The sequence below is a fragment of the Saccharopolyspora erythraea NRRL 2338 genome (assembly GCF_000062885.1).
In the GTDB taxonomy this organism is placed as follows: domain Bacteria; phylum Actinomycetota; class Actinomycetes; order Mycobacteriales; family Pseudonocardiaceae; genus Saccharopolyspora_D; species Saccharopolyspora_D erythraea.
In genome coordinates this window covers 173015-230157 of sequence record NC_009142.1, presented here as the reverse complement: position 1 = coordinate 230157, position 57143 = coordinate 173015, and the positions used below count along the sequence as shown (strand labels likewise).

Below are 57143 nucleotides of genomic sequence, written 5' to 3'. Positions count from 1 at the left end.
GAACCTCGTGCTGCACCTTTCGGGTGCCGCCCAGCCCCTGCACGTCGCGCTGGACCCGGCCGAGGCCGACGCCCTGGTCGAGCAGCTGCCCGAGTTCATGGCGGCCGGATCGGCCAGGACGCTCAAGACCGCCGACGGCGGTCGCTTCTCGGTCAACTTCGCCCACGTCGCCACCGCGCACGTCGAGAACAGCCGGGGCGACGCCAACGCCTACGGCGCCCCGTCGCGCGGCGCAGGCTTCGTCCGCTGACGTGAAAAAGCCCCCGCGGGCCGGGGCCTGCGGGGGCTGGTGCGACGCGGTGGGTCAGTCGCGGAACACGACCCACTTCAGCATCACGAAGTTGATCAGGGTGCCGAGCCCCTGCGCCACGACCCAAATCAGGGTGAACTGCCAGTTCGCGTAGGGCGAGGTCAGCCAGATCAGGAGCTGGTTGGTGCCGACGTTGACGAAGAACGTCACGGTGTACAGAACGGCGAACGCCCCGGCCTTCGCCCCGGCATTGCCCGTCCCTGCACCGCTGAAAGTGAACTTTCGGTTGATCAGGTAAGAAGCCGTGGTGCCGAGGATGAAGGAGATCGTCTTGGACACCCACGCCGGCCAACCGAGCCCGGCGAGCAAGGCCATGTACGTGCCGTAGTCGATGATGGCGCAGCCGCCGCCGACGACTACGAAGCGGATCAACTGGTTGAACACGCCGAGTCGCTTGACCTCGGGGTTCGCGGCTTGTTCGGCAGCTGGTTCGGCCACGGCCACTGCTTCACCTCAGGAGTTGCGACGACAGGCGAGGACGACGTGAGTCCGCCCGGCAGTCTATCGATGACCCCGAGCACACCGCCGGGGACCGGCCGCACCCGCCCGTATCGGCACCCGACCCGCGGATAGACTCGGCTGGGTGGGATCGGTAAAGGACGAGCTTCAGACGCTGACCGGCTGGGGGCGCACCGCGCCGACCACGGCTCGTGTGATCAGCACCCCCGATGTGGAAGTGATCGCGAAGGCGGTCCGGGAGGCCGGTGAGCGCGGCGTCATCGCGCGCGGCCTCGGTCGCAGCTACGGCGACCCCTCGCAGAACGCCGGCGGCACGGTCATCGACATGACCGCGCTCGACCGCGTGCACCAGGTCGACGTCGACAACGCCATCGTGGTCGTCGACGCGGGTGTCTCGCTCGACACGCTGATGCGGCGCCTGCTGCCCTACGGCCTGTGGATCCCGGTGCTGCCCGGCACCCGCCAGGTCACCGTCGGCGGCGCCGTCGGCTCCGACATCCACGGCAAGAACCACCACTCGCAGGGCTCCTTCGGCAGCCACGTTCTCGCGATGGACCTGCTCACCGCCGACGGCCAGGTCAGGAGCCTGACCCCGGACGGTGAGAACTCCGAGCTGTTCTGGGCGACCGTCGGCGGGATGGGCCTGACCGGCATCATCCTCAACGCCACCATCCGCCTCAAGCGGGTGGAGACGGCGTACTTCCTGGTCGACAACGTCCAGACCAAGAATCTCGACGAGCTGATCGAGCACTTCACCGACGGCTCCGACGACAACTACATCTACTCGGTCGCCTGGTTCGACTCGCTGGCCCGCGGCGACAAGCTGGGCCGCGCGCTGCTGACCCGCGGCAACTCGGCCAGGATCGAGGACCTGCCGAAGAAGCTTCGCAAGGACCCGCTGAAGTTCAACGCGCCGCAGCTGATGACCGCCCCGCCGATCTTCCCCAACGGTCTGGTCAACAAGTACACCATCACCGCGTTCAACGAGGTCTGGTACCGCAAGGCGCCGACGAAGTTCGGCATGGTCCAGAACATCACGCAGTTCTTCCACCCGCTGGACCTGGTCGGCGAGTGGAACCGGGTGTACGGGCCCAACGGCTTCCTGCAGTACCAGTTCATGGTGCCGTTCGGGCAGGAGGCGATGTTCCGCCGCTCGATCGACAAGATCAGCGCGTCGGGCCACGTGTCCTTCCTCAACGTGCTCAAGACCTTCGGCAAGGGCAACGACGCGCCGATGTCGTTCCCGCGCGAGGGCTGGACGCTGACCGTGGACATCCCGATCACCCCGGGCCTGGACCGCCTGTGCGGCGAGCTGGACGAGATGGTGCTCGACGCGGGCGGCCGGCTCTACCTGGCCAAGGAGTCGCGCACCACGCCGGAGATGATCGAGCGGATGTACCCGCGGATCGGCGAGTGGCGCAAGATCCGCGCCTCGGTCGACCCCGAAGGCGTGTTCCATTCCGACCTGTCCCGGAGGCTGAGCCTGTGACCGCTGCCGTGGAAACCCGGAAACTGATGGGGTGGGCCCGCACCTCCCCGACGACGGCGCGGGTGGTCAGCACCCCCGACGTCGAGGTCATCGCGCGTGCGGTGCGCGAGGCCGACGAACGCGGCGTCATCGCCCGCGGCCTGGGCCGCAGCTACGGGGACGTGTCGCAGAACGCCGGCGGCACCGTCATCGACATGACCGCGCTGAACCGCATCCACGACATCGACCGCGACAAGGCGGTCGTCGACGTCGACGCGGGCGTGAGCCTGGACCAGCTGATGCGGGCCGCGCTGCCGCACGGCCTGTGGGTCCCGGTGCTGCCGGGCACCCGGCAGGTGACCATCGGCGGCGCCATCGGCTGCGACATCCACGGCAAGAACCACCACTCGCACGGCAGCTTCGGCAACCACGTCGTGTCGATGGACCTGCTCACCGCCGATGGCCAGATCCGGACGCTCACGCCGGACGGCGAGGGCTCGGAGCTGTTCTGGGCGACCGTCGGTGGTGTCGGGCTGACCGGGATCGTGTTGCGCGCCAAGGTGAAGATGAAGCGCACCGAGAGCGCGTACTTCATCGTCGACGCCGACCGCACCAAGGACCTCGACGAGACGCTGGAGCTGTTCTCCAACGGCTCGGACATGAACTACGACTACTCGATGGCGTGGTTCGACGCGATCTCCACCGGCCCGAAGCTGGGGCGTTCGGCGTTCTCCCGCGGTTCGCTGGCCAAGCTCGACGAGCTGCCGCCGAAGCTGCGCGCGGATCCGCTGAAGTTCGACGCGCCGCAGCTGCTGACCTTCCCGGACGTGTTCCCCAACGGGCTGGCCAACAAGCTGACGTTCAGCACGCTCAGCGAGATCTGGTACCGCAAGACGCCGAAGCAGGGGCGCGGGCAGGTGCAGAACCTGACCGCCTTCTACCACCCGCTGGACATGTTCGGCGAGTGGAACCGCGCCTACGGCTCGAAGGGTTTCCTGCAGTACCAGTTCATCGTGCCGTTCGAGGAGGACGAGGCCCTGCGCAGGCTCGTGCAGCGGATCGCGGAGTCCGGGCACGTGTCGTTCCTCAACGTCCTGAAGCGGATGGGCGACAGCAGCCGCGCGCCGCTGTCGTTCCCCATCCCGGGTTGGACGATCACCGTCGACTTCCCGATCAAGGACGGGTTGCACCGCTTCTGCGAGGAACTGGACGAGATGGTGCTGGGTGCGGGCGGCCGTCTGTACTTCGCGAAGGACTCGCGCACCACGCCGGAGATGGTCCGGCAGATGTACCCACGTCTCGACGAGTGGCGCCAGGTCCGCGCCGCCGTCGATCCCGAAGGAATCTTCAACTCCGATCTGTCCCGAAGGTTGTCCCTATGATCGACGCGGTTGGAAACCCGCAGTCCCTGTTCATCCTCGGCGGTACTTCCGACATCGCGCTGGCGACCGCGGAGCAGTACGCGGCGCAGCGCCCGCTGCGGATCATCCTCGCGGCGCGCCCGGAGGAAGCCGATCTCGTGGAGGCCGCCGCCGAGCGGCTGCGCAAGACCGGCAGCACCGTCACCACGCTTCCGTTCGAGGCCACCGACCCGCAGACCCACGGCGAGGTCGTCGAGAAGGCGTTCGCCGACGGTGACATCGACGTCACGCTGGTGGCCTTCGGCGTCCAGGGCGACAACGAGAAGGGCTGGACCGACCCGGCGGCCGCTCGCTTCGTCGCCGAGGTCAACTACGTGGCCCCGATCTCGCTGGGCGTGCACCTGTCGAACAAGCTGCGCAAGCAGGGCCACGGCCACATCGTCATGATGTGCTCGCCGGCCGGTGAGCGCGCGCGGCGCTCGAACTTCGTCTACGGCTCGTCGAAGGCCGGTGCCGACATCTTCTACACCGGCCTGACCTACGCGCTGGCCGAGTCCGGCGTGAAGGTGACGGTCGTGCGGCCGAACTTCGTGAAGACCAAGCTCACCGAGGGCATGAAGCCCGCCCCGATGGCACAGACGCCGCAGCAGGTCGGCGCCGCCATCATCGACGCCGTGCGCAAGGGCAGGGAGTCGATCTGGGTTCCGGTGCAGATGCGCTGGGTGATGAGCGTGCTGCGGCACCTGCCGCGGGCGATCTTCCGCAAGCTGCCTTTCTGACCAGCGCCTGGATTTCGCAGGCGGAAGGCCCGCGAACCTGCCGGCGGCCATGGGCCACCCGGAGGTTCGCGGGCCTTCCCGCGTCCGGCTGTCCTCGACTCGAGAGCCGACCACGCAAGTCGAGTCCGAAGACAGGCACTCACACCAGGCGTTCGCCGTTCCAGGCGTAGGTGCGCGTTTCGTGCGAGCTCGGGCAGCAGTGCGGGTCGTCGGGCGCGAAAACCGCCTGGACCACCTCGAGCTTCCCGTCGCTGACCCGCACGTCGAAGTCCAGCCCCTCGAAGGCGAACACCTGCCGCAGCTCACTCTCCCGCACGGAGTAGACGTAGGCGGCCAGCATGCCGCCGCTGCCACCGGAGTCCACCCGCACCACCAGGTCGTCCTCGCCGTCGGCGGTGAGATCGGTGTAGACGGGGTCCGCGAGACCGCACGCGCCGCACGCTTCCAGGGTCTCCTTGACACCCTGGGAAACCGCCGGGTCGGTGAGCAGCGTGCGCCTGATGTCGACGTTGCGGATGTTCGCGAGCTGCTCGGGCCGCACGTCCGCCGGAGGCGGCGTCAGCACGGGCGCCGGTCCTTCGACGCGCAGTGCGGGATGTCCGCAGCTCGGGAGCGTCGCGATCGCCCCCGCCACGGCCAGCGCCCCGGCGAGTCGACGTGGTCCGCGCACCTTCGGCTCCGTTCGTCGGTACGGCCCGGCTCAGTACCGCACGGCCACGTCCTCCGGGAGGTTCGCCGGCTGGTTGGCCAGCTGGTCGGCCTTCTCGGGCGGAAGGCCGTCTGCGGTCACCGTGTAGCGGCTGTAGTAGTTCCCGTCGCCGACCTCGCGCACCTGGTCGACCCGCAGCGTCGCGTCAGGGTAGTACTGCGGCGGCGCGCCGGCGCAGTCCGGCTCGCACGGGTTGAGGACCAGGGTGCCGTGTGCCACGGCCTCTTCCTGCCCCCACCGGGTCCACTTCAGGTCCTGGAGACCGTCGTGGGAGGTGATGGAGAAGTTCCCGGGCTGCTCGGCCGCGTGCTGCCACCTGTCCATCAGCTTGACCGGCTCCGGGGTCTCGTCGCTCCACGCGATACCGCCCGCCGTGCACGTGGCGACCGTGATCGCGGCTGCCACCAAGGAGATCTTGCGCATGGTCGTTCTCCGTCCAGCTCGTGCCGCCGCTCCGATCGGCGGCTTCGACGCAGAAGCTAGGGACGGTTCTTCGCGCTGTTCCCGCAGTCGTGTAACAGCCGTTCATCGAACGGGATCGCGTCTCCGCCGGTGGCAGGGACGGTGCGTCGATGAGCGGCCGTTGCAAAGCCTCCGGCCAACCGCAACGGTCCGCTTGTAGTGTTGCGCGCGCTCGGCCGGGACGAGGACCGGTGCCGTCGGGATCCGTGGAGGGTGTGGGTGGATACGTCGCAGGACGTGGGCGACTGCTCGCGCTTGCTGCTCGTCGAGGACGACGCGGTGTTGCGCGAGGCCACGCAGCTCGCGCTGGAGCGCTACGGCTACGACGTCCGCACGGCCGTGGACGGGCTGGCCGGATGGGAGGAGTTCCAGGCTGACGCGCCGCAGGTCGCCGTGCTCGACGTGATGCTGCCGAACCTCGACGGCATCGAGTTGTGCCGCCGCATCCGCGGGTGCAGCCACGTCCCCGTCCTGATGCTTTCGGCTCGCACGGACCCGCTCGACGTCGTCCAGGGCTTGGAGGCCGGTGCTGACGACTACGTCGTCAAGCCGTTCGACACCTCCGTGCTCGTCGCACGGATCCGCTCGGTCGTCCGGCGGCTGCGGCGCGAACCGGCCCCGGCGTCGGCCGTCCGCACGTTCGGGGATCTCGAAGTGGACCTGGACTCGCTGGAAGTCCGCCGAGCGGGGCGGTCGGTGCCGCTCACGCCGACGGAGCTGCGGTTGGTGCTGGAGTTCGCGGCGCAGCCCGGGGTCGTGCTGACCAGGAGCGCGCTGCTGGAACGCGTGTGGGATTACGCGTGGGGCGGCGACACGCGCGTGGTCGACGTCCACGTCCAGCGGCTGCGCGCCAAGATCGGCCGGGAGCGCGTGGAGACAGTGCGCGGGTTCGGCTACAAGCTCGTGCCCGGCTGACATGCGCGTCCGCACGAAACTCGCCGTCAGCATCGCCGGAATCGCCGCGGCGGCCAGTCTGGCGCTGGGCCTGACGGTGCACGAGGTGACGCAGCGGACCAGGCAGGACCAGGCGCGGCAGGTGCTGGCCGAACGGCTGGAGCTCGCCGCCCGCGCCTACGGCGACACGGGTTCGCTCACCCTCGGAACGCGGCTCGACGATCCGGGGCTACCCGCGCCTCTGCGAACCGCGGCGCACTCGGGGCAACTCGCCACGTACCTGGACGAAGCGGCGGACGGCAGCGAGTTGTGGGCGGCGACCTCGGTGCTCGGGCGCGTGATGTCGGCGCACACGTCGTTCGAGTCGGAGCAGGCCGGGATCCGCGAGCTGGACCGCACCATCATGGTCGCGGGCACCGCCACCGTCATCACCACGACACTGCTGGCCATCATGATCGCCGCGAGCCTGGGGCGCCGGTTGAGCACCGCGGCCGCCACCGCGCGCGAGGTCGCCGGCGGTGCGCTCGACGCGAGGACCGGGTTCTCCCGCACGCGCCGGCCGCGCGACGAGGTCACCGACCTGGCCGGCGCCCTCGACGGGATGGCCGCCGCGCTGCAGGCCCGCATCGAGGCCGAACAGCGGGTGACCGCCGACATCGCGCACGACCTGCGCACCCCGGTCGCCGGTCTGGTCACCGCGGCCGAGCTGCTGCCTCCCAGCCGTGGCACCGAACTGGTGCGCGACCGGGTCGCGGTCCTGCGCACCCTGGTCGAGGACGTGCTCGAAGTCGCCCGCTTGGACGCCGATGTGGAGGTCGCCGACAACGACCACGTCTCCACCGCGGAGTTGGGGAAGCGGTGCGCGGCCGCCAGTGGCGCGGAGCTGCGGGTGCTCAAGGACGCCCAGGTCAGCACGGATCCGCGCCGCGTGGAACGAATAGTGTCGAATCTGGTGGCCAACGGACTGGCGCACGGCGAGCCGCCGGTCGTGATCACCGTGGACGGTCCGGTGCTGCGGGTGCGCGATCGCGGTCCGGGCTACCCGCCCGAGCTGCTCGAGACCGGCCCGCGGCGGTTCCGCACCGCCGCACCGGCACGGGGCCGGGGACACGGCCTGGGACTCACGATCGCGACCGGCCAGGCGGGCGTTCTCGGTGCGAGCCTGACGTTCGCGAACCACGAGGACGGCGGCGCGATCGCGACGCTGCGCCTGCCGGACTGAGCGATGACGTCAACCGCGCTCTTTCCCGTGCCCGCAGGAAGACCGCGGCTCACTTCCCCCGGCGGGCAGGGCTTTCCGCGTCGGTGAGCGTCGAGCGGGCCTGTTCCGCGGCGGCGTCGACCTGTGCGGTGAGGCGGTCCAGGGTGTCGCGGAGCGCGTCGAGCTCGTCGACCGGCATGCCGGTGGCGCACAGCATGCTCGCCGGGACGTGTTCGGCGCGGCGGCGCAGGTCGCGGCCGTCGCCGGTGAGGGCGACCTCCACCGACCGCTCGTCGCCCGCGCTGCGGACGCGGGTGACCAGCCCGGCTGATTCCAGGCGCTTGAGCAGGGGCGACAGGGTTCCGGAGTCCAGGCGGAGGGCGGCGCCGAGGTCTTTGACCGAGACCGGTTCGCGCTCCCAGAGCACGAGCATCACGAGGTACTGGGGATAGGTCAGGCCGAGGTCGGCCAGGAACGGCCGGTAGAGGTTGGTGAAGGCGCGGGACGCGCTGTAGAGCGCGAAGCACACCTGGCGGTCCAGGGTCAGGTACGACTCCCGCCCGGCGTCCGAAGCACTCATAGCGGGCGAAGCTACCACCCGGTTTCGGTGGCGCTCAACTCAACCGTGCGCAATCTTTGCAGGTCACGGGCATTCAGAGGGGAACACAGTGATGAAACCCACTTTGGTTGTGCACAATTGAATTGCGCGCTACCTTCGCTGGCGAACGGCATCCGGCAGGTTCGCCGCAGCGGCGGGCCGCCCGACCGAAAGGGGCCAATCGTGAACGTCCTCTACACCGCCGAGGCGACCGTGACCGGCCAGGGACGCAGCGGACACATCCGCTCCTCCGACGGCACGCTGGACACCGGCCTGAGCATGCCCAGGGAGCTGGGCGGCGCAGGCGGTGCCGGCACCAACCCCGAGCAGCTCTTCGCCGCCGGCTACGCGTCCTGCTTCCACAGCGCGCTGCACCTGGTCGCCGGGCGCGCGAAGGTCTCGTCGGAGGGATCGTCGGTCACCGCGCACGTGAGCATCGGCAAGGACCGCGAGGGCTTCGGCCTGGCCGCCGAGCTGGTGGTCGACCTGCCGGGCGTGGAGCGCGAGCGCGCCGAAGAACTGGTCGCGCAGGCGCACGAGGTGTGCCCCTACTCCCGCGCCACCAGGGACAACATCGAGGTGCGCGTCAAGGTCGCGTGACCGGTCCCGGGAGTTCCGCGGCGGGGCCTCGCCGCGGAACTCCCGGCCTGACCACGGGCGGAAGCAATCGTGATCCTTTCGAGACGCTGGAACGGTAAACCTGTTCACCCCCATCGCAGATCTATGAAGCATGGGAGCCGTTCCGCCATCGGATGATGGCCAGACCCGGATACGCCGCCGCCACTGGACGCTGGCAGGCCTCGCCTGCCTCACCCTGGTCTTCGGCGTGCTGGCGGTGCTCTCACCGGTCCGGGCCGACGCGCCGGTGGTGAACTGGCCGAAGGCGGGTTCGGCCCCCACCTCCACGGTGCTCCCGCTCTCCCCGTACCGGCCGCTCGACATCGACGCGACGATTCCCTGCCAGGCCCTCAACTCCGTCGGTGCCGACGGCGGGGCCGCACTCAACACCCACCCCGCGGACGGACCGGGGATGAACGTGACCGCGCGGTCGGGCACCGCCCGGTTCTGGGTCGACGGCCAGGAAGTGCTCGTCGACTCGCTGCGAACGTCCTGCGTCTACCACGTGCGCGCCGACGCGGGCGGGGTCCGCATCGACCGCGACGGCGTGCTGCTGCTGCACCGCGCCGACTTGTTACCGCCCCAGGTTTCGGAGCTGTCCACGCAGGCCGCCGACACCGGCGGGCTGGCCGTGCAACTGCATCCGGACGCCCGCTACGAGTCCACCCCGACCGCGTTGAAGACCGTGCTGCTGATCGCGCACGGGCTGAGCCTGTTCGCGCTGCTCGTGCTCGCCTGGCGGGTCTGGCGCGGCACCGGGCCCGGCATGCGGTTCCCCAGGTTCGGCGCGGCCGACGCGGTGGTCCTGCTGGTCTCGGTGGCCTGGATCTTCCTCGGTCCGTCCAACATGGACGACGGCTGGTACATGATGATGGCCCGCAACGCCGGTGAGAACGGCTACATGGGCAACTTCGTCTACATGTTCAACGTCACCGAGAACCCCTTCGTGCTCAGCCAGTACCTGTTGCAGGTGTGGGGCGAGCTCGGTGGCTGGTCGCTGTGGTGGATGCGCGTGGTGCCGACCGTCTGCGGCCTGGTGACGTGGATGTTCCTGCGGGTGCTGCTGGCGACGCTGCTCGGCCGCGCCGCGACGCTGCGCGCGGTGCCGTGGGCGCTGCTGGCCGCCCACCTGCTCTGGTACCTGCCCTACGGCACCACGCTGCGGCCGGAGCCGGTGATCGTGATGTGCGCGGCGGCCACGCTGGTGTTCGCCGAGGCGGCGGTGCTGCGGCAGTCCATCGGCGCGCTCGCCGTCGCGACGGTGTGCGCGGCGCTCGCCGTGACCGCGTCGCCTTCCGGCGTCGTCGCGGTCGCTCCGCTGCTGCTCTGCCTGCCGTGGCTGGTCCAGTGGCTGCGGGCGCAGCCGTGGGCGGCGCGCGTCGCCGCGGTGCTGCTGGCGGCGGCTTCGGCGACGGTCGTCGTCCCGGTGGGCTTCGCCGACGCCACGCTCGCCGACGTCGTGGAGGCCACCCGAGTCCACCAGTGGTACTACCTGTCGTTCTCCTGGTACGAGGAGTTCCAGCACTACAACACTTTGCTCAACACCGCGGGATGGGCGCGGCGGCTGCCGGTGCTGCTGACGCTGGCGGTCGTCGTGGTGGTCGCGATCGCCAGCGGGCGCGGCGGCATGGGCCGGGACCCGATCCGCAGGCTCACGCTGGTCTCGGTCATCACGACCTCGGTGGCGCTGGTGCTGATCGCGCTGAGCCCGACCAAGTGGGTCAACCACTTCCACGCCGTCGCCGCCGCGCCGACCGTGCTGCTCGCGGCCGTGCTGCTGCGCTCGCCGCTGCCCCGGCGCGCGGGACTCGTCGTCACCGGCGCCAGCGTCCTGCTGCTGGTGGGTGCGGTCTCGCTGAGCTTCGCCGGAGACAACCGGTGGATGCCCTTCACCGATGCGGGCCAGCGGTTCGGCGAGCACCTGAACCTGGACTCGATGACCAACAACCTCGAACCGCACATCGGGCCGCTCTACCTGCGAAATCCGCTGATCTGGGTCGGGGTCGCGGTCGCGGCGTGGTTGTGGGCGAGGTGGCGGCGGCGCCACGGCCAGGTGGTGCGCGTCGGTCCGGACCGCGCGGTGCTGGGTGCCGCGTCGTTCGGCGCGGTGCTGCTGATGCTGGCGCTGTTCGTGGTCGCGCCGATCGGGCAGGCTCCGGGCTGGACGGTCGCGCGGTCCGGCGTGCAGGCGATGGCCGGCGGGTGCGGGCTGGCCAGCGACGTGCGGGTGCAACTGCCCGCCGGACGGCTCGGTCCGCCGGGTGAGGCCGAGCTGAGCGGGGACTTCGCCACCACCGCACCGCCGCTGCCGACCTCGCCGTGGGAGGAGCCGACGACGATCTGGCACGACGAGCGGCCGGACGGCAGCAGCACCGGCACGGGGCGCCTGGCCACCGGCTGGTACCCGATCGCCGAGCCCGCCCCGCACGTGACCGTCCCGGTGGCGGGACGGCTCGACGGCCAGGTCCTCGAGGTCGAGTTCGCGACGCCGGCCGGGGTCGTCACCGAGACCCTGCACCCCGAGCTGCGCCGCTCGGCGCTCCGCGAGTGGCAGCAGCTCTCGGTGGAGGTGCCGGCCGGTGCGAGCGCGCTGCGCGCGGTGGTGGTCGACCAGGTCACCGGTGCCCGGACGTGGCTGGCGGTGGCCGAGCCCAAGCTGACCGACGACCGGCCGGTCACCGAGCTGACGCGGGGCAGGGCGGTGCTGGCCAACCACATCAACGCGCCGCTGTGGCCATGCGTGGACCAGGTCGGCATCCGCGACGGCATCACCGACACCCCGGTCGTGCGGCTGACCGCGGACGAGGGCCTGCCGCCGGAGTGGCTGGACAACATCAGCAACCTCGAGTGGGGCGGCGCCTGGGTGGGCACGACCCGGGAGTGGGTGCAGACCAGGCTGCACGCCGAGCTGCCGGGCGGCCCGCCGCGGGCGCCGTGGGGCAACGTCTTCGTCATCCGCTACCTGCATCCGGTCGGCCAGTACGACCTGCGGGTTCCGACCGAGATCCGGTCGAGCCTGGAGCGGTTCCCGACGCTGGCCGACAACGACTACCCCGACATCGAGCGCAACGCGGGCACTCAGCAGTCCGAATCGGACAGCGAAGCCCGGTGACCGGCCGGTCCGGTCACCGACGCGGCCGGGACGGCGGGAGTGGGGTCTCGCCGTCCCGGCCCACCTCTGGCGCTTGAACCTTCTGGGTTGCCACAGCGCGCTCGAAGACTCACGGGTCCGGCGATGGGCGAACCGGGGGACGCGCTCGCCGACGGGCAACCGACCACCACGGCACCACGTGTACATGGCAGCCCAATTCGGGGCCATGAAAGGGGATCGGATTTGAACAGGAAACGGCTTGCCGCGGCGATCGCAGCGTGCGCCGCGCTCTCACTCGCATCCTCCTTGCCCGCCACCGCCGCGTCCGGCGAGGCCACGCCGGTGCAGGCCGACCCGCAGGCGTTCACGCCGATCGAGCTCCGGTACTGGACCGAAGCCGGGCTGCGGGAGCTGCTCGGCAACCCGGTCGACACCGAGTACGTCGAAGGCGACATCTCCTACCAGCACTTCCAGAACGGCTGGCTGTACCACTCCCCGGCCACCGGGGTGCACGAGCTGCACGGCGACATCGCGCAGCGGTTCGTCCGCTCCGGTGCGCACCGCGTGCTGGGTGTGCCGACCACCGACGAGGTCGCGACCCCCGACGGCGTCGGCCGCTACAACCACTTCACCCGCGACGCCTCGGTGTACTGGAGCCCGTCGACCGGGGCGCAGACGGTGGCCGGGACGATCCGCAAGTTCTGGTCGGACAAGGGCTGGGAAGCCGGCCGCCTGGGGTATCCGACCTCCTCGACGGCCGGAACTCCTGACGGCGTCGGGGTCTACAACCACTTCGTCGGCGGGGACGGCGCGGGCGCGTCGGTGTACTGGACGAAGGCGACCGGTGCGCACTCGGTCCAGGGCGCGATCCGCGACCTGTGGGCGGCCAACGGCTGGGAGAACGGCTTCGGCTACCCCAGCAGCGACGAGCTGACGACGCTGGACGGCCTGGGCAGGCAGAACGAGTTCACCGGCAAGGACAACCCGCCCGCCGCGGCGTACTGGCACCCGGGCAGCGGCGCGCACTTCGTGACCGGGGCGATCATGCAGCGCTGGCACGAGCTTCGGCGCGAGCTGTCCTACCTGGGGTACCCGACGTCGAACCCGTACGAGGTCGGCGACGGCCGCACGCAGGTCGACTTCGAGGGCGGCTACATCGCGCTCGACCAGAGCACCGGGGCAGTCATCGACCAGCCCTGGTGACCAGCGCGGTCCACACCAGCGCGACGACGGCGGTCAGCACGTAGGTGTTGCCGACCACGTGCTGCACCGGCGTCCAGGACAGCTCGGCTCCCCCGACGCCGGGCAGGAAGTGCCACGGGGCCGTGACGGCGATCAGCGCCGTCACGGCCACCGGCAGAAGGCCGTGACGGCGCCGGATCGCGTTGCCGCCCAGCAGCAACAGGCCGGGCACGACCCACACCCAGTGGTTCGACCAGGACGTCGGTGAGACGAGCACGGCGAACAGCCCGACGGTGACGAACGCGGCCGGGGCGCTCACCCGGGGCAGGATGCGGGCGGTCAGCACGAGGATTCCGAGGCACAGCACGGCCCATGCGGCGTTCTGGGCGGAAGGCGGCAGGTCGAAGCGCGCAAGCGCACCCAGCACCGACTGGTTGCTGTTCAGCGCGTGTCCGGCGACGTCGGCGGCCGGTCCGCGGCGGAACCAGTAGTCGACCGACGCCGTGAAGTCGACGGCGAAGCCGATCGCGGTGCACAGCGCCGCGGTTGCCACGGCGCTGAGAGCGGCGCGGAAGTCCTTGCGCAGCAGGAATAACAGCAGGAACGCGGCCGGGGTGAGCTTGATGGCGGCGGCGATGCCGACCAGCAGACCGCGCGGCCAGCGCGGCTCGCGGGCCAGGCAGTCGAGCGCGACCAGGCCCATCAGCGCGATGTTGACCTGCCCCTGGCCGAAGCAGGCGTGCACGGGCTCTAGGACGAACGACAGCGGAAGTCCGGTCGCCGCCACCGCCAGCGCTCCGCGCGGCCCCGCCGCGGGCCACGCGTGGCGGGTGACCAGGTAGATCGTCGCGCCGAGGGCCAGCACGTCGACGGCGTCGAGCATGCCGAGGCCGACCGCCGAGGGCACCAGGGCGAAGGGCGCCAGCGGCAGCAGCGCGAACGGCGGGTAGACCCACGGCAGCGGGTCGGGGTTGCGGACCGGCGCCCTGGTGTTGATGAAGTCGCCGCCCGCGAGCCAGGTGTGCACGCCCCACCGGTAGACCTCGAAGTCGCCCCAGAACGAGTACACCGAGACCAGCGTCCCCAGGCAGCCGGCGAGCGCCGGCGCGGACACCACCAGGACCAGCCGCAGCCTGCCGTCGGCCACCCGGCGGAGCCGTTCGGGCAGCGCCGGCGGATGGCGCGGCGGAGCTTCGCTGACCATCGCGCCAGCCTACGGACCAGCGACCCCCGTTCGTGGCGTTTTCAGCACGGTGCGTACACGACGCACACCTCGCGCATCGGCGTCCGGATCGCCGGACCGCGATCAGCGGTACTGCCGCAGAAGTAGTCCGGGCACGCTGGGCGCATGTCGCGCGCCTTGACGCTGCCCGAGGAGTTGCTCCTGCTCGCGCACCGCGAATCGGGGAAGCTGCGCGAGTCCACCCGGGTCGCGGCCGCCTGCGCGGTGGCCGAACTGGGCGAGCTCGCTCTGCGCGGGAGGCTGCTGGTCCGGTTCGAGGAATCCGCCCTGCCGGGCTTGCGCTTCTTCCGGTTCGAGCACGCCGTGATCGAGCTGCTCGCCGCCGAGCGCACCGGCCTCTGGTGGGCGGACCACCTCCTGGCCGAGCTGTTGCAGCGGCGCGAAGCGGGTCCGATACCGCTGGACTACAAGTGGGTCCGACGGCACCACGACGCGTTGCCCCGCCACCGCGCCGCGCTCGCCCACCGCGGCCTGCTTCGCGTCGAACCCGCCACGGGACTGACCCGCTTCATCGCCCGGGAACGCCACCGCCCCGACACCGCGGTGCGCGACGCGCTGATCGCGGAGCTGCGCGCCCCCACCGCCGGCCGGCGCGCGCTCGACGCACGTCTGCTGTTCCTGTCCGACCTCGTGGCCGCGGTCGGGCTGCACGGCGAGCTGGGCATCAGCGACCGGGCCTTCCCCCGGCGGATGAACCCGCGGCGCGGGATCGGCGTGGTGACCTTCCGGCCAGAGGCGATGCGGGACACCAGCTTCGCGCTCGCCTCCGCCGTGCCGACGAGGTCCGGAAGCGACGGCGGCGGAGGCGACGGCGGTGACGGTGGAGGCGACGGCGGCGGAGGCGGAGGCGGAGACTGAACGACGTTGCTACGGGCGGTCGAGTCCGAGGCTGCGCACGACGTCGTGGGCCATCTGGATCGCGTAGCTCTGACCGCGGTCCTGCGGGTAGATCTGCGACATGGTCGCCAGCGTGACGTTGCGCATCGACGTCCGGTGCGGCGGGATCAGGGCCCGGTACTGCGGGGTCACGACCGGCTGGGCGAAACCCGCCTTCGAGAAGTGCCAGTCCCGCACCCACGACAGGTCGAACCCGGGGTTCAGCTTGCGCAGCCAGGGAACGTAGGCCTCGAGCAGCTCCTCCGGCTCGGTCGTGAACCGCCAGTCGTCGCGCGGCACGTAGTTGCCGACGTACACCACGTGCCTGCCGCCGTACTCGGCCGGGTCGACCATGTTGGTGTGCTCGACGACCGCCAGGAACGGGAAGGCCGGGTCGTTGATGTTCAGCCAGTAGTACGGGATCAGGCTGCGGTCGCATTCGAGGATGAAGCAGGTCGCGCCGAGGTACTGGTTGCGCCAGAGCACGTCGTCGGAGGCGGTGCCCGCAGCCTTGGCGAAGACCGGCTGCGGCACCGTGACGATGAGGTGGTCGAAGGTGTAGCTGCTGCCGTCGTCGCCGGCTCGCACCTCGACCTCGGTGCCGGGCTGGCGGATCGACGAGACCGGCTTGCCGAACTCCACCTTGCCGCCCCGGTCGGTCACCGCCTCCAGCAGCGCCCGGTACACCTGGTCGAAACCGCCGTGCACGTAACCGAGCTCGAAGGTGCGGTAGTGGATGCGGGCCCACAGCCAGGCCATCGAGATCTCCCCGGCGCGCGAACCGAACTTGCCGGTCAGCAGCGGCTCCCAGATCGTCTCGGTCACCCTCGGCCCCGCCCAGCGGCGCATCCAGTCCAGCGCGCGCACGGAGTTGAACCGCTCGCCGTCGCGGACCAGCTTCAGCGCCGCCGACGACGCGGCGAAGCGCGCCCGGTCGAGCATCGAGAACTCCGGGAACCGCAGCATCTCCAGCGGCGTGCCGAAGTCGTGCATCCGGCCGTCGAGGTGGATGCCGATGCTGGGCTTGTGGAAGCGCAGCTTCGAGCCGAGCCCCAGCTCGTGCACCAGCTCGATCACCGCGCGGTCGGTCTTGAAGCTGTGGTGGTAGAAGCGCTCCAGCGAGTTGCCGCCGACCTCGATCGAGGCGGCCAGCCCGCCCAGCTCGTCCGACGCCTCCAGCACGGTGACCTCGTGCCCGGCCTTCACCGCGTCGAACGCCGCGGTCAGCCCGGTCGCACCCGCACCGACGATGCCCAACCTCATCCGAAGCTCCACTTCCGGTTGATCGTGTACTGGAAGACCAGCACCAGCGGCAGCGATCCGGCCTTCACCAGGTTCGGGTCGACGCCGAGGAAGCCGGAGAACACCTGCAGCAGCACGAACGTCAGCCCGATCCCGGCCACGCCCACGGCGTAGAAGCGCAGGAACCGGACCAGGATCCGGTCGCGCTTGCGGAAGTTCAGCAGTGCGTTCAACACGAAGTTGTTGGTGATCCCCGCCGTGGTGCTGATCGCGTTGGCCAGTTGCTCGTGCAGGCCGGCCAGGTTGAACAGCAGCAGGAAGAGCCCGTAGTCGAGCAGGACACCGCTGCACCCGATCAGGGCGTAGAGGACCAGCGAGCGGCTGACCAGCCGTTCGCGGACCACCGGTGCTCCGGGGTCAGTCCTGGTCATACCGGATCACTTTCCGGACGATGTAGAGCGGCCGCTGCTGGACCTCGTTGTAGATGCGGCCGACGTAGGAGCCGATCACCCCCAGCGACAGCATCTGCACCCCGCCCAGGAAGAGCATCGCGACCATCAGCATCGTCCACCCGGAGACGGTCACCTCGGGCAGGAAGACCCGCAGCGCCACCGCGTAGACGATGCCCAGCAGCGCCAGCGCGAGGCTGACGAACCCTATCCTGGTTATGAGCCGCAGCGGTACCGTCGAAAAGCTGGTCACGCCGTCGGCCGCCAGCCGCAGCATCTTGCGCATCGGGTACTTCGTCTCGCCGGCGACGCGCTCGTCGCGGTCGAAGAGCACCTCGGCCTGCTGGAACCCCATCGACGCGACCATGCCGCGGATGAAGCGGCTGCGTTCCCGGAAACCGCGCAGCTCCTCGGCGGCCCGCCGGTCGAGCAGCCGGAAGTCGCCGGTGTCGACCGGGATGTCGACCTCGGCGCAGTGGCGCAGCAGCCGGTAGTAGCCGTGCGCGGTGAACCGCTTGAACCTGCTGTCCTGCCGGGTGCGCCTGCGGGCCGAGACGATCTCGGCACCGGACAGCCACGCGTCGATCAGCTCCAGGCTGACCCGCGGCGGGTCCTGCAGGTCGGTGTCCATGATGATCACCGCGTCCCCCGCCGCGTGGTCCAGGCCCGCGGTGATCGCGATCTGGTGCCCGAAGTTGCGGGCGAAGTCGACGACGTGCACCCGTGAATCGTTTTTCGCGAGGTCGCGCAGGATTCCCAGCGAACCGTCGACCGAACCGTCGTTGACGTAGACGAACTCGTAGCGGAACTCCGGCCGCGTCGCGACCACCGCGGTCAGCTCTTCGTGGAACCTGCGGATGCCCTCCACCTCGTTGTAGACCGGCAGCACGTACGAGACCAGCGAAGGGCTGCCCTCTTCCGCGGCTTGTTGTTGCGGCACCGGAACTCGGACAGAGTGACTGATCGCCTCGGCCATGTTCACTCCCCTCGCCAACCCCACCGTGAAACCGGAACGCTCTGAACATCGAAGCCGTTGCCCGATAGCGGGTAATCGACCTCGATCAGGTGGCCCCACTCGGCATATTGGGGAGCGTCTTCGACACCGAGTAGCCGCGTGGGTACCTCTTTCTGGTGACCGACTTCCCGGACACCGGCGAAGCTGCCGCCGATCACGCGCTCGTAGGCGGCCCTGCCGCCGAAGCCGAGCCCGTGCGGCGGGTTGACCAGGTACGCGGGCGGTTCGGCGAGTCCGCCACCGACCTCGGGCATCGCCTGCAGGCACGGCGCGGACCAGGTCATCGACCAGTCCACCAGGATCGGCGACCTGCCCCGCAGGTACTGGGCCATGGGGACGACCTCGCGGATGCGGGGCGCGGTCACCGCGAGCCACCCTGCGCCGTCCGTGGTGGCGTCGACGGCCCGGATGCGGACCCGAGTCGCGCCGTCGGGCACCTCGGAGTGCAGGGTCCGCCAGGACGGGTTGTCCTGCGGCTTGTCCTCGATGACGTGGTCGGCGGGGTAGGCGGGCCGTTCGTCGCCGTCGAACGCGGTGTCGTCGAGCACCCGTTCGCCGATGACGCCGTTGCGCGTGCCGAATTCCAGGGCGATGCGGTTCCCGTCCCCGGTGCGGCCGGCGACGTCGACGGCCAGCTCGCGGGAGTCGGGCAGCTCAGCCGGCAGCGGGAACCAGCCGGTGGTCAGCTGACCGGTGGAGATCGGCCCGCCGCCGAAGCTGCTCCACGCAGTCCCGCCCGGCGGCGGCGAGGCGAATCCGCCGTTGCGGCGGAAACCCACCGCCTCCGGGTCGCCGCCGGAGACCTGGAGCCTGCCGCCCGGCACGTCGGGCGTGACCACGACGTGGTCGACGATCCCGCAGCTCTGCCCGGTCAGGCTCGCCAGGTTCTGCCCGCCGACGGAGTAGCTGCCGCTCTGGCGCAGCGGCGCGACGGCGAAGGAGTACAGCACGACGGCCACGGTGGTGCCGACCGCCGTCACGCCGAGCACGGCGGGCATCCGGACCAGCGTCCGACGCGCGGCGAACCGGTCCCTGCGAACGGCACCGGAAACCGCCGCTGCCACCAGCAGCGCGCCGACGCCCAGCGACCACAACAGCGGGTTGTTCAACGGGCTCACGGGCCCGTCGCCCCACGGAACGCCGTAGTGCGAGTGCAGGAACCAGTTGTTCTTGCCCGCGAACGTCAACGCCGCGGCGACCACACCCAAGCCGGTGCAGAGCAAGCCGAGCAGCACCACGGTCCGCTCCCCGGCCAGCCGCCGTGCGGTGACCACGACCAGCACCACCCCCGCGGTCAGCGTCGCGGCACCGACACCGGCGAGCGCACCGAAGTAGTGGGTCCACTTCGACGGCGTCAGCCACATCAGCGCGAGGCCGATCGCAAGGCAGCCCGCCGGGACCCCGGCCATCCGCATACCCGGCAGCCAGCGGGCGCCCCGGCTGAGCAGCAGCGCGGTGAACAGCAGCACCACCGCGGTCAGCAGCACCGGAGCGCGCCTGGCCACGTCGCCCTGGAGGTCGAAGCCGAGCAGGAACTGGTAGCGCTGGATCTCCAGGTACCACGGCACGTTCGGCCCGTAGAAACCGTGCATCCGGGTCGCCTCGCGAGCACCGGCCAGCGACTGGTCGGCGAACATCGCGACCAGGCCGGTGGAGGTGATGCCTGCGAGCAGGACCATGTCCGGCACCCGCAGCATCCGCCGCAGCCGACCGGCGAGCACGATGAACGGCGCTATCGCGGTGATGCCCATCGGGTTCACCGCCATCGACAGCCCGGCCCACAACGCGGCGGCGCCGAGCAGGCCGAGCCGCTGCTGCCGCACGCCCTGCAACGTGAAGGCGAGCGTCGCCGCCACTCCCAGCGCCACGAACGGCTCGGGCCGCACGCCCAGGCCGAAGGGCAGCCACCAGGCGAGGAAGCTCAGCGCGGCGAGCGCCCGAACCGACGGCTTGCGGCTGTGCTCGGGGATGACGGCGCTCAGGACGCCCCGGCTGAGCAACTGCCAGGTCAGCAGTGCGGCGATGACGCTGGGCACTCGCATGGCCAGCGGCGCCGCGCTCAACCCGGCCACCAGTTCGAGCAGCTGCTGGGCGAGCAGGAACGGTGCCTCGGAGGCGTTCTCCCAGCGGTAGTAGTTGCCGACGTCGCCGGTGTTGAGCGCGTTGGTGATGGTCACGCTCGCGAACGAGTCGTCGGGCGTGTTCGGGCCGAACACCCACCAGCCGCCGACCACGCCCACCACGAGCAGGTCCACCAGCCCCGACACCGCGCGGCGCCAGGCACCGAGCCGGGTCTCCTCGGGTGCGAAACCATCGCCGTTGGGGTGTGTCGTGCCGTCGCCGGCGAGGAGTGCCGTGCCGTCGCCGGCGAGGAGTGCCGTGCCGTCGGCGTTGGTGCGGGCGCGGTTGCCGTTGGTGGCCGGCGGGCCGGGCTGGACGGGCAGCGGCGCAGTGGTCGCCGCGACACCGACCGCGCGGATGCCGCGCGTGCGCACGGCGAGCAGCACGAAGGCGAGGCCTGCCAGCAGGAACTGCCCCCACACCAGCAGTGCCTTCTCCGCGGTCGGCTCGTTCTCGAACGGGTTGGCGGCCCGTGCGGTCACCCGCATCCCGGCCGCGTCGTCCGGCGGCAGGTCGGTGGCGAATGCGACGACGTCCTCCACCCGCACCCCGGGGAGCGTGGCGGTGCGGTCGCCGATCCGGGCGGTGCTCCCGGAAGCGTCGGAGTGCAGCGAGATGGCGCAGTCGCGGCCGATCGGCGCCCGCAGCGCCTCGCGCCCGCCGACCAGGACGAGCGCGGTGCCATTTGCCGTGGTCACCGCGAAACCCTGCGTGGGCTGGCCGGGCAGGCGGCTGCTCACCAGCGTGGCGGGCCTGCCGAGCGCCTGGCCCGACCGCACCACCCGGCACGGCACGTCGACGTCCACCGACACCGGCCGGTACGGCACGAAGAACGCCAGGGTGGACCTCGCGGGCGCGGCGGCTTCCGGCCAGGTGACGGTGACCTCGCGGGCGACCACCGGCGCCAGCGGCACCGCGACGGCGGCGAGCAGGCCGAGGAGCCCGACGACGATCCCCAGGATCGCCGACAGCACGCGGGCGGACCTGCCCCGCGGCGCCGGTTGCCGGACGTCCGGCGCCACCTGGTCCCTCGCCTCGGCCGGCGCCCCCCGCTCCGGCACGTCCAGCCCCTTGCCATCCGCCACGCCTGCTCCCCGCGATCAGGTGCTCGCTTCCGGATGCGTTTCCAGAACCGCAGGATGTAGGAAAAGCCGCAGGGCCGCCGCGCGACCGATTCCGCGAACGGTCGATGAAAGCGTGTGTCCCCAAGCAAAGCAGCCACACCGGCACTCGGCGACAGTCCACTCGAAAGAGTGGTCGGCCGCGGCACCTGATCAGGCGAAGGTCTCGCGCAACCGCTTCAGTGCTCTTCGAAGGGGTAGGCGCCGTCGCCGTCCGCACCGCCGATCCGGATCCTCGTCACGTGCCGGTCGTAGACGTCGCGCTCGGTGTCGTAGCTGACGGCGTAGACGTGGCCCCACCGGACGCCGGGGGCGCCGCGCAGCCTGCTCGGCAGTTCGATCCGGCGCGACTGCATCGGCACCCCGGCGAAGACCCCGCCGAGGTCGGGGGCGTACGCCATCGACGCCTCACCGGCGGGCGGTGCGACCAGCACGCCGGGGCTGTCGGCGGTGCCGCCGCTGACGCGCGGGTAGTCGATGCGGCACGGGAAGAGCAGCCCCATCGGCCAGTCGACCAGCGTCGGCCCCTGCGCGTCGAGCACCTCGGGCAACGGCACGACGTCGCGGACCACCGGGGCGCTGACCGCCAGCCAGCCCTGCTCGTCGGTCGTCCGGTCCTCGGCGTGCAGCCGCACGGTGCGGGCACCGGCGGGGGCCTCGACGGTCATCACGCGCCACGGGCGGAAGTCGCGCCAGTCGACCGGCCTGCCGTGGCGGGGGTCGTCGAAGGGCAGTTCGGTCGGTGGCGGGTCGCGCAGCTCCCGGACCACGTCGCCGATCGGCGTGCCGAACTCGACGGCGAGCGAGTTGCCCTGCTCCGGCCGGCCCGCGACCCAGATCGCGAGCACCTGGTCGGGCTCCAGCGCGGGCAGCTCGAACCACCCGGTGGTCAGGGTGCCCGTGTTCTGCGGTCCGCCTTCGCGGCTGTCCCACACCGGCGGCACGTCCTCCTGCGGCTGGACTTCGCCGTCCTTCCTGGACTCCGGGTCCAGGTCGGGCTCGGGCGGCGGCGACCCGGAAAGGGCGAAGCCGTCCGGTTCCGGTGCGCCCGGCAACGCCCGCAGGGTCGCGGCCAGCGGGAGCGTCTCGACCTCGTCCTCGACACCGCAGCTCGTGGCGGTGACGCTGTGCCAGTTGGTGCGCGCGACCGAGAATCGGTCGCCCGTCTCCCGGTATGCGGTCGTGAACGAGCCGAGCAGCACGATCGTCGAGGCCAGCGCCGCCAACGCCAGCACCGACGACGGCATGGTGGTCCACGCCTGCCGTGCCTCGGCCTCCCCGCGCCGCGACAGGAGCACGACGGCGTAGGCGACCAGACCGGACGCCACGCCCACCGCGAGCCACAGCACCGGCTGGTCCAGCGGATCGACCGGTGCGTCCGACCACGGCATCGCGATGTCGGAGTACAGGTACCAGGCATTGGGCCCCATGAACGCCAATCCGGCCGCCAGCGACGCCGCCGACGCACCGCAGACGCCCAGCACCCGCGCCTCCCGCGGCGCGCGCACCCGCGTCAGCATCACGACGGTCACCGCCAGCAGAGCAGGACCGAGGCCGGCGAGCGAGCCGAAGTGGTGGGTCCACTTCGACGGCGTCAGCCACAGCGCGGCGAAGATCGCGGCCACCGCACCGAGCAGCAGCGCGACGTCGGGCGTCCGCGTCGAGCGGTGCAGCCCGCGCAGCACGCAGCCCGCCGCGATCAGCGCCGCGGTGACCACCAGGAAGACCGCGAGCCGCTTGCCCGCCGCGCCCCAGTGCGTCGTGCCGAGCAGCACGTTGTAGCGGTTGAACTCCTGGTACCAGCCCAGGCTCGGGCCGAACTCGTCGTGCAGCCAGGTCGCCTGCGCCACGCCGTTCCACGTCGAGTCGGCGAACATCGCGACCAGGCCGACCGATCCGGCGCACCCGACCAGTGCGATGCGCGCGGGAATCGCCAGCCACGCCGGTACCGCTCCCGGCCGCACGACCAACCGCCCGATGCGCGGCGAGAACACGAGCACGATGACCAGCGCCGCGACGCCGGTCGGTGTCACCGCGACGGTCAGGCCGGCGGCCACCGCGGCCAGGCCGAGCCAAGCGAAGGGGCCCGCGGAGTGCTCGGCCTTCAGCAGTGCCGCGACCAGCACGGTGGTGCCCAGCGCGACGAACGCCTCGGGACGCACGCCGAGGTCGAATGGGAGCCAACAGGCCAGGAAGAACACCGCGGCGAGCAGGTGCGCCCGCAGCCGCGAGCCCGGTCCGCACAGCGGGCCGACGACGCCCCTGCTGAGCACGACCCAGGTGAGCGCGCCCGCCAGCACGCTCGGCAGCCGCAGCCAGACCGGCGCGAGGCTGTGGTCGGCGAACCACCGCATCGTGTGCTGCACCAGCGTGAACGGTGTCTCCGACGCGTTGAACCAGCGGTAGTAGTTGCCGATGTCGCCGGTCGGTTCGAAGTTGCGGACGGTCATCATCGCGAAGCCGTCGTCGTCGCTGATCGGGCCGATGACCAGCCACCAAGCGAGGATCCCGAGCACGGCGGCGTCGACCGGCAGCAGCAGCCAGGTCCTGAGCCGCGCGGCCCCGCGCAGCGCCGACATCGCCGGCGGTGCGGTCACCACCAGGAACAGCAGTGAGAGAGCGGCCATCAGCAGCGCGCCGGTGACCATGCCGCGCTTCTGCTCGGTCGGTGTGGTGTCGAACCACGAGAACGTGCGCGCGGTGACCGAGAGCGTGGCGGCCTGCACAGGTTCGAGATCGGTGCTGAAGGTGAAGATCTCCGGCGCCGCGACACCGGGCAGCCTCGTGGTGGAGGCGCCGACGGTGACCACGGACTGCGCGGAGTCGGCGTTCACGTTGAGCGTGCAGTCGCCGGCGAGCGGTGGGAGCTCCACCTCCCGCTGCCCGAGCAGGAGCCGCGGCTCACCTTCGCGGACCGCGAGGACCATGCCTTCGCGGTCGCTGCCCGGCGGCAGCGTCGAGAACACCGTTCCGTCCGCGCTCCGCAGCGTCGCGCACGGCACCGCCGCGTGGAACTCGGCTGGGCGGTAGGGCGCGAACAGCGCCGTGGTCGACCGCAGCCCGTCGTCGAGCGTCGTGCCGGTGCCGGGCGCGTCCGGCGTACCGGCGTGCACGGACGGCCACCGCACCTCGGTGCGGTCGGACCACACCGGCGCGAACGGCAAAGACAAAGCGCAGACCAGCCCCAGCAAACCGACCGTGAGCGCGACGAAGTGAGCGAGCCACAGCGGAGCGCTCCTGCGCTCCGGTCGCTCCGGGCCGGGCTCGGCGGGACGTTCGAGTACGGCCGAACCGATCGGGTGGTTCACCGGCTCTCCCTGCTGGGGAGTTCGGACTGTTGTTTGACCATACTGACGAACAACCCGCCGCGAAGGTGTGATCGTTTCGGCGATTCGCCCGCTCGGCGTCCCCGGCCGCATGGGCGTTCACCCCCGCGGCGGCTCTCCGGACCACGCCGCCACGATCGGCGGGCGCCGTGTCGAGGCAGGTGACGTGGTCGAGGCGGGTCCGGCACCGGACCGGCGGCGGATGCGGCCGCCGCCTCGTCCGGTGGTGCCGAGGGACCTAGGCGTATTCCTTGATCTGCCGTTCGAGCAGCGCGGTCGTCTCCGCCTCGTCGAGGGCCGACTCGCGCAACCGGTCGAAGGCCGCGCCGTAGCGCTCGACGTGGGAGCCGCCGTCGAGGTAGCCGGCGGTGTAGAGGTCCTCGACGTAGACCACCGTGCTGCCGGACTCCCGCAGGTGCAGCATCACGAACGACGACCCCATGCCTGCGTGCGCGCCGGTGTGGAACGGCAGGGCCTGGAGCGTGATCTCCGGGGACTCCACCAGCTCGCGCAGGTGGCGGAGCTGACCGCCCATCACCTCCGGTCCTCCGACCGGGCGCAGGAGCACGGCCTCGTTGAGCACGACGTGCAGCAGCGGGACGTTGCCTCCGGACATCCGCGTCTGCCGCTCCTCGCGGACCGCCATGAGCCGGTCGACCTGGCCGGGATCGGTGGCCATCGCATGCGCGCGGGTGTACTCCGCGGTTTGCAGCAGGCCCGGCACGAGCTCGGGTTCGTAGCCGCGGATCTCGTCGGCGATGCTCTCCATCGCGACGAAGCGCCGCGCCCAGTCCGGGACGCGGACCTGGGTGCGCTTGCGGGCCTCGCGGGCGAGCTCCAGGACGGTCTGCGCGGTGTTGCCGTTGGCGCCGTAGAGGTCGATCAGCAGACGCGCGTCACCGGCGCTGATGGTGGAACGGCCGGTTTCGATCTTGCTGATCTTGGGTGCCTGGCACTCCAGCACCTCCGCTGCGTCCTCGCGTTTCTTACCCGCGCTCTCGCGCAGTTCCCGGAGCAGTTGGCCGAGCTGCAGCCGCGCGACGGGCGGGTTGGCGACGGTCATGAAAATTCCTTCGAATTCAAGAAGCCGGTCATTCTTCCCGATCACCTTGGCATGGCGGTGCAAGGAAATCGATCACCCTTTTAGGGACTCGCGCGTCGGACCGTTCCATTCATAGGGTTCTCGCCGGCGGCGGCTCCGGCGGCGACTCCCCGATCTCCCGGCCGGAGCCGCCGCTCGATCTGTCGTTCTGCCTTGGGAGACAACGGTGTTCGGAATCTCGTCTTATCGGCCGACCGTATACTGGCGTCCCATCGCGGGCGAACGGCACGCGCTGCGCCCCACCTCACCGCCTCGCGAGGGGGAGGAACGGGAAACGCTGTGCGGCAAAACAGTCCTGATCCCCGATCCGTCCTACGTGGACTGGCTGGCACCGACCTGCGCCTGCTGCATGGAGCAGGCGCGCATGCTCTGCGATGCCCCGGAAAGGAAGATCTGATGCATCCGGTTCTCAGCGGCACCGCGGGAATTCTGCTGCTCGGCTGCGCCGCCGCGGTGGCCCTGGCGGTTTTCCCGCTGCGCGGAGGAAAGGGGCAGCACGCACACGCCGGTCCCGGAACGGTGACGGTCGAGCACCTGTGCGGCGCACGTGCCGAAGCGGAGTCCGAAGATCAGGAAGAGATCGAGTGGCCGCGAGTGGACTGGGATGAGCTGTCGGCGCGGGAAATGATCGAATTCCCGGCGGGCCGTGACGATCTTCCGGCGGCCGAGGCTTTCCCGGATCCCGCGGACGTTTTCCCGGGTCTTGCAGATGCTTTCCCGGGCGTGCCCGATGCGTTCCCGGAGCCGGCTTTCCTGGACGTGGCCGCCGCGCTCCCCGAGTCCGCCGACGCTTTCCCGGACGTGACCGACGCTTTCCCGGACCTGGCCTCGGCTTTCCGGGGAGCCGCCGATCCCGTTGATCACGAATACGTCGGACGGCATCGCCTGCGCTGCAACGACATGCTCAGCCACCGCCTCGAATGGGAGCTGATCAACTGGCCGGAGCCGGTGCGCGGACCGTACAAGGTCGACATCGCGTTCGTCCCGCCAGGCGTGGAGATCCTCGCGCCCGCGTCGCACTGACACGGCGACGCCGTGGGGGCCGCTCGCGGCGACCCCCACGGCGCGGTCACGCCGGGACCGGTCCCGGCTCCGCCCGGATCACGCCGGGTTGAGGCCGGGCCTGCCGTCCTCGACCACGAAGCTGGCGGCGGTGCGCACCGGAGCGCCCGGCTTCGACACGTACGGCACCACGCGGTAGTCCGCGCGCAGCTCGCCCTCGGTGAACCTGGTGCGGATGTAGCCGCGCTGGTTGCTGTAGAAGCGCACGTGCGGGTTGTCCCGCAGGTAGCCCTTCTCCTTCTCGGTCAACGACTCCGAGCCGTCGCCACCGCTGGTGATCGACGTGGTGGTCAGCTCGGTGGCCACCGTGCGGCCGTCGCTCTGCACGTCGTTGGCCCAGTTCTTGTGCACGTCACCGGTCAGCACGACCGGGTTGCGCACCTTGCCCTGCTGGAAGCCCTGGATGACGCGCTGCCGCGATCCGACGTAGCCGTCCCAGGCGTCGGGGTTGTAGCCCTCGGCGTCACCCTCGGCCAGGTCGATCTCGGCGAACATGACCTGCTGGCCGAGCACGTCCCAGCGCGCCTGCGACGACCGCAGGTTCGTGAGCAGCCAGCGCTCCTGCTCCGCGCCGGTCAGGCTGCGCGCGGGGTCCAGCCGGGCCGGGTCCGTGGTCGGCACCTTGTCACCGCCGACCTGGTCGTCGCGGTACTGGCGGGTGTCGAGCATGTGGAACGTCGCCAGCCGGCCCCACTCGATGCGGCGGTGCAGCCGCAGGTCGATCCCCTTGGGGATCTGGGCCCGGCGCAGCGGCATGTTCTCGTAGTACGCCTGGAAGGCGGCCTTGCGGCGCTCCAGGAAGTCCGGCTGCGGCTTCTCCGGCTTCTCGTGGATCTCGTCGGCCCAGTTGTTGTCGAGCTCGTGGTCGTCCCACACCACGACCCACGGCGCGGCCGCGTGCGCGAACTGCAGGTCCGGGTCCGACTTGTACTGCGCGTGCCGCTGTCGGTAGTTGGCCAGCGTCGTGGTCTCGGGGCCGGCGTGGTCTCGGATGTTGCCGCCGGGGATCACGTAGTCGCCGGCCTTGTACTCGTACTGGTAGTCGCCCAGGTGCAGCACCAGGTCCGGGTGCTCCTCGGCGAGGTGGCGGTAGGCGGTGAAGAAGCCGTGCTCGAACTGCGCGCACGAGGCGAAGGCCATGGTCAGCTCGGTCATCGCGCCCGGCAGCGGCGCCGTCCGGGTGCGGCCGACCGGCGAGACGGCGCCCTCGGCGCGGAAGCGGTAGAAGTACTCGCGGTCCGGGCGCAGCCCGGTCAGCTCGACGTGCACGCTGTGGCCGAGGCTCGGGGCGGCCTGCGCCTCACCGCGCTGGACGACGCGGTGGAACCGCTCGTCCTCGGCGACCTCCCACTGCACGGGGAAGGTCTTGTCCGGCATGCCGCCCATGCCGTCCTCGGCGATCGGGTCGGCGGCGAGCCGGGTCCACAGCACCACGCCGTCGGGGGCCGGGTCGCCGGAGGCGACGCCGAGGGTGAACACCTCGCCGCGGCGGGCGAAGCCGGCACCCTGCTGCGCGGCAGCGGGCAGCGCGGCGCCCGTGGAGAGCGCGACGGCGCCGGCGGCCGTGCCGCCGAGCAGCACGCTCCGGCGCGAAACGGTGGTGGGATCGGACAAGGCAACCTCCAGGGTTCGGGGACTCCCACTTTTGCCCCGTACGGTGAAGGGCCACCTCCGAACGGGTGATCCGCGGATGAACAATTCCGGTGGCGGCGGGCCTCGACGGGTGCTTCCTGGCGGCAGCGCGATGTTCACCGCTGCGGTAGGCCGGGACGCCGGATCGCCTCGATCAGGCGACCTGGTTCGCCGGGCCGTGGGCAGGAGCGGCGGTTCGACCCCGTCGGACTCACGTGCTGGTGTCGCCGGAGCCCTCGTCCGGCACCGCCCGTGCCAGTTCGCTCTCCGCCCATTCCGCCCACTCGACCATGGCCCGGTACTGGCGCACGCCGTACTCCCCGGCGAGCCGTCCGAAACCCCACTCCCCGTCGGGGCCGCCGGCCGCTTCCACCCTTGCTTCCAGCTCGGCCACCTCCTCCTTCGCGTGCTCGTGGATACCGCGCAGCAGCGGAAGTGCTTCCGACGGATCCAGGACTGACATGAGGAAGAGCCGCAGCACGAACTCGTTGCGGACGGGCTGCAGGGAGGACCAGTCCATGAGCCAGCCGTGCAGCGCTTCCCGGCCCGCCTCGGTGAGCGCGTAGGTGCGGCGTCCGCGCGCCCCTTCCTCCACGACCGCGATCAGGCCGTCGGCGGCGAGCTTGTTCAGCTCCGGGTAGATCTGGCTATGCCTGGCGTGCCAGGCGTAGCGCTTCAGGGACCGCTCGAACCGCTGAGTCAGGTCGTAACCGCTCTGCGGTTCGTCGGCCAGCAGTCCGAGCAGGGCGTAGCGCAGCGACATCGTTACCTCCGAACCCGACTCTACCTGACAAAACCGTCATGTCACTGCACACCTGTCATAGTTGACATGTTCATGGTGACATGTCAAAGTCATCGCCGAAGTTGCCGGCATCTCTTGCCCCGAGGGGAAACAAATGACGGAAGTCGCCGAGGCGGCGTCGAGCGCGCCACCGGTCCACCTCGTCGGCCACCTGGAACCCGTGCCCGACGAGGTCGAGGTCCACGACCTGCGGGTGACCGGCACGTTGCCCCGGGAGCTGGCCGGCCGGTACCTGCGGAACGGGCCCAACCCGCTGCCGGGGGAGAACCCGGGGCACTGGTTCGCCGGACACGGCATGGTGCACGGCATCCGGATCCGCGACGGCCGCGCGGAGTGGTACCGGAACCGCTGGGTCCGCACCAACCTGCTCGAAGGCCGCTTCGAGGCCGGCGACGGCGCCACGCTCGACCGGTCGGTCACCCCGGCCAACACCCACGTCATCGAGCACTCCGGGCATCTGCTCGCGCTCTGCGAGGGCGGGCTGCCCTACGAGCTCACCGCCGGCCTGGACACCGAGGGGCCGCGCGCCTTCGACGGGCGGCTGACCAACGGGATGACGGCCCACCCCAAGGAGGACCCGGACACCGGCGAGCTGCACTTCTTCGGGTGCGGCTTCCGGCCGCCGCACCTGACCTACCACCGGTTGTCACCCGCGGGCGAGCTCGTCCGCAGCCAGGTCGTCGAGGTTCCGGGCGCGACGATGATGCACGACTTCGCCATCACCGAGAACCACGTGATCTGGCTGGACCTCCCGGTGACCTTCGACCTGGACCTGGTCGGTCGCGCCCTCCCCTACCGGTGGAACGACGACTACGGCGCTCGGCTGGGAGTGATGGCGCGCGACGGGGAACCGACCGTGCGCTGGTTCGAGATCGATCCCTGCTACGTCTTCCACGTCGGCAACGCCCGCGAGGACCCGGCCGGACGCATCGTGCTGGACGCGGTGCGCTGGGACAGGGACACCTTCCGCCGCGGGTGGTCGCGCCTGGGCGGCGACGGCCGTGCCCGTCGCGACGGCGGGCCGGCCGCCGAGTTCTCCGGTACCGGTCGCAGCACCCTGCACCGCTGGATCTTCGACCTGGCGTCGGGTTCCGTGCGGGAGCAGGCGATCGACGACCGGGGAGTGGAGTTCCCGACGCTGAACGAGAACCGCGTCGGCCGGGACAACCGATACCTGTACACCGTCGCCGAGCAGTTGGACGACTCGAACACCGGCGCCGCGATCGTCAAGTACGACACCGCCACCGGCATCGGCGAGACGCACGAACTCGGAGCCGACCGGACCGCGGGCGAGGCCGTGTTCGTGGCCGCGGCCGGCGGCCGCGACGAAGACGACGGCTGGCTGCTCTCCATCGTCAGCGACCGCTCCGGCAAGAGCTCCGACCTCGTCGTGCTCGACGCCACCGACCTCACCGCCGCCCCGGTGGCCACCGTGCACCTGCCCCGCCGGGTGCCCACCGGATTCCACGGATCCTGGATCCCGGACGCAGAACTGGACGCCTGATCATGACGACTTCGCAGTACCGCACGACAACCGCCGGCGCGAGCCTCGCAGGCTCGCCCGACGAAAGGCCCATGCCCGACGAAAGCCCCACGGTGACCCTGCCTCAGACGCAGCCGGCCTCGCCGGTCCGGAAGTTCCTGAAGATCTTCGGCGGACTGCTGGTGGACGTGGGTCTGCCCATGGCCGCCTACTACGGCCTGCGCTCCTACGGCTTCAGCGAGCACGTGTCGTTGCTCGCCGGAGCCGGGGTGGCCGGGGCGCGGCTGCTGTTCGTCGCTTTCCGGGCCGGGAAGCTCGAGCCCTTCGCGGGCTTCATGCTGCTGACGTACCTGCTCGCGCTCCCGCTCGTCCTGGTCTCCGGGGACGACCGCACCCTCGTCATCAAGGACTCGCTGGGAACCGGCATCACCGGCCTGATCTTCCTCGCGAGCTGCTTCTTCGGTAAGCCCGCGATGTTCCACGCCGCGAGGCGGTTCCGCTCCGCCGGCGACGACGTCGAGGCGTGGGAGGGCCTCTGGGAAACGAACCCGGGCTTCCGCCGCAGCTTCATCTTCATGACCGCGGTGTGGGCGGTCGTGCTGCTCGCCGAAGCGGCCCTGCGCGTCGGCCTCGCCTTCGTGCTGCCCATCGACGTGATGGTCGCGTTGTCCGCGGTGCTCGGCATGGGAACGATCGCACTGCTGCTGACCTGGACGATGATCTACGGGGCCCGGCGGCAACGGCGCCTCAAGCAGGCCGCGCACGCCGGATGAGCATGCGCTGACAGCGCACCGGTCGCCGGAAGCTCGTAGGCAGCCCTGGCCGTTCGTCCCTTGTGGACGGACGGCCAGGTATTTTCCGCTTGAATCCGCTTAGGGCGGCCGGTCGGCGGGACGCGGGAAGGGGCACGCCCGCGCCGACCGGCCGCGTAGCCCGGTGCCGGAGGCCGGGGAATCAACGGCACCGGGCGGCCCTCAGAGCGCTCGCACTCCCTCGACGACTCTTCTCAGCAGGTCGGGACCGACCCGCGCCCAGTCGATCGACTCGTGCACGAGCCACAGGACGTCCTCGGGAGTCGGCCCACCGAGGCCCGAGTCGGCAGAAGTGATCTCGGACGAGTCCGGTGCCGCGCTCACCTTCCCGCCCCACCTTTCAGTTCCTTGAGGTTCTCATTGCAGCGCTCGCAGGTGGGCGCACGTATCCAGTCCATCTCCGAAGGCGTGGCGAGTGCGAAATCCTCACCGCAGAAAGCAGAACCGGCTGGGCCGGAGTTGATCCGGCTACCGGGAAACGCATGCCGCACGAACCCGTACGCACTGGACTTGTCCGGTACCGGCAACCAGTAGTAGCGCCAGGCGGGGAAATGCGATGAGTCGATCACGGCGCTTCTCCTGCCCTCAGCCGTCGCCGTCGGCGCTGATCTTGTTGGAGCCGCACCCGGACACACAAGCCGACAGGTGCAATTGCGCGCTATTTTCAGTCGATCGAGTGCAGCCCGTTGATCGAAAACGGCGATAAGCTCAGGCGCATGCCAGCCACGCCCACCCGGCGCAAACGCCGACTCGGACAACTCCTCCTCGGTCTTCGGGACCGTGCAGCGAAATCTCTCGCGGATTCGAGCGAACTCCTCCGCGTTGCCGAATCGACGGTGTCACGGTACGAAACGGGACACGTGCGCCCGGGCTGGGCCACGATGCAGGCACTGCTCGCGTTCTACGGCGCGGAAGACCACGAACGCGTCGAAGCCGCGGCGATGTGGGAGGACGCGGCGGAACAGGCGACGCGGGTGGTGACTCCGGCCGGAAGCTCCAAGGCCCTGCGAGCATTCCTCCGCGCGGAGAACGAAGCCGATACGGCACGGATTCTTGAACCCCATGTGGTTCCAGGACTCCTCCAGACGCACGGATACGCCCGCGCGATCAACCTCGGTGGTCAGCAGTTCCACAGCACGCCGCCGGAACGGTACGTGACGGCGAGACTCAGCAGGCAGGCGAGGTTGAGTCCACCCTCTCCGCTGATGCTCCACGCGGTGATCGACGAGTCGGTGATCCACCGAACGGTCGGCGGGCGGGAAGTCATGATCGAACAACTACGCCACCTGCTGAAGCTGGCCGACCGCGACAACGTGTGCCTTCAACTGCTTCCGTTCGGCGCAGGAGCCTACGGAAGCATGGACGGTGCGTTCACGATCCTCGGTTACTCCGACGTAGAGGATCCGCCTGCCGTTTACGTGGACTCCGCCGCAGGCGGGACCTGGGTGGAGAATGGGGACGATGTGACCAGGTTTGCGGACATGTTCACCGAGGTCGCCGAGAGCGCATTGAGCGGCGAGGAGACCTCGCTGCTCATCCGCTCGCAGATAAGGACCTTGGAAGATGAGCCTGACGTGGCGCAAGAGCAGCCGAAGCGGAAGCGGACCAAGCAACTGCGTTGAGCTGGCGATCGAGGACTTACGGACCCACATCCGCGACACCAAGGACAGGGACGGGGGCACGCTGCGCGTGAGTCGCCGGGCGTGGGCGAGCTTCCTCGGTGAGGTCAAGAGCGGCGGGCTGGACCTGCGCCGCTAGACGCTGCCGAGTCTGTCTGATCCCCCGTACACAACCAAAAACGCCCCCGGCCGGAGCCGGGGGCGTTTTCGTATGCCTGGGCTACAGGTAGAACGCCAGGAACAGGAAGCCTGCGAGGATCACGCCGAGGACCAGGAGGACCTTGTCCTTCAGCGCCACCTCCTCCGGCTCGCCCGCGACGCCTCGGTCGACGTCCACGGCGTAGCGCAGCATGGCGATCACGAACGGGACGATCGAGATCAGGCCCCAGCGGGACTGCTCGATCTCACGGATGTCGTAGGCCCACAGGGCGAAGGACATGATCGTGATCGCGGCCGAGATGGCCCACACGAACCGCAGGTAGGAGGGCGAGTACGCCTTCAGCGACTTGCGGATCTTCGCGCCGGTCTCCAGCGCCAGCTTCACCTCGGCGTAGCGCTTGCCCGCCACCATGAACAGCGATCCGAACGCGGTGACCAGCAGGAACCACTGCGAGATCGCCAGTTCGGCGGCCGCACCACCGGCCACCAACCGGAGCAGGAAGCCGGAGGCGACGATGCACAGGTCGATCACCGGCTGGTGCTTGAGACCGAAGCAGTAGCCGAGCTGCACCCCGATGTAGACCGCCATCACGACCACCAGCGGGAAGCTGATGAACGCCGAGATGAGCAGCGATCCGCCCAGCAGCAGCACCGCGACCACCCAGGCGATCGGCAGCGGGATCAGGCCCGCCGCGATCGGGCGGTTGCGCTTGGTCGGGTGCTGCCGGTCCGCGTCGACGTCGATCGCGTCGTTGATGAAGTAGATGCCCGACGCGGCCATCGAGAAGACGACGAACGCGAGCACCGCGTCGAGCAGGACGCCGGTCTCGAGCAGCCGGCCGGAAGCGAACGGCGCGGCCAGCACCAGGACGTTCTTGACCCACTGCTTGGGGCGCAGCTCCTTGACCAGGCCGGTGGCCAGGCCGGCGGGCGTGCCCGCCTTCGCGGTGACCTTCGCGTGATAGGCGTCCGACGACTTGTCCTTCGGGTCGTCGGAGACCTTGGTCGCCTCGGGCTCGAGGACCTCGTCGCCGAACTCCGAACCGATCGTGCCCTCGGCGTCGGCCTCGACCTCCGCCTTGGCCTCCGCGGCGCGGGTCTCGGTCTGCTCCGCCCGGGTCTGCTCTTCCTTGGTCTCGGCGGCCTCGTCCTCCCGGACGGCCGCGGTTTCCTTGTTGTCAGCCACGGTTCCTCCGCCGTCTGATGAATCGCCGGACGCCCCACGCCACGACACCGCCGAGCGCGGAACCGGCGACCACGTCGCTCGGATAGTGAACCCCCAGGACAAGACGGCTGACCATCATCGGCGGCACCAGCACCGGGGTCAGCTTCTTGCCGGTCAACCCGCCGTAGAGCACCGCGGCGGCCGTCGTGGACGTCGCGTGCGAGGACGGGAAGCTCAGCTTGCTCGGGGTGCCGACCAGCACCTCGACCTGCGGGTCCGCCGGGCGGCGCCGGCGCACCACCCGCTTGACCCCGATGGATGCGCCGTGCGCGAGGGCGACGCCCGCGGCCGCGGTGATCCACTCACCGCGGCGCTTGCGGTCGACCAGCGCACCGACGGCGCCGATGGCCAGCCAGCCACCCGCGTGCTCGCCGAACAGCGACATCGCACGCGCGGCCTTGACCACCTGCGGCTTGGCCAGCGCGCCCTGCACCTTGCGCAACGCGACGGTTTCGGGGGTGACCGTCGACTTCGCCTCGTCTGTCTGTGCGGAATCCTGCGGTTCGGCAGGAGCCGCCGTGGTCAGGTCTGCAGCCACTTCGTCTCCGGGGGTTGGGTTAAGCGCTCAGGCTCGGTGGTTCGGGGGTCACTTCTGGTCGAAGACCTGTTTCCAGGACTCGGCGCTGGTGAGTTCGGGCAGGGCCGCACGGTACGCCTCCCGCAGCCTGGACCACTCCCGGCCGAGCCTGCGGTAGTTGGCCAGCGCCCGGAGGCCGAGCTTGCGGAACTCCTCCGGGTTGCGGCGGCGGAACGCCACCCCGCTGCCGTCGGCGTTGGACACCGTCGCGCTGTCGAGGTTGCCGAGCAGGAACCAGCGGGCGCTGGCGGCGGGCACGTTGAGCTGCGGCCGGTCGGCGGCCTCCCGGTTCGGCTCCTTGAGGTTGTGCAGCAGCGCCTTGGACGCGCGGGCCGCGATCACCGCCGGGTTCACCGGCGGCTTGAGCAGCCCCTCGGCCATCACCGGGTCGGCCGACGGCGGCGGGAACTCCCGGGCCGACGGCAGGGTCTGGGCGTCCTCGTAGTGCTTGCGCAGCTCGCGGACCTCGGGCAGCGCCGTGCGCAGGGACTCGAAGAGCCCCTCCGGCCCGGCCATGAAGTCCTCCAGGGCCTTCTGCTGCACCGCGACCGTCGAGTACTCCATCGACAGCAGGTGGCGCAGCGCCAGCTTGAGGCCCTGCTTGACGATCGGGACCTTCACCTCGTCCGGGCTGTGCAGCGCGGCGAGGATCAGGCGGTTGCGGGTGTGGAAGTACGCGGTCCAGTCGGTCGCGTCGTTCTTGTCGGTCCACGGCATGTGCCAGATCGCCGCACCCGGCAGCGTCACCGTCGGGTAGCCGTGGCCGCCGGCGCGCAGCGAGTACTCCGCGTCGTCCCACTTGATGAAAAGCGGCAGCGGCAGGCCGGTGCGCTCGATGACCTCGCGCGGGAACAGGCACATCCACCAGCCGTTGTAGGTGGCGTGGACGCGCTGGTGCAGCTTCTTGCTGCGGCGCAGCGGCTTCTTGGCGAAGTCGTGGTCGGTCACCGCGCCCGGCGCCGGCCGCCACATCGCGCCGCCGATGTCGACGACCTCGCCCATGGTGTGCAGGCGCGAGCGGGCCTGCAGGTTGAGCATCTGGCCACCGACGATGACCGGCTGCGACGACGCGCGGGCGAAGGCGTTCGCGCGCAGCACGCCGTCGGGCTCCAGCGCGATGTCGTCGTCGATCAGCATGACCTGCTCGGCGTCGGAGTTGTAGACGCCCTCGTACATCACCCGGCCGAAGCCTCCGGCACCGCCGAGGTTGGCCTGCTCGATCACCTGCAGCTTGTCGCCGAGCCGGGCGGCGGCCTCGTCGAAGCCCTCGGTGTCGCGGATCTTCTGCGGGCCCTGGTCGGCGACCACGACGCGCTCCACGACGTCGAGGACCTGCGGGTCCTCGCCCAGCGTCTTCAGCGCGGTCACGCAGTCGGCCGGGCGGATGGTGGTGGTGCCGACGACGACCTTCTGCCGGGGCAGATCCAGGTCCGTGGTCCACGCCGCCTCGTCGACCTCCAGCGAGGCGTCGTTGGTGAACACGTCGAACCAGATCCAGCCGCCGTCCTCGAACGGCGCCAGCGACACCCGGAACTCCAGGTCGGTCCAGGTGTCCTGGCTGCTGACGTGGGTGCCCTGCAGGTGCACGCTGTCACCGTTGGGCTTGGAGCGGTAGACGTCGAGCCGACCGGCCCCCCTGACCTTCAGCCGCAGCACGACCTCGCTGACCTTCGTCCAGCGCTTCCAGTAGCTGGCCGGGAAGGCGTTGAAGTACGAGGCGAACGAGAGCTTGCTGTGCGAGGGGACCCGCACCGAGCGCCGCGAGACGACGGTGGCCGAGCTGGACAGCGTCTCGGGCTCGTCGATGTAGAGCGCACGGACGTCCAGCGGGTCCTCGTCGCGGGGGAACACGACGCGCTGGAGCACCTGCTCGGCGGCCACCTGCGAACCGCCGGCGCGCACCGACGCGACGTCGCTGAGCTTGCTCTCCCCCGCCGCCGCGGTTGGGGCTTCAGTGGTCCGGTCGGTCACGCGTCAGTCCTCCAGGGAGCCGTCCAGCGAACGGCCCTCGGTGAAATACGGGGCGATCTTGTTGTCGAACATGCTCAGTGCCGAACCGATCGCCATGTGCATGTCCAGGTACTTGTAGGTCCCGAGCCGTCCGCCGAAGACGACCCCGCGCTCCTTGGCCTCCTTCTTGGCCAGCTCGCGGTAGGCCTCCAGCTTGCTGCGGTCCTCGGAGGTGTTGATCGGGTAGTACGGCTCGTCGCCGCTCTCGGCGAACCGCGAGTACTCCCGGACCACCACGGTCTTGTCCTTGGGGTAGTCCCGCTCCGGGTGGAAGTGCCGGAACTCGTGGATCCGGGTGTAGGGCACCTCCTCGTCGGCGTAGTTCATCACCGACGTGCCCTGGAAGTCCCCGGTGTTCACGACCTCGGTCTCGAAGTCCAGCGTCCGCCAGCCCAGCTCACCCTCGACGTAGTCGAAGTAGCGGTCCAGCGGCCCGGTGTAGACCACCGGCACGCCCTCGGGCAGGTCGCCGCGCACGTCGAAGAAGTCGGTGCTCAACCGGACCTCGATGTTCGGGTGCTCGGCCATCTTCTCCAGCCACGCGGTGTAGCCGTCGACCGGCAGACCCTCGTAGCTGTCGTTGAAGTACCTGTTGTTGAAGTTGTAGCGAACGGGCAGCCGCGTGATGTTGGCCGCGGGCAGTTCCTTGGGGTCGGTCTGCCACTGCTTGGCCGTGTACCCCTTGATGAACGCCTCGTAGAGGGGACGGCCGATCAGCGAGATGGCCTTCTCCTCGAGGTTCTGCGCGTCCGCGGTGTCGATCTCGGCTGCCTGCTCGGCGACCAGCGCCTTGGCCTCGTCCGGCGTGAACGCGCGGCCGAAGAACTGGCAGAGCAGGCCCAAGTTCATCGGCATCGAGTAAATCTGCCCCTGATGCCTGGTGAACACCCGGTGCTGATAATCGGTGAAGTCGGTGAACTGGTTCACGTAGTCCCACACGCGCTTGTTCGAGGTGTGGAACAGGTGTGCACCGTAGCGGTGCACCTCGATACCGGTTTCGGGCTCCGCCTCCGAATAGGCGTTGCCGCCGATGTGGTCACGTCGGTCCAGCACCAGCACCCGCTTGTCCAGCTGGGTCGCGGTGCGCTCTGCGATCGTCAGTCCGAAGAATCCGGAACCCACAACGATCAGGTCATAGCCTGCGAAGCTCACAGTCGACGAGGGTAGCGGGGACGGACATCCGCTCCGAAACCGCGTTGACGTTAGGCGGTCCGCATCGCTACTCGGCGTGTCGAGATCGCCTCTTTCCACGCCTTTCCGCTGGCCACGGCCAGTTGATTAACCACGTCGGGTGAGGAAAGAAATACCGTTCGTCGTCAAGATTGCGTCCGTGTCCCGCCGAAGGATGACTCGCCGGTGAGTCGTAGCGGGTAGCATCGAGGTCCCGGTGGGGCTTCGTACAGCCCGCAGGGCTCCCAACGCGTCGGCGACGACTTCGCGGAGGCCCCGGTGGTTCCGGCGAAGCCCGCGAATGCCCGGAACCTCTGCCCAGGTCCAGGAGGTCTGACGGGGTCCGCTGAGTGCCGCCACGGGCTCCGCCGGGACCGCGGAGGTACCGGGAACCGATATTGGAGGGTGATCGAGGCGTGACCCGCACGCGCGAGCGCTACCTGCTGGCCACGGCGATCGTCCTCCAGGTCCTGTCGATCTGGTTCGTGCACTGGATCGACACCCGCGGCTACATGGACACCGACATCTACCGGCTCGGTGCCCGCGCGTGGCTGACCGGCCACGAGGTGTACGGCGACGACCTCACGCCCGAGAGCCCCGACTCCGGCACGCTGCCGTTCATCTACCCGCCGTTCGCGGCGATCCTGTTCACCCCGCTGACCTGGATGTCCTCGGACGCGGCGGTGGTGACCGTCGCGGTGTGCTCGCACCTGGCGCTCCTGCTCACGGCGTACTCGCTCGCGCGTTCGTCGACCTACCTGGCCAACCGCGCCGGGCAGGTCGCCGTGGTGACCGCCGTGCTGATGCCGTTGCTCACGCTGATCGAGCCGACCCGGGAAACGCTCAACTACGGCCAGATCAACCTGGTGCTGATGGCGCTGGTCGCCGCGGACTGCCTGCTGCCGCGCACCCGGTGGCCGCGCGGTCTGCTCGTGGGCATCGCGGCGGCGATCAAGCTGACCCCGCTGGGCTTCCTGCTGCTGTTCCTGCTGCGCCGGGACTTCCGCGCCGCCGCGGTGGCAGGCGTCACCTTCGCCGCGACCGTGCTGCTGGGGCTGCTGGCCGCGCCCGACGACTCCGCCGACTGGTGGCTGGACAAGATGCTGTCCACCGGCGACTCCCTGGGCACCGTCTACGCGGGCAACCTCACCCTGCGCAGCCTGCTGGCCAAGCAGGAGCTGACCGGGCTCCCGCTGAACGTGCTGTGGGTCGCCGGGTCGCTGGTGCTGCTGGCGCTGGCCGTGCTCGGCATCCGCTACGCCCTGCGGGTGCGCAACGTGCCGCTGGCGCTGATGGTCAACGCGGTCCTGGTGCTGCTGGTCTCGCCGATCTCGTGGTCGCACCACTGGGTGTGGGCCGGACCGGTGCTGGCGCTGCTGTTCGCGATGTCGGTGCGCCACCGCTGGTACGGGGTGCTGCTGTCGACCGGGCTCGGCGCGCTGACCGTGCTGGTCGGCCCGCAGTGGTTCCTGCCCAACACCGACGACCGAGAGCTGGACTGGACGTTCTCGCAGCAGATCGTCGGCAACGCCTACACGCTGCTGGGCATCGCGTTCCTGATCGCGGCGGCGGTGGCGCACTTCCGCATGCACCCGCCGATCCACCGGCCGCCGGAAGCGGCCAGGCACGAGCCCGCGCCGTCACACGGCCGACCCAACCTGCCCGCGTAGCGGGTCACTCTTCGGGGTTCGCGAGGTCGGCGGTCACCGATCCGGCACTCGATACTCGCCAGGTCCGCCGAGAGCGAGCTGAGGTGCCGCCATGCGTCTGGGGCTGAGCTTCCCGTGCGTCCTGCTGCTGACCGCCGCGCTTGCCACGAGCGTGCGGGCCGAGCCGCCGGAGGCACCTGCCGGGGGCACGGCGGTCGTGCCGCTGGGCGAGACGCCGAGCCGCGGCGGGCAGCGCGAGGTGCGCCTCGACCAGCCGTTCAGCATGGTCGGGCTCACCTGGTCCGGCGAGGCTCCCGACCGGGTCGAGCTGCGGCCGCTGACCGAGGGCGGCTGGGGCGCGTGGACCGAAGCCGAGCTGACCTCCGCGCGGGGCAGCGAGCCGGTGTGGACCGGCCGCACGACCGGTGTTCAGGTCCGGGCCACCCGCGGCGGCGACGACGTGACCGGTGAGCTGCGGCTGGTCGCCCTCCGGCCGTCACTCGGCAGGACGCCGGTCGCCGCTGCGCCCAAGGCCCCGGCGGGCCGCTCAGCCGAACCGAGCGCCGCTCCCTCGCCGGTCCCCGAGGCGCCGTCGTCCACCACCGCGACGCCGCGGCACGCGTCCGCCCCGCCGCCGCTGGTCCGGCGCGCCGACTGGGGTGCCGACGAGCGGAACATGAAGTGGACGCCGCAGCCCACCGAGACCAGGGCGGCGACCGTGCACCACACGGCGGGTACCAACGACTACGGCTGCGCGGACTCCGCCGCGATCGTGCGCGGCATCTTCGAGTACCACGCGGTGCACCTGGGCTGGGGCGACATCGGCTACCACGCGCTGGTCGACAAGTGCGGCACCATCTTCGAAGGCCGGGCGCAGGGACTGGAGCGCGACGTGATCGGCGGTCACGCGATGGGCTTCAACCCGAACACCTTCGGGGTGGCGATGCTCGGCAACTTCCAGGACGTCGTCCCCACCTCCGACGCGCTCACCGCCGCGGGCGCCATCATCGGCTGGAAGCTCCGCGAGTCGGGGGTCGCGCCGGACTCCGCGGTGGAGCTGGTGTCGACCGGCGGCGAGGGGTCGCTGCACCCGCCGGGCGCGGCCGTCCGGCTGCCTGCGATCTTCGCCCACCGCGATGTCGGACAGACGCTCTGCCCAGGCCAGCTGGCCTACGACCGGCTCGACGAGATCCGCTCCGCCGCCCTGAACTGAGCGCCGGTACCAGCGCGCCCGTCCGAGCCCGTCACAGCTCCGGCAGCACCTCGGAGGCGATCTCCTCCACTGTGGACTCCTTGCCCGCGTAGGGCTCCTCCGGCCGCGGCCAGTGGCTGATCACGTCGGTGAAGCCCAGCTCGTGGGCCCGGCCCACCACCTCGCGGAAGTACTCCACGCTGGACAGCGAGTAGACCGGCGCAGCGTCCAGCGACAGGTACCGGTCGATGCGCGCCGGGTCGCCGCCCTCCTCGGCCACGACGTCGGTGAAGCGCATCGACAGGTCGGCCACCGCGCGCCACCAGGTGTTCAGGTCGTCGGTGTAGCCGCCGGCCGCGATCCAGCCCCGGCCGTACCTGGCGGTCAGGCGCATCATCCGGGTGCCGTTGGCGGCGATGGCGAAGGGCATCCGGGGCGGCTGCACGCAGCCCGGCGCGCGCCGGGCGTCCACGGCGGTGAAGTACTCGCCGCGGTAGGTCGTGCTGTCGTGCACCAGGACCTGGTCCAGCACCTCCACGAACTCGGCGAAGCGGTCCACCCGCGCGCTCGCGGGCAGCTCCGAGCCGCCGAGCACGTGCGCGTCGAAGTCGACGCCGCCGGCGGCGAGGCCGAGCGTGAGGCGGCCGTCGGAGATGTCGTCGAGCGCGGTGAGCTGGCGTGCGTAGTGCACCGGGTGGCGGAAGTCCGGCGACGACCCGAAGGTGCCGATGCGCAGCGTGCTGGTCACCGTCGCCGCCGCGGTCAGCGTGGTGACCGCGTCGAACCAGGGCCGCTCCAGGCCGGGCCGCCAGCCGATGTGGTCGTAGGTCCAGGCGTGGGCGAAGCCGTACTCCTCCGCCATCCGCCACAGCGGTTCAGCCGCCCACCACCGGTGCTCGGGCAGAATCACGATTCCTACGCGCACGCCTCTGACCGTATCGGGTGATCGACTGCGGCGGGGACGTGGCCGGACCCCCGTCCGGCGCGCGGCCGCGACCGGGCAGGATGGTGCCGTGCGCAAACCTGGCCTGGTGGCTTCGGACGTCGACGGGACGCTGCTCGACTCGATGGAGCGGGTGAGCTCCCGCACCGCCGCGACGGTGCGGCGGGTCGTGGCCGACGACGTCCCCTTCGTGCTGGTGACCGGCAGGCCGCCGCGCTGGATGCCGTCGGTGGTGGCCGGGCTCGGCGTGTCCGGGGTGGCGGTGTGCGCCAACGGCGCCGTGCTCTACGACACCAAGGCCGACGCGGTGCTCGCGAGCACCGAGATCGACACCGTGACGCTGCACGACGTGGTGCACGAGCTGCACCACGAGATGCCCGGCTGCGCCGTCGCGGTGGAGCGCACGACCGGCGGCGCCCACGACCGCGTGCACGAGCAGTTCCTCGCCGAGGAGGGCTTCCTGCAGGTCTGGGCCAACTCCGACATCCACGTCGCCGCCCCCGACGAGCTCGTCGGCAAGCCCGCGGTGAAGCTGCTGGTGCTGCACGACGCGATGAACAGCGCCCAGATGGCGGCGATCGCCGAGGAGGTCGTCGGCGACCGGCTGGAGATGACCTACTCCACCGGCGCCGGGATAATCGAGTTCTCGGCCGCGGGGGTGGACAAGGCGAGCGGGCTGCGCACGGTCGCCGCCGATCTCGGGGTGGACCAGGCGGACGTCATCGCCTTCGGCGACATGCCCAACGACGTGCCGATGCTCTCCTGGGTGGGCCACGGCGTCGCGATGCGCAACGCCCACGAGGCGGCCCTGGCGGTCGCCGACGAGGTGACCGCCACCAACAACGACAACGGTGTGGCGCAGGTGCTCGAACGCTGGTGGTGACCGGCGTCAGGTCGGCGTGAGCAGGGTCGCGCCGACCGCGAGGAACTCCGCGTCCTGCCCGCCCACCGCGGAGAGCTTGTGCGGGACCTTCGAGCTGAAGCTCACGCTGTCGCCCGCCCGCAGCGTCGTGGAGTCCGACTCGAACTCCACGTGCAGCTCACCGCTGAGCACGTAGAGCCAGTCGTGGCCCACGTGGCGGACCGGGCGCACTGCGGAGCTGGCCGACGACAGCCGGTACCGCGCCGCGTAGAGGCCGGGGATCACCGCGCGCGGCGTCAGGACCTGCACCGACATGCCGCCGTCGTCGACCGACGGCACCTCGTCGCCGCGCAGCACCACCGCCGCGGGCCCGGGCCTGGCGTCGGTGAACAGCTCCGAGAGACCGACGTCGAGCGCCTCGGCGAGCTGCGCGAGCACCGGCAGCGACGGCGTCGCGGTGCCGGACTCGACACCGGCCAGGTGCGTCTGCTCCAACTCGGCCCGCCGCGCCAGGGTCGCCTGGTCGAGGCCGCGCTCGGTGCGCAGGCGGCCGATCCGGCCGCCCAGACCGGCCAGCGCCTGACCCGCTGAGCCGTTTGGGGTTTCCGGTTGATCCGACACGCCACCCACCATAGGTCGACTTCCGCGCCGACGCGCGTGGCCGGAGTGTGCCCACGGCACGAGCCGGGTAGACGCGGAAAGGGAGGTGGGAACCGATGTCGACGAAGACCGCCGTGCGCGACCTGCTCGACCGGGCGGGCACCACGTACGCCGAGGAGGCGGGCATCAAGCTCGAGGACAAGCCCGCCCCGCTCTACCGGCTGCTGGTGCTCTCGGTGCTGCTGTCCACGCGGATCAAGGCCGGCATCGCGGTGTCGGCCGCGCGGGAGCTGGCCGAGTTCGGCACCCCGCAGAAGATGCGCGACGCGACCTGGCAGCAGCGGGTGGACGCCCTCGGCCGCGGGCACTACGTCCGCTACGACGAGAGCACGGCGACCTCGCTGGGCGACGGCGCCGAGTACCTGCTCGACCGCTACCGGGGCGACCTGCGCAAGCTGCGCGACGAGGCCGGAGGCGGCATCAAGGCGCTCAAGAGCAAGCTGCAGGAGGTCAAGGGCCTCGGACCGGTCGGCGCGGACATCTTCTGCCGCGAGGCCCAGGCCGTCTGGCCGGAGCTGCGCCCCTACTTCGACAAGAAGGCCCTCTCCGGCGCCAAGAAGGTCGGCCTGCCCGAGGACGCGAAGCGGCTCGCCGAGCTGGTCGGTGACAAGGACCTGGCCCGGCTCGCCGCCGCGCTCGTGCGGGCCACGCTTGAGAAGGACGTGGCCGAGAAGGTCAGCGCGTAGGTTCGAGCACCTCGCGCCCGCCCAGGAACGGCCGCAGCGCCTCCGGCACCCGCACCGAGCCGTCGGCCTGCTGGTGGTTCTCCAGGATCGCCACGATCCAGCGGGTGGTGGCCAGCGTGCCGTTGAGGGTGGCCGCGATCCGGGTCGGGCCGTCGGCCTCCCGGTAGCGGGTGTTGAGCCGCCGCGCCTGGAACGTGGTGCAGTTCGAGGTGGAGGTCAGCTCGCGGTAGGTCTGCTGGCTGGGGATCCACGCCTCGCAGTCGTACTTGCGGGCCGCGCTGGCACCGAGGTCGCCGGCCGCGGTGTCGATCACCCGGTAGGGCACCTCGATCTTGGCCAGCATCTCCTCCTCCCAGCCCAGCAGCCGCTCGTGCTCGGCCACCGCGTCCTCCTCGCGGCAGTACACGAACATCTCCAGCTTGTTGAACTGGTGCACGCGGATGATGCCGCGGGTGTCGCGGCCGTAGGAGCCCGCCTCGCGGCGGAAGCACGACGACCAGCCCGCGTAGCGCAGCGGACCGGCGCCGAGGTCGATGATCTCGCCCGAGTGGTAGCCCGCCAGCGGGACCTCGGAGGTGCCGACCAGGTAGAGGTCGTCCTCCTCCAGCCGGTAGACCTCGGAGGAGTGCGCGCCCAGGAAGCCGGTGCCCTCCATGATCTCCGGGCGCACCAGCACCGGCGGCACGACCAGCGTGAACCCGTTGGCGGTGGCGTGCGCCGCGGCCATGTTCAGCAGCGCCAGCTCGAGCTGCGCGCCGATGCCGGTGAGGAAGTAGAACCGCGCGCCGGCGACCTTCGCCCCGCGCTCCATGTCCATCGCGCCCAGCGACGTGCCGAGCTCGAGGTGGTCCTTGACCTCGAAGTCGAACTCGGGGGGAACGCCGACGTGCTTGAGCACGGCGTAGTCGTCCTCACCGCCCGGGGGGACCCCCGGCCCGACGATGTTGGAGAGCTTCTTCTGCGCCTCGACCAGCGCCTGGTCGGCCTCGGCCTGCTCGGCCTCGGCGTCCTTGACCTGGGCCGAGAGCTCCTTGGCCTTCTTGAGCAGGTGCTCGCGCTCCTCGCCGGCGGCCTTGCCGACCTGCTTGCCGAGCTGCTTCTGCTCGGCGCGCAGCGAGTCCGCGCGGGACACCGCTGACCTGCGACGCTCGTCGGCGGACAGCAGCGCGTCCACCACCGACGCGTCCTCGCCCCTGGCGCGCTGCGAAGCGCGCACGGCTTCCGGATCCTCGCGTAGCGTCTTCAGGTCGATCACAGCAGGTCAGCCTAGCCGCCTCCGCGCGCGGTGCCCTGCCCGGGGCAGGGCTCGCCGCGGGCGGTGGTGGTCAGCTCCCGTCGGGGATGCGGTGCGGGACGAACGCGGCGCCGTCGTCGGTGATCAGACCGGCCGTCTCGCGGATGCCGAGCCCGGCCGAGGAGTCGCCGACGACCCAGGCGCCCAGCGCCGGCCGCATCCCGTCGAACTCGGGCAGCGGGTCGAACGCCTGGTAGACGTAGCCCTCCTCGCCGTAGAAGCCGCCGGTCTCGGTCTCCCAGCCCGGCGCGACGATGGAGATGTTGTTGCCCTCGCGGCCCAGCAGCGGCTTGCGCACGTACTCGGTGAGCAGCCCGGGCTGGCCGATGTAGGCGGGCAGCAGGTTCGGGTGGCCCGGGTGCATCTCCCAGAGGATCGCCAGCAGCGCCTTGTTGGACAGCAGCATCTTCCACAGCGGCTCGATCCACTGCGTCTGCGGCAGCGTCTTCACCGCGTGGGTGCCGAAGTCGTCGTCGACCATCCACTCCCAGGGGTAGATCTTGACGACCGAGCTCATCGGCGCCTCTTCGAGGTCGACGAAGCGCTCCAGCAGGCTGTCCCAGCCGATCTCCTCGATCGCCAGCCCGACGGTGTCCAGGCCCGCCTCGGCGGCGGTCTCCTGCAGGTAGGCGGCGGTGAGGTTGTCCTCGCCGGTGGAATCCGAACCCGACCAGGTGAAGTGCACCTCGTTGGTGCCGAGCTGCTTGCCGATCTCCTCCCAGCGCTCGACCAGCTTCTCGTGGATGGAGTTCCACTGGTCGTCGCCCTCGTGGACCTCGGTCAGCCAGTGCCACTGCACGACCGCGGCCTCCAGCAGCGAGGTCGGCGTGTCGGCGTTGTACTCCAGCAGCCTGGCCGGGCCGGACCCGTCGTAGCGCAGGTCGAAGCGGCCGTAGAGGTGCGGGTCGTGGCGCTTCCACGACTCGGCGATGTGCGGCCACACCCACTCCGGGATGCCGAAGTCGCGGTAGCGCTCGGTGGTGACCACGTGGTCGACCGCGTCCAGGCACATCGAGTGCAGCAGCTCGACGTCGGCCTCCAGCGAGAGCACCTCGTCGAGGCCGAACTCGTAGTGGACGCCCTCGTCCCAGTAGGGCCGCTGGGAGCCGTCCGCGGCACGCGCGGGCGTGCCGAAGACCAGCCCCAGCTCCTCGACCTTCGACTGCCAGTCCGGCCGCCGCTGCGTTGTCCTGCGCCGCACCCGCTCAGCTCCCGCTACCGGACTTGTTGTTGATGCCGAAGCCACCGCGCTGGACGGTCGAGCCCTTGCTGTCCTTGATGGTGCTCCCCGATGGCTTGGTGAAGTTCGGGCTCGACACCGTGGAGCCGACGGCGGGAGCCGGGGCACCCGGCGCGGTGTAGCCGTAGCGGTACTGGTTGTAACCGCCGATACCGCCGCCCGGCAGGAAGATCGGCATGAAGAACATGCCCGTGCCGTGGTTGACGTAGCCGTGGTGCGAGTTGACGTAGTTCTCGTCGCAGAAGTCGTCCTGATCGGCCGTGACCTGGCCGTTCTGCGGCACGGCCGCGCAGTACTGGGTGACCGCAGCCTGCTCCTGGCTGTAGGCCGCGCCCTGGTAGAACGCGGCGACGAGGGCCACCACGCCGACCGTGGCACCGCCGCCGATCATCACCCGGCGCCGCGTGCGGGTCTTGCGCTCGGCCTCGGCCAGCTCCGCGGCCTGCTTCTCCTCGCGCCGCTTCTCGGCGGCGATCCTGGCGCGCTGCTCGGCGAGCGTGGGCTCGCGCGGCGCCGTCGATTCGGGGTCCTGGTAGCGCATCTGGCCGCGACGCTGTTCGCCGTCACCCGGCGTCGTCGGCTCCTGGCCCTGCGGCTTGTCGTCGTCTGCCAATGGTCCGCCACTTCCGGTCATCGCCCACTCCCAGCAGCAACATTACCCACCTGAATGGTGGAGGGGTGTCCGACCGTGTGACGAACATCGACGTGAATCGGTTTCGAACCGAGATGAGCGCATCAGGCAGCGCACAGGTCGTCGAGGCATCATGTGTTCGATGGCCGACACCGACTCCCCCACCAGGACCAGCCGCAGGAAGCCCCACACGCGGCTGGTCATGATCTCGGCCGCCATCGGCGCGATGCTGATCCTGCTGATCAGCGCGCTGCTGAACTGGCCGACCGGCGGTGACGGGGTCGGGGGGCCCGGCCGGATCGGCTCCGCCCCGGCACCCCGCGCCGTGTTCAGCGCCAAGGCGGGCACCTGCCTCAACTGGACGGAGCCCGACGCCGCCGACATCCGGCAGGTCACCTGCAGCGAACCGCACCTGTTCGAGGTGACCGGCACCGCCGACCTCAAGGGCGAGTTCGGCCCGCAGGCCCCGTTCCCGGACACCGAGCAGTGGCAGCAGCTCAAGACCGACCGCTGCACGCAGGTCTCCACGCAGTTCCTGTCCGGCCGGTTCGACCCGCACGGCCGGTTCGCGGTCGGCGCCTTCACCCCGAGCGAGCAGGGCTGGGCCGAGGGCGACCGGACGCTGCACTGCGGTCTCCAGCAGCCCGGCCCCTCCGGCAAGCTCTACCGGATCAGCGGCAACGCCTCCAAGATCGACCAGTCCAACGTCTACGACGAGGGCCGCTGCCTGGGCATCAACGGCACCGCGGTGTGGGACCCGGTGGACTGCTCCCAGCTGCACTCGGTCGAGATCACCGGCGTCGTCGACCTCGGCCAGCAGTTCCCGGAAGGCTTCCCGGCCGTGCCCGACCAGGACAACTTCCTGGCCACCAGGTGCGGCGAGCTGACCGCCGCCTACGCGGGCGGGCCGAACGTGGTCCGCGACAAGGGCCTGACGACCTACTGGGACACCCTGCCGATGGAGAGCTGGGACGCCGGGTCGCGCAAGGTCAACTGCAAGGTCAGCGCGCAGCTGCCGGACGGCAGCGGGCTGGCGCCGGTGACCGGCGGCGTCAAGGGCGAGGTGCGGGTGGACAAGGAGCCCGCCCCCGAGGACGCCGCCCCGGTGCAGCCGGGCGTGCCGGCCGAGGGCGAGCGCTGAAGCACGCCGGCGCGGTCCGGTTTGGGGTAGAACTGGGACCGTGCCGGTGGAGATGACCAGGGCTCGGTTCGAGGAGCTGGTGGCCGACGCGCTGGACCTGCTGCCCGCGGAGTTCGCGTCGGCGATGAACAACGTCGTCGTGCTCGTCGAGGACCGCAACCCCGAGGACCCGTCGCTGCTCGGGCTGTACGAGGGCATCGCCCTCACCGAGCGCGACAGCACCTACGGCGGGGTGCTGCCGGACCACATCACGATCTACCGCGAGGCGCTGCTGGACATGTGCGCCGACGAGGACGAGGTCGTCGACGAGGTGGCCGTGACCGTGGTGCACGAGATCGCGCACCACTTCGGCATCGACGACGAGAAACTGCACGCCCTCGGCTGGGGCTGACCCCGCGCCGCGCGGCCGCTGCTCAGCAGGTGGTGGAAGCGCCTGTTTTTGATCTTCGAAGCGGCGCAGCCGCTCGGCCCACCGCCGCGACCGGCACCGTCTGAGATTCCGCCACCCACACCGCCTCGCAAGGTGAGTTCGAAGCCTCAGATGCCGAGGCCGTCCCACTCCACGCAGTGCCAGCCGGTCGGTGTGGGCGCCGGTTCGAGCACGATCACGCCGGTGTTGGGCAGGTAGGCGGCGTTGGCGCTGGCGGCGTCGACGTCGGCCGCCAGGTGAGCCGCGGCCAGCCGGAGCATCGCCCCGTGGCTGACCAGCACCACCGAGCCACCACTGGCGCCGTCGAGGGCATGCCGGGCCGCGCCGAGGAAGCGCGCGAGCGCCTCGCGGCCGGTCTCGCCGCCCGGCATCGGCACGTCGATGTCGCCGAAGTGCCAGCTCTGGTAGACGTCCTCGAAGCGCTGCCGCGACTCGCCGTCGGTGGTGCCCTCCAGGTCGCCGACGTAGATCTCCTGCGTGCCGTCGACGACCTCGACGTCCAGGCCGTGGTGCCGGGCCAGCGGCGCGGCGGTCTGCTGGGCGCGGACCGCGCGGCTGGCGCGGATCGCCAGGACCTTCTCGTCGGCGAGCCGGTCGGCGAGCGCGCGGGCCTGCCGCCTGCCCTCGTCGGTCAGCGCGGGGCCGGGCGGCAGGGTGTCCAGCGCGTGCACCACGTTCGACGGGGTCTGGCCGTGCCTGGCCAGCACCAGCCGGGTGCCGTCGGAGCTGAGGGCGAGTTCGTCGGTCATGCGATCCTTCCCGCTCGGATGTCGTCCAGCCACCGCGCCGAGGCCCGGAACGCCTGCTCGGACGCCGAAGGGCGGATGGCCGACGGCGCGCGGTCGGCCTTCGGGTAGGAGCCCAGGAAGCGCACCTCGCTGCAGCGGCGCCGCAGCGCGGCCAGCGCGTCGCCGACCCGGGAGTCGGCGACGTGCCCGTCGAAGTCGAGGAAGAACCGGTACTCGCCGAGGCGGTCCTTGGTCGGCCGGGACTCGATGCGGCTGAGGTTGATGTCGCGCAGCGTCAGCTCCGACAGCAGCAGCGCCAGCGTGCCGACCTCGTCGGAGATCACCGCGGCCACCGAGGTGCGGTCCGCGCCGGTCGGCTCCGGTGGCGGGCTGGGGCGGCGGACCAGCAGGAACCGGGTGAAGGCGTCCCGGACGTCGGCGACGCCCGCCGACAGGCGCTCCAGCGACGGGTAGCGCTCGACCGCGATCGGCGCGGCCACCGCGGCGTCGTACTCGCCGTCGCGCACCGCCGCGGCCGCGGCCGCGGTCGAACCCGCGAAGTGCACCTCGGCGCGCGGCAGGTTCGCCTCCAGCCAGCCCCGCACCTGCGCGATGGCGTGCGGGTGGCTGGCCACCGTCGACACCTCTTCGGGTCTGGTCCCCGGACGGACCAGCACGTCGAACACCACCGGCAGCACGGTCTCGGCGACCGCGACCACCGGCTCGTCGCTGACGAGCGCGTCCATCGTGGCGGGCACCGAGCCCTCGACCGAGTTCTCCACCGGCACCCCCGCGGCGACGACCTCGCCCGAACGCACCGCCGCAAGCGCCTGCCGCACGTCGTCGTGGGGGACGAGCTCGGCGTCGAAGTCGGCGGTCAGGGCTCTGGTCGCCTGTTCGGTGAAAGTTCCCGAGGGTCCGAGGTAGGCGATTCGTGGCACGGCGCCCAGCCTACGGGTGGCGCGTTGTGCGCAACGCCACCGGCGGTGTGGCCGAGGTCATTCTTCGGATGTGTGACCTACCCGATGACACGAATGCGTCCATTCCTGCGATGCTGTGAGCGTGACCGCGGAGTCGGAGCGCTCGTCGGACGGAGCGGAGCCGGAGCTGCGGCTTGTCCTGTGCGCATTGGACGAGCCGCTGGCCGCAGCCTGGCATGAGGTGGCCGAGGGCCGGGACGGTGTCGAGGTGCACCGCGGCTCGGTGCTCGACATGCCGGTGGACGCGGTGGTCAGCCCCGCGAACTCGTACGGGTGGATGCGCGGCGGCATCAACGCCGTCTACGCGCGGGCCTTCCCCGACGTCGAGCAGCACGTGCGCAGCGCGGTGCTGGCCTACCACGGCGGCGAGCTACCCGTCGGCGAGGCGCTGCTGGTGCCGACCGGCGCGCCGGCGCCGCCCTGGCTGTTCAGCTCTCCCACGATGCGGGAGCCCGGTGAACGCCTTCCCGCCGACACCGTGCACCCCTACCTGTGCGCGAGGGCCGTGCTGCGGCTGTGGGCGGGCGGTGCGCTGGAGAACGGCGTGCTGGTGCGCGACTTCGTGCGCTCGATCGCGATGCCCGGCCTCGGCACCGGCGTGGGCGGTGCCGCGCCGGAGCTGTGCGCGCGGCAGGTCGCGGCGGCGTGGGACGAGGTCTTCGCCCACGTCGAACACCGCTGACGCCCCCTGTGCCGGCGCCCCGGGCGTGACCGACCCCGGACAGGCGCGAGGGCCCGCGCGTCGCGGGCCCTCAGCACTTCGGAGCACCGGGTCGACCCGGTGCGGCGTCAGTTCAGCTCGGCCTTGCCGTCGCCCTGGCGCCGGTCGGCGATCTGGATCTTGGTCGGGGCGGGCGCGGGCTTGCTGACCTCGTGCACCCGCACCTCGAGCACCCCGCGGTCGTAGTTCGCCTCGACCTGCTCGGCCGTCACGCCCTCCGGCAGGTTGAACTCCCGCCGGAACGCACCGGTGCGGATCTCGCGCAGCAGCACCGCGCCGTCCTCACCGCTGGTCTTCTCGGTGCGGCGCTGTCCGCTGATCGACAGCCGGCCGTCGGTGACCTCCACCTCGACGTCCTGGGCGATGTCCACGCCCGGCAGCTCCAGCTTGATCACCACGTCCGAACCGTCGCGCTCGACGTTGGTGGCCGGGACGAAGCCCTCGACGCCCTGGCTGCCGAAGAACCGGCGGCTGATGCTGTCGAAGTCGCGGTCCATCTGGCGGACCAGGTTGCCGAACGGGTCCCAGCTCGACCTGCGAACCAGAGTCATCTCGATCCTCCTGCGTTTCGCTGCCGGCTCCTTCCACCGGCTCACATCCCTACCAACGGCGCTGGCCGTCTTCTTGTTCCCGAGTCTGTAACCAAACTTGAGCGCAGTCAACTCAAGGATGTGCGAGGCAGGCGAGACGGGCTGACACTGAGTACCGTCGGCGGCACCGGACGTACCTGAGGAGGCCCGCAGATGCTCATCCGCCGTTTGGCCCGCCCGCTGCTGGCGACGACGTTCATCTACGGCGGCGTGCAGGCGCTTCGCGATGTGCCCAGCCACGCCAAGGCCGCGAGTCCACTGCTGGAGAAGACCACGGGCAAGGTCCGCGACTCGCTGCCCGAGCAGGTGCCCACCGATCCCGAGACGCTGGTCCGCATCGACGCGATGGTGAAGATCGGCGCCGGCACGATGCTGGCGCTGGGCAAGTTCCCCCGCCTGGCCTCGCTGCTGCTGGCGGGCAGCGTCGTGCCCACGACGCTGGCCGGGCACCCGTTCTGGGAGATCTCCGACCCTGAGCAGCGCCAGAGCCAGCAGATCCACTTCTACAAGAACCTCGGGCTGCTCGGCGGCCTGCTGATCTCGGCCGTCGACACCGGGGGCAAGCCGTCGGTCGGCTACCGCGCGCGCCACACGGCGCAGCGTGCACGCCACACGGCGCACAAGGTCTCCGAGCAAACGCACCAGGCGGTCGGCACCGGGAAGGGCAAGGGGCGCAAGAAGCGCAGGAAGTGAGCGAGATTCGGCACCTGCCCGCGACAGCGCGCGAGCGGCTCCGTAGCGTGGTGCCCGTGCCAGTGCGGGTACTGCTTGTCGATGATCACGAGGTCGTTCGCCGCGGCCTGCGCGACCTGCTGGACACCGAGGACGACGTCGAGATCGTCGCCGAGGCGGGCGGGGTCGACGAGGCGCTGGTCCGCGCCCGCAGCGTCGAACCGGACGTCGCGGTCGTGGACATGCGGCTCCCCGACGGAGACGGCCTGGAGCTGTGCCGTCGGCTGCGCGCCCTCGACCCCGCCCCCTACTGCCTGGTGCTGACCGCGTTCGACGACGAGCAGGCGCTGGTCGGCGCGATCAACGCCGGCGCGTCGGGCTACCTGCTCAAACAGGTGCGCGGGCAGGACCTGGTCAACGCCGTGCGGGAGGTGGCCGCGGGCCGTTCGCTGCTCGACCCGGTCACCACCGCGCGGGTGCTTGACCGCCTGCGCCAGTCCACCAGCCCCGTCCCGGACGAGCTCGACGCGCTCACCGAGCGCGAGCGCAAGGTGCTGGAGCTGATCGGCGAGGGCCTGACCAACCGGCAGATCGCAGAGCGGCTGTTCCTGGCGGAGAAGACGGTCAAGAACTACGTCACGGCGGTGCTGGCCAAACTCGGCATGGAGCGCCGCACGCAGGCCGCGGCGTGGGTGGCGCGGCGGCAGAGCCACACCTAGCGCTTCTGGCGGTTGAGTAGCAGGCCGACGACGATGCCGACGAGCATGACCGCGACGAGCGCGGTCCACAGCGGCATGGTCACGACCGGCACGAAGACCCTGATGTCGACGACGTGCCGGTTCTCCAGGATGAAGACCACCGCGAGCGCGACGAGCACGAGCCCCGTCACCACCCGCGGAGACACCCCGCGGGACCGCTTCTCCGGCCGGTTCTGCTTGACCATGAGGGCTCCTAGCCGCTCTTGGGCCCAGTATGCGCGCTCACGCCGCGTCTTCCCAGGGCAGAAGGCCCCGGAAGCGGCAGCCCAGCGGCACTTCACAGGTGACCGTAGTGCCTTGCCATGAAAGGTTCCTTGCGGCGAGTCGTTTCAATTGCCCTTTCGCCCCGAAAAGCAGGGGAGAAATACCCGCAGACCGTCGCGGACTGCGATGCATGCGCTACCGTACGTACATGCGCAAGCCGATCGACCTACCCCCTGAGAACGGCTTGGGCTTTTGAGTGGGGCGCGCCCTATCCCCCCGTGCGCCCCACTCATCCCTGTCCCCAGAAAAAGAAACCTGGCCCTGCCGTCCCAGGAAGGACGGCAGGGCCAAGTCGTGATCTCCATGGCCAACCACAATGGCCGAACCCAGGCAAAAAGCCCACCCGGCCATCGCCATGAATACATTCGCCAGCGATATTTTGCCCCGCTATCGCCGGTTCCACATTCCCCACTTGCTCGAAGCAACGAGCTTGAAACTCCCCGCTTCGAGCAAGCGGCCATGAGACTGGTGAGCACCGCCGTTCTCCACCAATACCGTCTCGTGTCGAGCAGCATAAGGAAGCGGCCAAAGGAGCCGCAAGAGCAACTCGGGCAGCCAAAGATGCCCCTACTTCTCTCCACCGCTGCCGCGGCCAGGGAGCACCTCGCGGGCGTTCCCCGCGGTACCGGACCGGACGGAGCCGACAGCGGACAATCGCCACCGGCTACGTCAAAAGTGGGACTAGCCACGTAAAGACGACACATCGTGCCGCCGCACTACTTCGGCAGGCTTGCCAAGCCGGCACTACGCAGCCGGGTTCAGCGCAAACGAATTCCTTGCTCCACGGCGCTTCGGGAGTCCCCGGCCGACTCGTACGACCACGCGAACCCCCAACCACCATATGGACGTGCTGTTCGACAGCGGCCGCACACTGTCCAGGTACGCACAGTTCATTGCCCAATACCACTATGAGCCACTGGAGAAGGCGATGGCTGATCCGGCCGGAATGGTGTAAGCGAACCAAGCCGGCTTCCGCACGCGGGCCTACGATTACCAAATCCGTTCAGCGGCCCGGCGGTTTTGCCGCGCACCGCTACATGCGCTGGACTTCTACCGCAAACTCGTCGATGTCACCAAGGGAATACCGGACGGACTGGTCCACCGGCATCCGCCACACCCGCGTCTTTCCAGGGCAGAAGGCCCCGGAAGCGCTCAGCCCAGCGGCACTTCCCAGGTGACCGTGGTGCCGCTGTCCGGGGACGAGGTGATCACACAGCGGCCCCCGGCCGCCGTGGCGCGCTCCTCCAGGTTGCGCAGGCCGCGCTTGGAGACGTCGCGGGGCACGCCGCAGCCGTCGTCGACGACCTGGAGCAGCAGGCCGTAGGGCGTGCGGCGGACGCGGACCAGGACGCTGCGCGCCCCGGAGTGGCGGACCACGTTCGACAGCGCCTCGCGCAGCGCGGCGCGGGCGTGGTCGGCCACCGCGACCGGCACGTCGGAGAGGTCGCCCTCGATGTCCAGCTTCGGCGGCCTGCCCAGCAGCTCACCGGCGATGCGGACCTCCGAGCGCATCGACTCGGCGAGGTCCGGCGCCTGCGCCGGGGTGCCCGGATCGGCCGAGGTCAGCGTCCGCACGGTGGCCCGGACCTCGGCGATCGTCTGGTCGATCTGGTCCATCGTCTCGGCCAGCCGCCTGGCGTCGGGGGTGTCGAGCCTGCCGTCGAGCCGCCGCTCCAGGACCTCCAGCTGCACGCCCGCCGCGTACAGCCGCTGCACGATCACGTCGTGCAGGTCGCGGGCGATGCGCTCGCGCTCCTGGTAGACGGCGATGCGCTGGCGCGCGGTCGAGCCCTCGGCGAGTACCAGCGCCATGCCCGCCTGCGCGGCGAACGCGGTCAGCACGTCGACCGCGACCCTGGTGAACGTGCTGGCGCCGCGCCTGCGGTAGACCGCCAGCGCGCCCAGGCGCCGCTCGCGGGTACCGAACGGCGCCGCCGCGAACGGGCCGTAGACCCGCAGCGCGGCGGGCACGTACGGCGCGGTGATGGGGTCGTCGATGACGTCGTCGACGACGACGGCCACGCCGCTGCGGGCGACGCGGGCGGCCGCCGAGCGGGTGGACAGCACCGCGCCGACCGGGTCGGCCAGCGGCACGGTCGAGGACGGACCGCCGTAGGCGGCCTCGACGGTGAGCCTGCCGTCGTCGCCCCGGACCATCACCAGGCACAGGTCGGCTTCGGCGAGCGCGGCGGCCTTGCGGACGACCATCGGCAGGACGGTCTCCGGGTCCTCGGCCGACAACGCGACGGTGGTGATCTCCGTCGACGCCGCGAGCATCTGCCTGGCAAGGGTCGAGTCCATGACATCCACGAGGCTATATCTCCTGGTAGGGCCTGGATCGATTCGACAGCGGGATCGGGTGAAGGTCACAGCCGCCACCCCGTGGCGGCGGTGGGGAGGGGGAGCGCCGCGGTCCCGAGCGGGCGGGTGGTGTCGGCTGTGGGGCGGTGCCGGGCCACGACGCGGCAGGCGGCTCCGGTGTGGTGACGGCATGCCGCGGAGCCAGCGGCACTGTGCCGGACCCGGGTCGCGACGCGGCACATGGTTCCGGACGTGAGGCGGCACGCCGCACAGGCAGCGGCATCGCGCCTGGTCCCGGCCGCGCCGCGGCTTCCTGCACGGGCGGCACGGCGGTTCCGGACCATGGCCGCGAGACGTCGGCGTCCGCCGCCGACCTCGCCGACACGGCGCACCCAAGGCCCCTACCGCGCGCGAAGCGCATGCCGCGGCGCACTCCGGCCGCGTAAGAACGCGACGCGGGGCTCACGCCCCTACCACCGCCCTGCCGGCTCCCGGCCGGGCGGAAGCGTCGCGGAGCACGGTGACCTCGCCGCCTTCGACCCGCAGCACGATGTCGGCGTGGTCGGTCTCGGCCCATCGGTGCGTCACGTGCACGACGGTCCGGCCGCGGAGGGCTTCGTGCAGCCGCTCCAGCAGCGCCTCGGACGTCGGCACGTCCAGATGCGCGGTCGGCTCGTCGAGGAGCACCACCTCCGCGTCGCTGGCGAGCAGCGCCCGCGCGAGGGCGACGCGCTGCGCCTCGCCGCCGGAGAGCGCGGCGCCGCCGGACTCCACCAGGTGGTCGAGCCCCCAGCCGGGGAGCCCCGCCAGCCGCAGCGCCTCCGCCAGTTCGTCGTCGGTCGCGCGGGGCGCGGCGACCCGCAGGTTCTCCCGGATGGTCGTCGACACCAGTTGCGCGTCCTGCGGGCACCACGAGACCGCCGCCGGGGCGCGCACCTCACCACGCTCGGCGCGCAGGAAGCCGAGCAGCAGCGCCAGCAACGTCGACTTCCCACCGCCGGACGGACCGACGACGGCGACGTGCGCGCCGGCGGGAACCCGGAGGTCCACGTCGCGCAGCGCGGGCTCCTCCGACCCCGGCCAACGCACGCGGACGCCGGTGAGCGCGATGTCCTCGTCCGCCACCGGGGCGACCCCTCCGGTGGGCTCCTCCGCCGCCAGCAGCGGCGCGACGCGCGCCTGCGCTTCGCGCAGCGAGCGCCACTGCTGCGCCGCCGGCGGCA

At 70.8% G+C, this 57143-nt stretch carries 55 protein-coding genes (2 of these 55 running past the window's edge); 25 read left to right on the top strand and 30 right to left on the bottom strand.

Annotated elements, in window-relative coordinates:
• Positions 1-250, top strand: partial view of a hypothetical protein gene (locus SACE_RS00940; RefSeq protein WP_009944918.1) — the 3' portion only. Its footprint begins 20 nt before the window's first position; only the last 250 of its 270 coding nucleotides appear in the window; the start codon falls outside the window, past its left edge; it ends in the stop codon at positions 248-250.
• 54 nt (positions 251-304) lie between these two features.
• On the opposite strand, the gene SACE_RS00935 is transcribed toward SACE_RS00940, so the two are convergent.
• On the bottom strand, positions 305-754 hold the full coding sequence (locus SACE_RS00935) for a GtrA family protein (RefSeq protein ID WP_009944919.1): 450 nt from the start codon (positions 752-754) through the stop codon (positions 305-307).
• A gap of 139 nt (positions 755-893) precedes the next feature.
• Here SACE_RS00935 and SACE_RS00930 point away from each other — a divergent pair, with 139 nt between their 5' ends.
• From SACE_RS00930 to SACE_RS00920, 3 genes are read left to right on the top strand one after another with little or no spacing between them, the layout of a single operon-like run.
• Complete coding sequence (locus SACE_RS00930) at positions 894-2258, top strand: decaprenylphosphoryl-beta-D-ribose oxidase (protein WP_011872969.1); 1365 nt, start codon at positions 894-896, stop codon at positions 2256-2258.
• A gap of 26 nt (positions 2259-2284) precedes the next feature.
• A complete protein-coding gene (locus SACE_RS00925; protein ID WP_011872968.1) occupies positions 2285-3619 on the top strand; it encodes a decaprenylphosphoryl-beta-D-ribose oxidase in 1335 nt (444 codons plus the stop codon).
• The gene (locus SACE_RS00920; protein ID WP_009944922.1) at positions 3616-4377 is read left to right on the top strand and encodes a decaprenylphospho-beta-D-erythro-pentofuranosid-2-ulose 2-reductase; all 762 of its coding nucleotides are present in this window, start codon (positions 3616-3618) and stop codon (positions 4375-4377) included. The genes SACE_RS00925 and SACE_RS00920 overlap by 4 nt, the downstream gene beginning before the upstream one ends.
• Before the next feature lie 139 nt (positions 4378-4516).
• Here the strand turns inward: SACE_RS00920 and SACE_RS00915 are convergent, their stop codons facing one another.
• Together SACE_RS00915 and SACE_RS00910 are read right to left on the bottom strand one after the other, a co-directional pair.
• Positions 4517-5047: a hypothetical protein gene (locus SACE_RS00915; RefSeq protein WP_011872967.1), complete on the bottom strand. Its 531-nt coding sequence runs from the start codon at positions 5045-5047 to the stop codon at positions 4517-4519.
• A 30-nt stretch (positions 5048-5077) separates the two neighbouring features.
• Positions 5078-5509, bottom strand: a complete 432-nt coding sequence (locus SACE_RS00910) for a hypothetical protein (protein ID WP_009944924.1) — start codon at positions 5507-5509, stop codon at positions 5078-5080.
• Between the two features lie 258 nt (positions 5510-5767).
• Between SACE_RS00910 and cseB the strand changes: the two genes are divergently transcribed.
• Entirely contained in the window at positions 5768-6463 is a 696-nt protein-coding gene (gene cseB, locus SACE_RS00905; protein ID WP_021341242.1) for a two-component system response regulator CseB, read from the top strand.
• Position 6464: 1 nt separating this feature from the next.
• A complete protein-coding gene (locus tag SACE_RS00900; RefSeq protein ID WP_009944926.1) occupies positions 6465-7664 on the top strand; it encodes a sensor histidine kinase in 1200 nt (399 codons plus the stop codon).
• A 49-nt stretch (positions 7665-7713) separates the two neighbouring features.
• Here SACE_RS00900 and SACE_RS00895 read toward each other — a convergent pair whose 3' ends face one another.
• The gene (locus SACE_RS00895; protein ID WP_009944927.1) at positions 7714-8223 is read right to left on the bottom strand and encodes a MarR family winged helix-turn-helix transcriptional regulator; all 510 of its coding nucleotides are present in this window, start codon (positions 8221-8223) and stop codon (positions 7714-7716) included.
• Between the two features lie 201 nt (positions 8224-8424).
• On the opposite strand from SACE_RS00895, the gene SACE_RS00890 reads away from it, so the two are divergent.
• The 3 genes from SACE_RS00890 to SACE_RS00880 all read left to right on the top strand — a co-directional run bounded on the left by SACE_RS00890 (position 8425) and on the right by SACE_RS00880 (position 13153).
• Positions 8425-8841, top strand: coding sequence for an organic hydroperoxide resistance protein (locus tag SACE_RS00890; protein ID WP_009944929.1), 417 nt, complete (start codon positions 8425-8427; stop codon positions 8839-8841).
• Positions 8842-8971: 130 nt separating this feature from the next.
• Positions 8972-11971, top strand: a complete 3000-nt coding sequence (locus SACE_RS00885) for an arabinosyltransferase domain-containing protein (protein ID WP_009944930.1) — start codon at positions 8972-8974, stop codon at positions 11969-11971.
• Positions 11972-12256: 285 nt separating this feature from the next.
• Positions 12257-13153, top strand: coding sequence for an LGFP repeat-containing protein (locus SACE_RS00880; protein WP_021341240.1), 897 nt, complete (start codon positions 12257-12259; stop codon positions 13151-13153).
• Here SACE_RS00880 and SACE_RS00875 read toward each other — a convergent pair.
• A complete protein-coding gene (locus SACE_RS00875; protein ID WP_009944932.1) occupies positions 13134-14336 on the bottom strand; it encodes a glycosyltransferase family 87 protein in 1203 nt (400 codons plus the stop codon). The two genes, SACE_RS00880 and SACE_RS00875, sit on opposite strands and share 20 nt — an antisense overlap.
• Before the next feature lie 144 nt (positions 14337-14480).
• On the opposite strand from SACE_RS00875, the gene SACE_RS00870 reads away from it, so the two are divergent.
• The gene (locus SACE_RS00870; RefSeq protein WP_009944933.1) at positions 14481-15233 is read left to right on the top strand and encodes a GPP34 family phosphoprotein; all 753 of its coding nucleotides are present in this window, start codon (positions 14481-14483) and stop codon (positions 15231-15233) included.
• Between the two features lie 9 nt (positions 15234-15242).
• Here the strand turns inward: SACE_RS00870 and SACE_RS00865 are convergent, their stop codons facing one another.
• The 6 genes from SACE_RS00865 to SACE_RS00840 form a co-directional block, all read right to left on the bottom strand.
• Positions 15243-16514 carry an NAD(P)/FAD-dependent oxidoreductase gene (locus tag SACE_RS00865; RefSeq protein WP_011872964.1) on the bottom strand — a complete coding sequence of 424 codons (1272 nt, stop codon included), beginning with the start codon at positions 16512-16514 and terminating at the stop codon, positions 15243-15245.
• Entirely contained in the window at positions 16511-16924 is a 414-nt protein-coding gene (locus SACE_RS00860) for a GtrA family protein (protein ID WP_011872963.1), read from the bottom strand. Before SACE_RS00860 ends, SACE_RS00865 begins: the two co-directional genes overlap by 4 nt.
• Positions 16911-17882, bottom strand: coding sequence for a glycosyltransferase family 2 protein (locus tag SACE_RS00855; protein WP_009944939.1), 972 nt, complete (start codon positions 17880-17882; stop codon positions 16911-16913). Before SACE_RS00855 ends, SACE_RS00860 begins: the two co-directional genes overlap by 14 nt.
• Positions 17883-17920: 38 nt before the next feature.
• A complete protein-coding gene (locus SACE_RS00850) occupies positions 17921-21163 on the bottom strand; it encodes an arabinosyltransferase domain-containing protein (protein WP_009944940.1) in 3243 nt (1080 codons plus the stop codon).
• 215 nt (positions 21164-21378) lie between these two features.
• Positions 21379-24507, bottom strand: coding sequence for an arabinosyltransferase domain-containing protein (locus tag SACE_RS00845; RefSeq protein ID WP_009944941.1), 3129 nt, complete (start codon positions 24505-24507; stop codon positions 21379-21381).
• 256 nt (positions 24508-24763) lie between these two features.
• On the bottom strand, positions 24764-25588 hold the full coding sequence (locus SACE_RS00840; protein WP_009944943.1) for a helix-turn-helix domain-containing protein: 825 nt from the start codon (positions 25586-25588) through the stop codon (positions 24764-24766).
• 205 nt (positions 25589-25793) lie between these two features.
• Here SACE_RS00840 and SACE_RS40025 point away from each other — a divergent pair, with 205 nt between their 5' ends.
• Both SACE_RS40025 and SACE_RS00835 read left to right on the top strand, forming a co-directional pair.
• Positions 25794-26024, top strand: a complete 231-nt coding sequence (locus SACE_RS40025; RefSeq protein ID WP_197537720.1) for an HC3 family zinc finger protein — start codon at positions 25794-25796, stop codon at positions 26022-26024.
• Positions 26024-26650, top strand: coding sequence for a hypothetical protein (locus SACE_RS00835; protein WP_009944944.1), 627 nt, complete (start codon positions 26024-26026; stop codon positions 26648-26650). Before SACE_RS40025 ends, SACE_RS00835 begins: the two co-directional genes overlap by 1 nt.
• 78 nt (positions 26651-26728) lie before the next feature.
• On the opposite strand, the gene SACE_RS00830 is transcribed toward SACE_RS00835, so the two are convergent.
• Positions 26729-28303 (bottom strand): alkaline phosphatase D family protein, encoded by a 1575-nt coding sequence (locus SACE_RS00830; RefSeq protein WP_009944945.1) that lies wholly within the window; start codon positions 28301-28303, stop codon positions 26729-26731.
• A gap of 229 nt (positions 28304-28532) precedes the next feature.
• Positions 28533-29084 carry a PadR family transcriptional regulator gene (locus SACE_RS00825; RefSeq protein WP_009944946.1) on the bottom strand — a complete coding sequence of 184 codons (552 nt, stop codon included), beginning with the start codon at positions 29082-29084 and terminating at the stop codon, positions 28533-28535.
• Positions 29085-29217: 133 nt separating this feature from the next.
• Here SACE_RS00825 and SACE_RS00820 point away from each other — a divergent pair, with 133 nt between their 5' ends.
• Both SACE_RS00820 and SACE_RS00815 read left to right on the top strand, forming a co-directional pair.
• Positions 29218-30627 (top strand): carotenoid oxygenase family protein, encoded by a 1410-nt coding sequence (locus tag SACE_RS00820; protein ID WP_009944947.1) that lies wholly within the window; start codon positions 29218-29220, stop codon positions 30625-30627.
• A gap of 71 nt (positions 30628-30698) precedes the next feature.
• Entirely contained in the window at positions 30699-31379 is a 681-nt protein-coding gene (locus SACE_RS00815) for a VC0807 family protein (protein ID WP_009944949.1), read from the top strand.
• A gap of 201 nt (positions 31380-31580) precedes the next feature.
• Here SACE_RS00815 and SACE_RS38240 read toward each other — a convergent pair whose 3' ends face one another.
• Both SACE_RS38240 and SACE_RS35970 read right to left on the bottom strand, forming a co-directional pair.
• Positions 31581-31742: a hypothetical protein gene (locus SACE_RS38240; RefSeq protein ID WP_009944951.1), complete on the bottom strand. Its 162-nt coding sequence runs from the start codon at positions 31740-31742 to the stop codon at positions 31581-31583.
• Positions 31739-31987 (bottom strand): hypothetical protein, encoded by a 249-nt coding sequence (locus SACE_RS35970; protein ID WP_231849897.1) that lies wholly within the window; start codon positions 31985-31987, stop codon positions 31739-31741. The genes SACE_RS38240 and SACE_RS35970 overlap by 4 nt, the downstream gene beginning before the upstream one ends.
• Before the next feature lie 147 nt (positions 31988-32134).
• Here SACE_RS35970 and SACE_RS00810 point away from each other — a divergent pair, with 147 nt between their 5' ends.
• Positions 32135-33040, top strand: a complete 906-nt coding sequence (locus SACE_RS00810; protein ID WP_081468275.1) for a helix-turn-helix domain-containing protein — start codon at positions 32135-32137, stop codon at positions 33038-33040.
• The gene (locus SACE_RS35965; RefSeq protein ID WP_009944953.1) at positions 32982-33176 is read left to right on the top strand and encodes a DUF397 domain-containing protein; all 195 of its coding nucleotides are present in this window, start codon (positions 32982-32984) and stop codon (positions 33174-33176) included. Before SACE_RS00810 ends, SACE_RS35965 begins: the two co-directional genes overlap by 59 nt.
• Before the next feature lie 81 nt (positions 33177-33257).
• Here the strand turns inward: SACE_RS35965 and SACE_RS00805 are convergent, their stop codons facing one another.
• Genes SACE_RS00805 through glf form a run of 4 tightly spaced genes read right to left on the bottom strand, consistent with a single transcriptional unit; the run spans position 33258 to position 38160 of the window.
• Complete coding sequence (locus SACE_RS00805; RefSeq protein WP_009944954.1) at positions 33258-34382, bottom strand: decaprenyl-phosphate phosphoribosyltransferase; 1125 nt, start codon at positions 34380-34382, stop codon at positions 33258-33260.
• Positions 34375-34959, bottom strand: coding sequence for a phosphatase PAP2 family protein (locus tag SACE_RS00800; protein ID WP_009944955.1), 585 nt, complete (start codon positions 34957-34959; stop codon positions 34375-34377). The genes SACE_RS00805 and SACE_RS00800 overlap by 8 nt, the downstream gene beginning before the upstream one ends.
• 48 nt (positions 34960-35007) lie before the next feature.
• The gene (locus SACE_RS00795; protein ID WP_009944956.1) at positions 35008-36969 is read right to left on the bottom strand and encodes a glycosyltransferase; all 1962 of its coding nucleotides are present in this window, start codon (positions 36967-36969) and stop codon (positions 35008-35010) included.
• Between the two features lie 3 nt (positions 36970-36972).
• Entirely contained in the window at positions 36973-38160 is a 1188-nt protein-coding gene (gene glf, locus SACE_RS00790) for a UDP-galactopyranose mutase (protein WP_009944957.1), read from the bottom strand.
• Between the two features lie 434 nt (positions 38161-38594).
• Here glf and SACE_RS00785 point away from each other — a divergent pair, with 434 nt between their 5' ends.
• Together SACE_RS00785 and SACE_RS00780 are read left to right on the top strand one after the other, a co-directional pair.
• Positions 38595-39848, top strand: coding sequence for a glycosyltransferase 87 family protein (locus SACE_RS00785; protein ID WP_009944958.1), 1254 nt, complete (start codon positions 38595-38597; stop codon positions 39846-39848).
• A 91-nt stretch (positions 39849-39939) separates the two neighbouring features.
• On the top strand, positions 39940-41040 hold the full coding sequence (locus tag SACE_RS00780) for a peptidoglycan recognition protein family protein (RefSeq protein WP_009944960.1): 1101 nt from the start codon (positions 39940-39942) through the stop codon (positions 41038-41040).
• Positions 41041-41071: 31 nt separating this feature from the next.
• Here the strand turns inward: SACE_RS00780 and SACE_RS00775 are convergent, their stop codons facing one another.
• Positions 41072-41944, bottom strand: a complete 873-nt coding sequence (locus SACE_RS00775) for an LLM class flavin-dependent oxidoreductase (protein ID WP_009944961.1) — start codon at positions 41942-41944, stop codon at positions 41072-41074.
• Positions 41945-42032: 88 nt separating this feature from the next.
• Here SACE_RS00775 and SACE_RS00770 point away from each other — a divergent pair, with 88 nt between their 5' ends.
• Positions 42033-42845: a Cof-type HAD-IIB family hydrolase gene (locus tag SACE_RS00770; RefSeq protein WP_009944962.1), complete on the top strand. Its 813-nt coding sequence runs from the start codon at positions 42033-42035 to the stop codon at positions 42843-42845.
• A 6-nt stretch (positions 42846-42851) separates the two neighbouring features.
• On the opposite strand, the gene SACE_RS00765 is transcribed toward SACE_RS00770, so the two are convergent.
• Positions 42852-43445, bottom strand: coding sequence for a helix-turn-helix domain-containing protein (locus SACE_RS00765; protein ID WP_231849896.1), 594 nt, complete (start codon positions 43443-43445; stop codon positions 42852-42854).
• A gap of 95 nt (positions 43446-43540) precedes the next feature.
• On the opposite strand from SACE_RS00765, the gene SACE_RS00760 reads away from it, so the two are divergent.
• Positions 43541-44170 (top strand): hypothetical protein, encoded by a 630-nt coding sequence (locus SACE_RS00760; protein ID WP_009944964.1) that lies wholly within the window; start codon positions 43541-43543, stop codon positions 44168-44170.
• Here SACE_RS00760 and serS read toward each other — a convergent pair.
• From serS to SACE_RS00745, 3 genes are all read right to left on the bottom strand, one after another.
• Entirely contained in the window at positions 44160-45425 is a 1266-nt protein-coding gene (serS, locus tag SACE_RS00755) for a serine--tRNA ligase (RefSeq protein WP_009944966.1), read from the bottom strand. The genes SACE_RS00760 and serS overlap by 11 nt on opposite strands.
• Before the next feature lie 70 nt (positions 45426-45495).
• Positions 45496-46665: a glutathionylspermidine synthase family protein gene (locus SACE_RS00750; RefSeq protein ID WP_009944968.1), complete on the bottom strand. Its 1170-nt coding sequence runs from the start codon at positions 46663-46665 to the stop codon at positions 45496-45498.
• Between the two features lie 4 nt (positions 46666-46669).
• Positions 46670-47338: a hypothetical protein gene (locus tag SACE_RS00745; protein WP_231849895.1), complete on the bottom strand. Its 669-nt coding sequence runs from the start codon at positions 47336-47338 to the stop codon at positions 46670-46672.
• A gap of 139 nt (positions 47339-47477) precedes the next feature.
• Here SACE_RS00745 and SACE_RS00740 point away from each other — a divergent pair, with 139 nt between their 5' ends.
• Together SACE_RS00740 and SACE_RS00735 are read left to right on the top strand one after the other, a co-directional pair.
• Complete coding sequence (locus SACE_RS00740) at positions 47478-48476, top strand: septum formation family protein (protein ID WP_009944971.1); 999 nt, start codon at positions 47478-47480, stop codon at positions 48474-48476.
• 40 nt (positions 48477-48516) lie between these two features.
• A complete protein-coding gene (locus SACE_RS00735; protein ID WP_009944972.1) occupies positions 48517-48867 on the top strand; it encodes a metallopeptidase family protein in 351 nt (116 codons plus the stop codon).
• Between the two features lie 146 nt (positions 48868-49013).
• On the opposite strand, the gene SACE_RS00730 is transcribed toward SACE_RS00735, so the two are convergent.
• Both SACE_RS00730 and pheA read right to left on the bottom strand, forming a co-directional pair.
• Positions 49014-49655, bottom strand: coding sequence for a histidine phosphatase family protein (locus SACE_RS00730; protein WP_009944973.1), 642 nt, complete (start codon positions 49653-49655; stop codon positions 49014-49016).
• Positions 49652-50575, bottom strand: a complete 924-nt coding sequence (pheA, locus tag SACE_RS00725; RefSeq protein WP_009944974.1) for a prephenate dehydratase — start codon at positions 50573-50575, stop codon at positions 49652-49654. Before pheA ends, SACE_RS00730 begins: the two co-directional genes overlap by 4 nt.
• Before the next feature lie 121 nt (positions 50576-50696).
• Between pheA and SACE_RS00720 the strand changes: the two genes are divergently transcribed.
• Entirely contained in the window at positions 50697-51296 is a 600-nt protein-coding gene (locus tag SACE_RS00720; RefSeq protein ID WP_143538045.1) for a macro domain-containing protein, read from the top strand.
• Between the two features lie 107 nt (positions 51297-51403).
• On the opposite strand, the gene SACE_RS00715 is transcribed toward SACE_RS00720, so the two are convergent.
• A complete protein-coding gene (locus SACE_RS00715; protein ID WP_009944976.1) occupies positions 51404-51886 on the bottom strand; it encodes an Hsp20/alpha crystallin family protein in 483 nt (160 codons plus the stop codon).
• 192 nt (positions 51887-52078) lie between these two features.
• Between SACE_RS00715 and SACE_RS00710 the strand changes: the two genes are divergently transcribed.
• Both SACE_RS00710 and SACE_RS00705 read left to right on the top strand, forming a co-directional pair.
• Entirely contained in the window at positions 52079-52618 is a 540-nt protein-coding gene (locus tag SACE_RS00710) for a DoxX family protein (RefSeq protein WP_009944977.1), read from the top strand.
• A gap of 56 nt (positions 52619-52674) precedes the next feature.
• Positions 52675-53316 (top strand): response regulator, encoded by a 642-nt coding sequence (locus SACE_RS00705; protein ID WP_029621489.1) that lies wholly within the window; start codon positions 52675-52677, stop codon positions 53314-53316.
• Here SACE_RS00705 and SACE_RS00700 read toward each other — a convergent pair.
• From SACE_RS00700 to cydD, 3 genes are all read right to left on the bottom strand, one after another.
• On the bottom strand, positions 53313-53540 hold the full coding sequence (locus tag SACE_RS00700; protein WP_009944981.1) for a LapA family protein: 228 nt from the start codon (positions 53538-53540) through the stop codon (positions 53313-53315). The two genes, SACE_RS00705 and SACE_RS00700, sit on opposite strands and share 4 nt — an antisense overlap.
• 1231 nt (positions 53541-54771) lie before the next feature.
• Positions 54772-55920 carry a GAF domain-containing sensor histidine kinase gene (locus SACE_RS00695; RefSeq protein ID WP_009944983.1) on the bottom strand — a complete coding sequence of 383 codons (1149 nt, stop codon included), beginning with the start codon at positions 55918-55920 and terminating at the stop codon, positions 54772-54774.
• A gap of 462 nt (positions 55921-56382) precedes the next feature.
• Positions 56383-57143: the 3' portion of a thiol reductant ABC exporter subunit CydD gene (gene cydD, locus SACE_RS00690; protein ID WP_011872954.1), read on the bottom strand. The gene runs 2512 nt beyond the window's last position; the window shows 761 of its 3273 coding nt (coding positions 2513-3273); its start codon lies beyond the right edge, outside the window; its stop codon occupies positions 56383-56385.

Coding starts and splice junctions, on each gene's coding strand:
- SACE_RS00780 (WP_009944960.1), top strand. CDS start 39,940: ATGCGTCTGGGGCTGAGCTTCCCGTGCGTCCTGCTGCTGACCGCCGCG.
- SACE_RS00835 (WP_009944944.1), top strand. CDS start 26,024: ATGCATCCGGTTCTCAGCGGCACCGCGGGAATTCTGCTGCTCGGCTGC.
- SACE_RS00745 (WP_231849895.1), bottom strand. CDS start 47,338: ATGACCGGAAGTGGCGGACCATTGGCAGACGACGACAAGCCGCAGGGC.
- SACE_RS00920 (WP_009944922.1), top strand. CDS start 3,616: ATGATCGACGCGGTTGGAAACCCGCAGTCCCTGTTCATCCTCGGCGGT.
- SACE_RS00925 (WP_011872968.1), top strand. CDS start 2,285: ATGGGGTGGGCCCGCACCTCCCCGACGACGGCGCGGGTGGTCAGCACC.
- SACE_RS00900 (WP_009944926.1), top strand. CDS start 6,465: ATGCGCGTCCGCACGAAACTCGCCGTCAGCATCGCCGGAATCGCCGCG.
- SACE_RS35965 (WP_009944953.1), top strand. CDS start 32,982: ATGAGCCTGACGTGGCGCAAGAGCAGCCGAAGCGGAAGCGGACCAAGC.
- SACE_RS00700 (WP_009944981.1), bottom strand. CDS start 53,540: ATGGTCAAGCAGAACCGGCCGGAGAAGCGGTCCCGCGGGGTGTCTCCG.
- SACE_RS00820 (WP_009944947.1), top strand. CDS start 29,218: ATGACGGAAGTCGCCGAGGCGGCGTCGAGCGCGCCACCGGTCCACCTC.
- SACE_RS00885 (WP_009944930.1), top strand. CDS start 8,972: ATGGGAGCCGTTCCGCCATCGGATGATGGCCAGACCCGGATACGCCGC.
- SACE_RS00815 (WP_009944949.1), top strand. CDS start 30,699: ATGCCCGACGAAAGCCCCACGGTGACCCTGCCTCAGACGCAGCCGGCC.
- SACE_RS00760 (WP_009944964.1), top strand. CDS start 43,541: ATGTCGACGAAGACCGCCGTGCGCGACCTGCTCGACCGGGCGGGCACC.
- SACE_RS00810 (WP_081468275.1), top strand. CDS start 32,135: ATGCCAGCCACGCCCACCCGGCGCAAACGCCGACTCGGACAACTCCTC.
- SACE_RS00730 (WP_009944973.1), bottom strand. CDS start 49,655: ATGACCGACGAACTCGCCCTCAGCTCCGACGGCACCCGGCTGGTGCTG.
- SACE_RS00840 (WP_009944943.1), bottom strand. CDS start 25,588: ATGACCGTCGCCAACCCGCCCGTCGCGCGGCTGCAGCTCGGCCAACTG.
- SACE_RS00870 (WP_009944933.1), top strand. CDS start 14,481: ATGTCGCGCGCCTTGACGCTGCCCGAGGAGTTGCTCCTGCTCGCGCAC.
- SACE_RS00695 (WP_009944983.1), bottom strand. CDS start 55,920: ATGGACTCGACCCTTGCCAGGCAGATGCTCGCGGCGTCGACGGAGATC.
- SACE_RS00740 (WP_009944971.1), top strand. CDS start 47,478: ATGGCCGACACCGACTCCCCCACCAGGACCAGCCGCAGGAAGCCCCAC.
- SACE_RS00860 (WP_011872963.1), bottom strand. CDS start 16,924: ATGACCAGGACTGACCCCGGAGCACCGGTGGTCCGCGAACGGCTGGTC.
- SACE_RS00875 (WP_009944932.1), bottom strand. CDS start 14,336: ATGGTCAGCGAAGCTCCGCCGCGCCATCCGCCGGCGCTGCCCGAACGG.
- SACE_RS00825 (WP_009944946.1), bottom strand. CDS start 29,084: ATGTCGCTGCGCTACGCCCTGCTCGGACTGCTGGCCGACGAACCGCAG.
- SACE_RS00910 (WP_009944924.1), bottom strand. CDS start 5,509: ATGCGCAAGATCTCCTTGGTGGCAGCCGCGATCACGGTCGCCACGTGC.
- SACE_RS00710 (WP_009944977.1), top strand. CDS start 52,079: ATGCTCATCCGCCGTTTGGCCCGCCCGCTGCTGGCGACGACGTTCATC.
- SACE_RS00715 (WP_009944976.1), bottom strand. CDS start 51,886: ATGACTCTGGTTCGCAGGTCGAGCTGGGACCCGTTCGGCAACCTGGTC.
- SACE_RS00895 (WP_009944927.1), bottom strand. CDS start 8,223: ATGAGTGCTTCGGACGCCGGGCGGGAGTCGTACCTGACCCTGGACCGC.
- SACE_RS00865 (WP_011872964.1), bottom strand. CDS start 16,514: ATGAGGTTGGGCATCGTCGGTGCGGGTGCGACCGGGCTGACCGCGGCG.